This is a genomic window from Psychrobacter sp. FDAARGOS_221, assembly GCF_002313155.2.
GTDB lineage: Bacteria > Pseudomonadota > Gammaproteobacteria > Pseudomonadales > Moraxellaceae > Psychrobacter.
Window position 1 is genome coordinate 1,557,132 of the sequence record NZ_NWFK02000001.1, and the last position, 57,671, is coordinate 1,614,802.

Sequence of the window (57,671 nt, forward strand, 5' to 3'; positions counted from 1 at the left end):
CAGTTGATCAGCACCGATTAGCTTATGCGTGCCTTTGGCCAAATAAATACTGCCATCACCCTCGGTAATCAAACCAAATTCACCTAAGTCTGGCGCATTAGAACCAACACTCAAACGTGGAATATCATCTGCAACCAATGGACGTGATAAAGCATCGTCACGATTAATCACAATCGACTCAGCCCCTTGGAAGATACGATGCTTGGCTTGGTGATAGCCGAGCATATCGCCATGACGATCTAAGTGATCTGGCGACATATTCAATACGGTCGCAACTTTAGCGCCTAGATTAGTAACCGTCTCTAACTGAAAGCTAGACAACTCAAGCACTGCCAGCTGCATCTGTTCACCCAACTGCTCATCTTCTAATAAGCTTAAGGCAGGCACGCCAATATTGCCACCCACACCGACATTAATGCCGGCATCTTTTGCCATTTGCCCCACTAAGGTTGTGACCGTGCTCTTCGCATTCGAGCCTGTGATGGCCACAATCGGGGCACGGCAGGCCTCTTTAAACAGTTGAATATCACTGACAATGGCAATGCCTGCCTGCTTAGCCTTCGCCACAGCAGGGGTTGTCAGTGCCACGCCTGGACTAATCACAATACGCTCAGCTTTTAGCAATAAGTCTGCGTCGATAGCGCCAAACGCACGTATCTCAATACGAGAATCAAGCTGTGCTGCTAAGCCGGGAGCTGCGTTGGCATCAGTCACTGCGACACGGTAGCCACGCTTGGCCAAATAGTTGGCCGTTGCTAAGCCAGATTGACCTAAGCCTATCACTACCTGTAAGCCACTGCCCTTTTGAATCATGGCGTCTTGGGTGGAAAGCTTTTGATCTGCTGCAGTGCTTGATGAGTTGTTGGCTGTCGCTGTATTTGATGAAGAATCAATATGTGTTGTCATGGTTGTTTCTGATGTGGTAGTTGGCATAGGTTAAACTTGTATTGAGGTTAAGGTTGACGTTGCCACAATGTTAATAGGCAACTGTAGGTTTGATATTTGGCTGACGCAATCAATGGGCTGTACTACCTGCTTATTTACGCTTGGGTCAGCACCGATAATCTGACCTTATTTGTTTATTATGGTATGATGCTGCTATTTTTTTGCCGACACTCAGCTGAGGGTTGTTGTTTTGTCAAACCTTTGTCAAACCGTCACAGCCGGCAAAAACAAATATCAAAAAATGAATCAACCAAAGTAAAGACCACAGTCAAAGCAATTATGCTTGGCTTTTGTCGCTACACTAATATTTAATGCTAAAATAACGGCTATCTAGTGGCTGGACTCTACTGGTTTTTATTCTACCATGACCCCAGCCCTGTTGGTCTTAATTTAATGCTACAAATTAATGCTACAAAATCGCACATAACACACTAGTGCGCCTTTTAATATCGCGCACCACTTACCGGTTGTCAGTATTTCAGTTCCTATCTAAGCTCTTGGCATCACTCTAGGGCTTAAAACTAGGCTATTGGCCAATGCTGAGCAACACCCCTTTAAAATGTAACCTAACAAATAAGTTAATAACATAAATATATGATAGTACCTTCTATAAATACAATACGAGACGAGTGGTTTTCAAATGTGCGTGGTGACGTGCTCTCTGGATTGGTAGTCGCTTTAGCCCTAATCCCCGAAGCCATTGCCTTTTCTATCATCGCCGGTGTTGATCCAAAAGTGGGGCTGTATGCCTCATTTTGTATTGCGGTTGTCATCAGCTTCGTCGGTGGCCGCCCAGGTATGATTTCTGCTGCGACCGGTGCCATGGCATTAGTCATGGTCACCTTAGTCGCTGAGCATGGGCTGCAGTATTTATTGGCCGCCACCTTACTGTGTGGTGTGATTCAGTTCGTCATGGGTGTGTTTAAGCTCGGTAATCTGATGCGCTTTGTATCACGCTCAGTGGTGATTGGTTTCGTCAACGCCTTGGCCATTTTGATTTTTATGGCGCAGCTGCCAGAGCTGATTCCAGCATTAAACCCTGAAGCGGCCGATCGAATTGGGCTACCTGTGTACCTGATGACCGCAGCCGGACTGGCTATTATTTACGGTTTTCCGTTAATACCAAAAATTGGCAAAATCATTCCTTCACCGCTGATTTGTATTGTTGGTCTGACCATCGTTGCATTATATATGGGATTAGACATCCGTAACGTCGGCGATATGGGTGATCTGCCAGATACTCTGCCGATGTTTTTATTACCAGATATCCCACTAAACTTAGAAACCTTACTAATTATCGCGCCTTACTCTGCTGCATTAGCCGTGGTTGGCTTGCTTGAGTCTATGATGACAGCAACTATTGTCGATGACTTAACCGATACCTTAAGTGATAAAAACCGCGAGTGTCGTGGTCAAGGTATTGCCAACGTGGTATCAGGATTCTTTGGTGGTATGGCCGGCTGTGCCATGATTGGTCAATCAGTGATTAACGTAAAATCGGGTGGCCGTACACGTCTATCGACACTGATTGCCGGTGTGGTGCTACTAATCTTAGTGGTATTTTTAAGCGATTGGGTCAGTCAAATTCCGATGGCAGCATTGGTTGCGGTTATGATTATGGTCTCTATCGGTACCTTTAACTGGGAGTCGCTACGTGAGTTCAAGACCCATCCTATGTCATTCAACATAGTCATGGTCGCTACTGTCATCACTACCGTGTTTAGCCATAACTTGGCTTACGGTGTGTTGGTTGGCGTCTTATTATCTGCCCTGTTCTTTGCTAACAAAATCAGTCAATTCTTAAGTATCTATAGTGAGTACGATGAGCAAAACAACACCCGTTACTACTATGTACACGGTCAGGTATTCTTTAGCTCAACCACTTACTTCTTAGACAGCTTTGATACCAAAGAAGCGCTTAATAGTGTGGTTATTGACGTCACACACGCTCACTTTTGGGACGTGACAGCTGTGGATACCTTAGACAAGCTTGTTATCCGTTTCCAACGTGAAGGTATTGATGTTAAAGTAATTGGATTAAACAGCGCCAGCCGTACCTTAATTGATCAGTTCTCGATTCATGATCGTCGTGACATCGGCTTGCTTGATTAATTAACAGACAGCATCAGATTGAGTGAGTCATATGAGTAACTTAATACCAGACAGTGTCATTGCCTGCCTTGACTGCCCAAATCATGTGCAGGCCGTACTCGATGCCAGCATGTGGTCGGCAAAGGCGTTGCAAGCACCAATCGGTTTGCTACATTCAACGCCGAGCGTGTATCACAAAGCAGCCATGGACTACTCTGGTTGCTTGATTGCCGATGATGGTGAGAACTTGCTGAACCAGTTAGCACGTGAAGAAAAAAGCAGTAACAGTAAGCTGCGTGACCAAGGCCGAGTGCTATTAAAACAGGCCGAAAACTACTGTGAGCAGCATCAAGGTCGCCATCAATTTCATACCTATATGCTACATCGTCATGCCTCATTAGCCGACAGCCTTGATTATGTCGATAATAATGCTCAGCTGATCGTGATAGGTCATCAGGTAACCTGCAAAGACACCCTGTCACAGTTAGTGCGTGCCAGTCGCTGCCCTATTCTGGTGACTCACGAAGACTTTCATGCTCCCAAAACAGCGTTGTTTGCCTTTGATAATCGCCCGACCAGTCATGCCTTATTAGACTGGTTGTGCAGCAACTCGTTGGTGAGAAATCTAACCCTACACGTGGTAATGGTCGGCGAAGAAAATGAGCGCAATAAAGATGCGCTGCGTGAGGCTTATGCGCGCTTAAAGCAGGTCGGTATTGACTGTAAAAAGGCGCTGCTTGAAGGCCGAGATACCACAGCGACCCTGACCTTCTATCAACAAAAGCATCAGCTAGATCTCCTAATCACCGGTGCCTTTGGTGAATCACGCTTACACGAGCTGCTACATGGCAGTGATACACGTAAGCTACTTAAAGCCAGTCGCACGCCTTATTTACTTTACCCACGTATGTAGTAATTAACATAAAAAAAGCAGCTTAATTTAAGCTGCTTTTTTTTCGAGTATTTACTCTCTCTACAAAATTTACTCTACAGATTTAACCTATAAAACAGTTAATTTGCTCCGTAGGTAGTCTTTATGCTTATTAGATAATCGTTATGCTTATTAGATAGTCATTATGTTTATTTTGTTTTACGGAATAAGTCTAGCTCAACTTCATAGCTCGGCTCTGGCTTTTTGAACAGATACTCACCATTTCGGATTGAGGCTAATGCATCAGCACGCTGACGTACCGCTTCAAACGGAGAATCTGCATCTAATACTAGGAAGTTGGCTGGCTTACCTTTTTCAAGACCATACTGATCTTCAACGTTTAGCGTCTTCGCACCGTTATAAGTAATCAGGTCAATACATCTGTCTAACTCATCGAATGACATGGTCTGTGCCAAGTGAATACCATTGTCTAGAATATTCATCAAGTTACCGTTACCAGCTGGATACCAAGGGTCATTAATCGAGTCTTGACCAAAACAGACGTTAATACCACTGTCCCAGAACTCTTTCACACGAGTTAGACCACGGCGTTTTGGATAGGTGTCCTGACGACCTTGTAGATAAGCGTTCTCAGTTGGTAGTGAAATAAAGTTCATGCCCGACTGCTGGAACAGTTGCATCATACGGAATGCATAGGCGTTATCGGCGGAACCGAATGAACAGGTATGGCTGGCCGCGGTACGTGTGCCAATACCTTCTACCATTACTAAGGCGTTTAATAGCTGTACATGACGGCTCATTGGGTCGTCGGTTTCGTCACAGTGAATATCGATTAATTTGTCATATTTAATCGCTAACTCTACTGCTTTACGTACCGAATCTTGACCAAACTCGTAAGCCCATTCAAAGTGCGGGATACCGCCAACACAATCTGCGCCCATCTTCAGCGCTTCTTCTACCAACTCATCACCTCCTTTATAAGCGTACATCCCCTCTTGTGGGAAGGCGACAATCTGAATGGTGACATTGTCTTTTAGCTGCTCACGCACCTCTAACATGGCTTTTAGACCGGTTAAATCTGGGTCACAGACGTCAATGTGAGTACGGATAAATTGCACCCCTTTTGACACTTCTTCTTGAATACCTTTTAGCGCACGCTGTTTGGCATCTTCTAGCGTCTGTGTCTTTTTGACATCGTGCCAGCGTGCAATACCTTCGAACAGGGTACCACTGCTGTTATTGGCGCCTTCACTTCTACCGGTATAGACATAATCTAAGTGTAAATGCGCATCGACATAAGGCGGCACAACCAAACGGCCTTTTAGATCAATCACCTCATCAGCATCGGCTAGATTGTTACCGATGTCATGAAACACGCCATCTTTAACTAAAATTTCACTGGCATTGTCATGACCATAAACCTTGGCATTAATAAACTTTTTCATAATATCTCCTTAAGCGTCTAACGTACGTTTTGCCATAACCGATAAAATAATGGCTGGAATAAAACATAAGATGGATAAGTAAACGATGCCCATCACCCCGACTTGTGGCGCATGCACCAAGATTAAGCCGGCGATCCAAGTGGCTATCATGATTGAGAAGTTAAACACACTCGATTGCACCGAAGTGGCGACCGCTTTGGCTTCTGACACCTGCTTGCTCACTGCGGTCTGCCACATGGTCACTAATGGGCCAAAGGCCAAGCCCCATAAGAAAAAGGCAATGTGTGACAGTCCAGAAGTGCCGCCGAATAATACGAAAATACCCATAGCCAGCGCACCAGCAATTAACATCGCCACAATGAGACCACGCAAATGGGCATCAATAACACGTGCCGATAACACCACAGAGATGACTGAGCCAATACCAAAGATAAGTAACGCCAGACTAATACCGCCAGCGAAGGCCAAGGTATCGACCAATAACGTGATGTAAGTGTAGGTACTATAGTGAGCCACTACCGACAAGAAGGTCAGCACCAGCACTATCCACACTTGTGGAATCTTTAACATCGCCAGTGGTGAGTTGCTTTGGGTCAGCTTTTCGCCTGGTACCGCAGGCAAGAACTTCGCCGATAATAAGGCAATCAAAGCCCCCATAGCGCCTAGCAATATAAACTCTGTACGCCAGCCAAGATGGGTGCCTATATAGGTCATAAACGGCAATCCCAAACTGACACCAAAGGTGTTGCCTGCCATGATGATGGTAATGGCGCGGCCTTGCAGATCTTCAGTGACCAGCTCTGCGCCATAGGCTGCAATCATCGGCCACATAATACCGGCACAGATACCGCCCAAAATACGCATGGCGACAATTAAATAGTAAGAGGAAGTCAGGGCGACCACGATATTAGAGACCGCAAAGCCTGCCAGCAGCAGTAATAGCAGCGTTTTTCTATTGATGGCCAAGGTCATACTGATTAGCGGAATCGCAAAAATGGCGGATGCTAGGGCATAGATACCCACTAAGAAGCCCACTTGCGTCTCTTCGATACCAAGGCCTTGCGTCATTTGCGGCAAGATACCAGAAGGCACCAATTCTGAGAGGATACCCACGAAGGTAACACTGGCCATTAAGCCAAAGATAAACCAAGAAATATAATCTTTTTTAACCACTGCATTGTTTGAATTTACAGGGGTATTTGAGTTTATAGACACATCATTTCCTCCAAACCATGATGCTCAACAGCGACACCGTGATCTTAGGGCATGTTCTTAGTTTGTGTGCTTAACGTTGATGATGCGACTAACGTTAAATGGATCAAATACGAGGACAGGCTCTAGGTCATTTATTGGCTGGCTGGTTTTGAATTGCTACTTGTGAGTTATGCGTTAGCGCTTAGAGTGTTCACTGGATTTCAATTAGCAGGTTGTTAGCAAGCCTTTGATAGGTTAACCGTTTCAGCTTAATAGAGGGTTGTTTTATTAATAGCTGGATTAATAGTTAGTGTATTAATGTAATGGCTGGTGCAGCCTTAGCTGAGCATGAGTTAATGGTTGGTTTAGTTATTAGTTATTAATTATAAATTATTAATTATTAATTATTGGTTAAATATTATGAGTTAAATGTACGGTATAGATGGATGGCTTTGGGAAGGGAAATCGAGCCAACAACTATAGAATATAAAATATATAAAACAAATAAATCTTAGGATTAGATTACTATAAAACTGAAATTTAGAAAGTATTAAGTCAGTATTAAAAGGCAACCTAGTGTAACTTTTAATCGACTCTTATTCCCTATTATTAATATGGGTTTATTATCGGTAATTTCAAGCCTGCCCAAATTACTTAACAACCTGCTTTAATGATTTAAAAAGTAAGGTGTCATCTAAACCCACAAAGTGTCGATTGTTTACTTCACAAATTACTAACCAATGGCTAACCCTCTTTATAGAAACTTCGTTATAATAATTCAGTTATTGCCTGATATGGTGCACGTTAATTTGGTGCACTATTGTGTAATACGCACCATTATGATGCATTTTTAGCCCTAAAAGTGTCCTCCCCCTTCATTTTTAGTTGGCACAATTCTTGAAACAATGTCATCAGTAGCGATAAATGGTTTGTTGTATTAACAGGTGGCTTATTGCCAACAACTTAATCTCAAACAACTATCAAAATCATTAATAAGGATTTCCTATGAAATTGATTACAGCGGTATTAAAGCCTTTTAAGTTAGACGATGTGCGTGAGGCCTTATCTGAAATTGGAGTAAAAGGCGTCACAGTGACTGAGGTCAAGGGCTTTGGACGTCAAAAAGGCCACACTGAGCTGTATCGTGGGGCTGAGTATGTGGTAGATTTTTTACCAAAAGTAAAAGTAGAAGTGGCAGTAACAGATGAAATGGTAGAGCCTGCAATTGAAGCCATTACTCGCATTGCCAGCACTGGCAAAATTGGTGACGGTAAAATCTTTATCTCTCCACTTGAACAAGTCATTCGCATCCGTACTGGCGAAACTGGTCCTGACGCTATCTAAATCAGCTTTGTCGTCATGACTTAGCGCTCAGCTGTCACTGATTAAGATCAAGAACTTAACGCTGACCATATGAGCACACGCCAATCGGCATTGCATTCCAAGGGGGAACACATGCAAAACCAGATCTTTGAGCTTCAATACGCACTCGACACCTTTTATTTCCTAATTTGTGGCGCCTTAGTCATGTGGATGGCAGCTGGCTTTGCCATGCTTGAAGCAGGTTTGGTTCGCTCTAAAAATACCACAGAAATCCTCACCAAAAATATTGGTCTTTTCGCCATTGCCTGTACCATGTATATGATCTGTGGCTATCAGTTTATGTATGGCGGCGGCTTCTTCTTAAGTGACATCGCTGGTAACGACACCTTGGTTGCTCAAGCGCTTGCCGATTCTGCTGAGAATGGCTTCGGTGGCGATTCTGTCTACTCAAAAGCCTCTGACTTTTTCTTCCAAGTGGTGTTTGTGGCAACTTGTATGTCGATTGTGTCAGGTGCGGTTGCTGAGCGTATGAAGCTGTGGGTGTTCTTTGCCTTTGCTGTGGTGATGACCGGACTGATTTATCCGATAGAGGGCAGCTGGACTTGGAATGGTCAATCGGTATTCGGTCTGTTCTCACTGGGTGAAGTGACTGACGCGGCGGGCAATGTGGTACGTGCTGGTTTTAGCGACTTTGCAGGCTCTGGTATTGTACATATGGCAGGCGCTTCTGCTGCTTTGGCCGGCGTATTATTGCTCGGGCCGCGTAAAGGCAAATATGGTAAAAACGGTGAAATCCGTGCTATTCCAGGTGCTAATTTACCGCTTGCTGCTTTAGGTACCTTTATTCTTTGGCTCGGCTGGTTTGGCTTCAATGGCGGCTCTGTGCTTAAGCTTGGCGATATCAATAGCGCACATACGGTTGCTATGGTATTTTTGAACACCAATGCGGCAGCTGCTGGCGGTGCATTGGGCGCCTTATTGTTAGCGCGTATCATCTTTGGCAAAGCCGATTTAACCATGTTGTTAAACGGTGCATTAGCCGGTCTGGTTGCCATTACTGCCGGCCCCGATACCCCAACTCCTCTACTGGCAACAGTATTTGGCTTTATCGCAGGTATGCTAGTGGTTTGCTCGATTCTAGCATTAGATAAGATGAAGATTGATGATCCGGTTGGTGCCATCTCGGTTCATGGCGTGGTCGGTCTGTTTGGTTTACTGATTGTGCCTATTACCAATGAAAACACTTCATTTGGCATGCAGCTTATGGGCGCCGCTACCATCTTCGTTTGGGTATTCGTGTGTAGCCTGATTGTTTGGAGTGTTCTAAAAGCCGTTGTTGGCCTACGCATCTCTAAAGAAGAAGAGTATGAAGGTGCAGACATCTCTGAATGTGGTCAAGAGGCCTATCCTGAATTTGTGAACTAATCCGTAAACCCTACTCTCTCAGTTGAGATTAGAATAAAACAAAAAAGGAGCCAATAAGGCTCCTTTTTTTATGGCAGTAAAACAAAGATTAAACGCTAGCCAAAGAAGTCTAAAATGGATATGATTAGGCATGCACCCACTGAATAATGCGCTCTTCTAGATCATCTTCGTTAACCCAGGTTTCACTAACACAGCGACCGGCGACGCCAACACCTGCCTGACGCATGCCTTGCTTAGTCGCCTCAATGTCATTGGTCAATAATAAATGCCACTTGGGCAAGTCTTGTCCCAAATACAAACGCTTATAGGCACAGTTTTCGGGCAGCCACATCATATCCGGTAGCTTCGCGGGCGTCAGCGACACACACTCTGGCACATACTGATGGCGATTGGCATAATTTGAACAATAGCCGGTCTCACAATCTAGCAGCTTACAGGCAACATCGGTGTATTCAACAGTATACGGCTCATCTGGATCGTCCAAGAACTTCTCCAAACAGCAGGCACCACACCCATCACACAGTGCTTCCCACTCTGCGGTGGTTAGCTCCTCTAAGGTATATTGCTGCCAAAAATTTGGTCGCATCTGCTCGGTTGTCGCCACTGTCATTCCCCGTATTGTTCAAAACCTAGTGCTCAAAAATAAGAAGTGATCAGGCCATTAAAGCGATCAGGCTATTAGCGTCGATCATCATCACAAGTACTGCATTGTCACAAATAGTGCTCAGACTAATCGATTGCAGCAAGCGAATCAATACAAAAGCGCAGCAAAGTGCAATTGATTGTAGCTGCCGTTCACATTTCTTAAATCGAAACCTGATACTATCTTTGCTATGTTAATAAGCACAACAAACGCTGTTTCATAAAATCTCGATAAATAACCTCGTATTCGATTACTTATTCACTCACCAATAACAAAACATAAGGACATATCATGAGTATTAAAACTTACGAAATCAAAACCACTGCTGATTATGGCATGGAGCTTATCAGCTATGTTGCTTTACCGGAAGATGCCACTGATGAAAACGCGGTACCTGGTATTTTGGTCGCACCAGAATGGTGGGGCGTAGTCGATCATCCACGTGAAGTAACTGAACGCCTTGCAAAAGCAGGCTTTGCTGCTGTGGCAATGGACGTCTATGGTGAAGGCAAATTAACCACTGATGCGGCGCAAGCCAATGAGTGGATGACGCAAATGCTAAACGACCAAGACAAATTAATGGGTCGTTGCCGTGCCATTTTGGATGATTTTGCTGACCAACTGCCTGTGGATGGCAATCGCTTAGGTGTGGCCGGTTACTGCTTTGGCGGTAAAATTGCGCTTGATATGGCACGTGAAGGTATGCCAGTTAAGGCAGTCGCTACTTTCCACGGTAACCTATCACCAAAACAACCCGCGGAAAAAGACACCTTTAAAGCGGCAGTATTAGTCGCTCACGGCCGTGACGACAGCATGGTATCTATGGACGATGTTGCAGGTCTAAAACAAGAGCTAGACAATGCTGATGTTAACTACAGCGTCGATGTGTACGACAATGCCAAGCATGGCTTTACCAACCCAAATGCGGATAAGCGTGCTGCTGAAAATGGCGTTGACCTTGGCTACAACGAAGCGGCTGCAAAAGAAAGCTGGGATAAGATGATCGACTTTATGCGTGAACATTTGAAGTAAACCCCTTCGTTCATAAGCCATTTAATCAAAGCTTAATCACAAAAAGACGCTCACACTATCAGTGCAGCGTCTTTTTTGATGAGCAGTTGTGGTTATCGCCCATGCTTATCGCGAATAGTGTAAACTTAGGCGCATACGCTTAAACAGACAATACAGGTTATTTTAGACATGTTACAAACCCCTAGCATTCAGTGGTTCCCAGGCCACATGAACAAAGCACGCAATGACATCAAAGAAATCATGCCCGATATGGACGTGGTGATTGAAGTTATTGACGCGCGTATCCCTTTTAGCAGTGAAAACCCAATGGTTGCCGCTTTACGTGGCCACAAACCAGTCATTAAGATTTTAAACAAAGCCGATCTTGCCGACCCCAATCAAACCCAAGCATGGATTGAATACTTAGAATCAGAAGATCAGGTAAAAGCCATCGCTACCGACGACAATAAGTCCAGTGACGTCAAGCGCATCGTTCAGCTGTGCAAGCAGTTGGTGCCTAATAAAGTGGGTACCGGTCGTCAGATTAAAGTATTGATTATGGGTATTCCAAACGTCGGTAAATCAACGCTAATCAACACCTTAGCGGGGCGTAGTATTGCCAAAACGGGTGACGAGCCAGCGGTGACTAAGTCACAGCAATTAATCAAAATTGACAACGATATCATGCTGTATGACACGCCAGGCATGCTGTGGCCAAAGATTGAAAACCCGCACTCTGGCTTTCGTTTAGCCGCAACAGGCGGTGTTAAAGATACCGCTTTCGACTTTGCTGATGTGGCCAGTTATACCGCAGAGTATTTAATTAAGGCTTACCCTAAGCTGTTAAAAGAGCGCTATAAGCTTGAAGATTTACCAGAGACGGATTGGGAGTTTTTTGAAGCAGCCGGTCGCAGTCGTGGCTTTTTGAAAAAAGGCGGCGTGGTCGATACTTACCGCATGTCTGAGATTCTCATTAACGAGCTGCGCAGTGGCACGCTTGGCCGTATCACGCTTGAGACGCCTGCGATGCGTGAAGAAGAAGACAAGCTGGTCGAACAGCTACGTGCTCAAGCTGAAGAAAAACGCTTGGCCAAAATCGAAGAGAAAAAGCTGCGTAAAAGACGCGCAAGAAAGAACCGTAAGTAGCTGTCTTTTTTAGGCTTTCTTGTTTTGATTACTTAAAAATCCATCCCTAACCCTTCCTTTGCAAAAGGAAGGGCGTAAAACCCTATATAAATCGTAGGTTGGTGTCGAGGTACGAGACCCAACATTTTACAGACAACATGTATGGATTCCACTGGGCTGGGTGTCGTCACCTCCACGCCAGCCTACGCTAGATACCGTTTATCGAAAAAACACGAACGCCCAGTCTGACTAAATACTCATTTTCTAACTTTATAACCACAATCTAGGAAACTAATTTTTTGTCAAAACTGTTCAACCACACTGAAGCCGAACTCAATGCTTTTGCGCCACGCATCCTCGATTGGTTTGATAGCAACGGTCGTCACGATTTGCCGTGGCAACAACACAAAACCGACACCCCAAACCCTTATATTGTTTGGCTGTCGGAAGTTATGTTGCAACAAACCCAAGTCACCACAGTTATCCCCTACTTTCACCGCTTTATGGACTCGTTTCCAACCGTGCAAGATTTGGCCAATGCAGACTGGGATATGGTCGCTGAACATTGGGCAGGCTTAGGATATTACGCCCGTGCGCGCAATTTGCACAAAGGCGCTAAGCAGTTGGTTGAGATTATTAATGAGACCGGCGACTTTCCGCAAACCGTCGCAGGTTGGGAGGCGATATCAGGGGTTGGCCCTTCTACCGCTGGTGCTATTGTCGCGATGGGATTGCATGGTTATGGTGTGATTTGTGATGGCAACGTCAAACGTGTACTAACCCGCTGGGCAGGTATCGATGGCGACATTACCAAGTCTGCGACCAACAAACAGCTTTGGGCATTAGCAGAGCGTCTAACGCCTGAAGATGACAGCGGGCATTACGCCCAAGCCATGATGGATATGGGCGCGACCTTATGTACCCGCCGTAACCCAAATTGTGAGGCCTGCCCTATTAGCCAAGACTGTATCGCCCACGCGCAAGGGCGTGAAATGGACTATCCGTATAAGGCCAAAAAGAAGCCAAAACCAAGCAAGTTTAGCAATACGCTATTAATGACCAATCCACAAGGCGAGCTGTTATGGCTACAACGCCATGACAGTGGTATTTGGGGCGGACTTTGGGTGTTGCCATTACAGTTTGAGAAAAAAATGCAAGGCAAAACGGTGGTTAGCACTGCTAGTGAAGATGATGCGTTTGAATCCGAGAACAGTGTTGCTGAGCAAATCGTTGCCGCTTGGCTTGAGTCAGCAAACGTCACGCTTGAGCCAATTCAAGATGGACTATTAGAGTCTGCACCAATTAAACACACCCTGACTCATTTTCATTGGTATCTGCAACCACAAAAGGTTCACCTAACTGGATCACAAGCCACAGAGTTAACGAAGAAATTACAAGATGCTGAGATTGAGCTAACTTGGCTGTCTGCTGATGAGGCTAAAGCAACTTTGGGGTTACCGAAGGCTATGTTGAAGGTGTTAGAGACGCTATCATCGGCTCAATAGCTGCGCACTTAGCCAGCCATCGACTTTATCAGCGTTTATTGATACAGTATTTTAATCTATCGTCTGTGTTAATTTTTATATCATTTTTATCTTTTTGAGCATTTTTAGTTTATATTCTCTTTAGTTTATATACTGTTACAACCTCTATTTTAAGCGATTTGAGCACCGTGCATTCATCGTTAGCACTTAATCGTAAACCCTCAATCATGTGAGTTTTTTTGTATGTTAAACAATAAAAAGCAACGCTCTACGGCCTCTGGCTCTAGCAAAATAAATAAAATGACACTACTAAAAAGTGTCCTGATTCTTACCCCTGCCATTGTTCTATTTGCCAGCTGCTCAACCAAGCCGGTTCAAAAGGTACCTGTCTCTACACCGAAGCCAGCACCTAAAGCACCCGTCATTGTTATCAAACCAGACACACCGCCGCCTGTGCAGCAGCCAGCACCTCAGCCAAAACCTGTATTAAAGCCAAAAGCAACTTACAACAGCTTTGATGAATGGAAATCAGACTTCCGCGCACGTGCTCAAAGCCAAGGCTATAACCCATACGACATCAGCCAAATCATGGATGCTGCACAGCTGAATAACAAAGTAATCTCGCTAGATTCAAATCAAGCTGAATTTGTAAAAATGCCATGGGAATATGCAGACTCTGCGGTGTCGGGAGGCCGAGTCAGCAATGGTCAAAGCAAATTTAACCAGCAGCGTAGCCTACTGTCTCGTCTAGAGTCTCAGTACGGCGTAAATGCTGAAATTATCGCCGCTATTTGGGGCATGGAATCATCGTTCGGTTCATTCACTGGTAGCAGCTATATCCCGAGCTCGCTGGGTACGTTGGCCTATGAAGGTCGCCGCCGTGAGTGGGCAGAAGATCAGCTACTGGCGTTGATGAAAATTATGCAACGTGGTGATGTGACGCCCTCTCAGCTGAAAGGCTCATGGGCAGGCGGTATGGGTCAGACTCAGTTTATCCCAGGCACTTGGCTAGAGCATGGCGTTGATGGCGATGGTGATGGTCGCCGTAACCCTTGGGCCACTGGCGATGCGTTGGCCTCGACAGCCAACTATTTAAGTAACTCAGGTTGGGTACGTGGTCTGTCACCGTTTTATGAAACGACTTTACCAGCTTCATTTGACTACAGCCTGTTAAGACAGAAAATCCCTGCGTCAACTTGGCGTTCAATGGGCATCACCCCAAATGGTGGCGCCTACGTCGATGACAACACCCTGCTTGAACTATGGTTGCCTGCCGGTAAAGAAGGTCCTGCCCTATTGTTAAGCCCTAACTTTGATGTGATTAAAGTGTATAACAACTCATCAAACTATGCGCTAGGCGTGAGCTTATTGGGTCGTGCCATTATGGGTCAATCTGGTATTCAGAAGTCTTGGCCGCGTCATGAAAAACCATTGACCAAAGGTCAGGTGAAAACCTTGCAGCAAAACTTAACCCGCGCCGGTTATGATACCCAAGGTATTGATGGCATTATGGGTACCAATACACGTACTGCCTTTGCGCGCTGGCAGGCCGCTAATGGTCAAACGCCAGACGGCTTTGTCACTCAGCGCAGTGCCACTGCTTTAATCTGGTAATTAGATCTTTTAACTGGTCGCTGCTTATGATTAATCGTGGTTATTAACCGCTTAAAGCAGCAACCCCAATCAAAATTTGATTGATAAAAAAGCGCCACAAACTTAGGTTTGTGGCGCTTTTATGTTGTCTATTTAAAAGTGAAGTCTAATTTCAAAACTGTATCATACAAAAATACTGAGTCACGTTTATGGGCTATTTTTAATGTTGGTACTGCTAATTTTGGTTACTGACCATAAATGCTTAGCTAATAACTGCCAATTAACTGCCTCTTAGGCGCATTAGTCCTTCTTGCTGTACCGTCGCCACTAAATTGCCATCTTGCCAAAACTGACCATGGTTAAGGCCTCGTGAGTGCGAAGTGGTATCACACCACATGTCATATAACAGCCAGTCATTGATGTCAAAAGGACGGTGGAAATGCATTGAATGATCAATACTGGCAGCTTGCAGCCCTTTGGTCATAAAGCTGATGCCATGTGGCATTAGACCCGTTCCGACCAGATAATAATCAGACGAAAACGCCAATAACGCTTGCTGAATCGCTACCGGCTGCTCGCCCAGCTCAGGGATACGCAGCCAATTGGCTTGCTTAGGCGGCATCGGCTCAGGCACCACCGGATTGCGCGGCTTAACCGGTTTAATCTCGACATGACGCGGCCGCATAAAGCGCTGACGCAAAGGCTCAGGCACATCGCCAACATGGTGCTCTTTTAGCGACTGTTCAGACTCCAGATCCTCAGGCGGCGGATAGGCTGGCATTTCTTCTTGATAATCAAGCCCACCTTCCATCAAGCCAAACGAGGCCATCATGGTGAATACCACCTGCTCTATGACATTGCCCTGCTGATCTTGTTTGCGTTGCACCGCCGTGACTTCACGGGCAGACAGACTGCGCCCATCACGCAGACGGCGAACTCTATAGATAACCGACTGATTGATATTACCACTGCGCAAAAAATAACCATGTAACGAATGACAGGGTTTATCCTGATCTAAAGTATGCGCAGCTGCCATAATTGCTTGTGCTAAGACCTGACCACCGAAGATACGCTTGCCGACATAATCGAAGCTTTTGCCCTCGAATACATCAGGTTCAATTTCATTTAATTGAACGGTATCTAGCAGTTGAACTACCAGCTGTTTGTAATCAGACATCTAATATTCTCCAAAACAATCTAAGTGGCCGTGCAGCACATCACTATAGCCCTAAAACACCTTTAAAAGGCGATAAGGTATACATGAACGTCTTAAAATGCACAAAAAAGCCTTACAGCACACACTCATCTTGCAGATATGTAGGCTTAAAAAGCATCAGAGCACCGCTGACTGATGGTAACTGGCTGTTCGTACTAATTAATCATAAAAATTAATCGTACAAACCACTAGTAAAATTAGTGCCACAAGTCAGGGATGCATACTATTTTATACAGATGTTAAGTTAACAAAAATAACTTTTTTATTGCAAGTTATTTTAGTGTTGATGCAAGCATCGCTGCCTATCGTTATTCCTATATTGCATATTTATTAGACCTGTTGCCTGTCGTTTTAGAACACAAAGTTATCGTTTTCAGATCCAAAACTGTCTTTTTTAAACCCAAAAAATGTCATCTAAAAATCTGAAATAAAAACAACTTAGCAGCATCGCAGCGGTGAATTGACAAGCAGCTGTCTACTCAATGCTCTATAATAGAATATATATAATGAAAACCTTCAATGCTCTATAATAGGGATAAAGTTTTCAGAGAACAACTGTATTACTTTATTCAAATTTATGGCAATATAGCCTTATCTTTTTCTATAGGTTCAATTAAGACTTATGCTTCCATCTCGTTTATTGCACTCTCTTAAAGAGCGCCTAAAAAAACAACGTCAAACTCAAAAGACCAACAAAGAGACTCGCTCGGAGTCACAGCGCTCAGCGCTTAGCTTCCAAGAGCAAGCAGCTCAAGCAGGTGCTGCTATTTCGCGTTCAGGTCGCTCGGTAAACCAGCTGTATCACAAGCTGTCTGGTCAAACCCTTGAGTTGGCAGTCAAACCAAAAGTCATTGGTGATTTGCCTGAGATTAGTAATGAAGAAGGCGCACTCACCTTTTATGTGCTGCGTGAATATTCTCGTTCCAACAGCATATTAGTCGACCTACAATCAAAAGAACATGGCTTCCCGCCAGCCTTAGTGGGTGTCGAAGATCCAGCACATCAAATTGATGAGAATGCTGCCATTATATTTTTGCATCACCCCAATGCTGATGGTCGCAAGGTATCGCCACGTCTGGCAAGACTGGTATCTGCCTGCCGCCAGCATCCGGGTCTCAAGATTAATCTAGTACCTGTCTCTATCTTATGGGGTCGTGCACCGGATAACGAAGACTCATTATTCAAACTGTTGATGGCCGATAACTGGGATGAGCCATCTATTACCAAGCAGTTATTTAATATTGGCGTAATGGGCCGTGATACGTTTGTTCAGTTCCATCAGCCTCAGTCATTGCATGACATTATTGAGCAGTTGGCAGTACCGACTTCAACAGTCAATCAACCCTTAGATGACAGCACCCAACAGACGGTTTCTGATTTATTGTCTGCCGATAGTTTGCAAGATAGCCAGTCCAAGCAAGATGATGCATCAGCTGCAACGATTGCAGAAAATGATCTGCTACGCCAGGCCAAGCTTAATATTGAAGCTCAAGCCCTCTCGAGCTCGACCGCACTGCTTACCGCAACTGAGGCCAACTTTAGCTTAAGCTTATTGGTACAACATAAATTAAATGCCTATTTGGACAGTCATCGTCAGAGTATGATTGGACCAGATTTATCAGATAAGCGTAATCTAGTCGATAAGCTCATCCGCTCACCTGCGATCAATCATGCCTGCCAAAAAGAAGCAGAAGCCGAAGACATCGACTTTAATGTTGCTCGCCAGCGTGCGCGCGGTTATGCCAACGAAATCGTCAACGACTATAGTTACTCGGTGATTCGCTTTTTTGAGCGCTTTTTAACCTGGTTATGGACCCAGTTATACGACGGCGTAGAAGTGCACCACTTCGAGCGCGTTCGTGAACTTGCCGCAACTCATGAGCTAATCTACGTGCCTTGCCATCGCAGCCACGTCGATTACTTATTATTGGCCTATATTATTTACAAAAAAGGTCTCAGCTTGCCTTATGTTGCCGCCGGTAACAACTTAGACGTGCCTGTATTGGGCCCGCTATTGCGTAACGCCATTGCCTTTTATATTCGCCGCAGCTTTAAAGACAATGAGCTGTACAAAGCGGTATTGCGTGAATACTTGCACATGCTGATTCAGCGTAATACACCGATTGAATACTTCATCGAAGGTGGCCGCTCACGTTCAGGTCGCTTACTGCCGCCAAAACTTGGCATGCTGGCCATGACCGTCCACAGCCATTTACGTGGCTCAAATAAACCATTGGCCTTTATCCCAACTTATATTGGCTATGAACGTATTATGGAAGGCGGCACTTACATTGGCGAGCTAAAAGGTAAGCCAAAAGAGTCTGAATCATTACTGGGCTTATTGAAAGTCAGCCGTAAGATTGAACGTATCTTTGGTCATGTACATTTAAGCTTTGGCACACCACTGCATATGGAAGACTTTATGCAGAAGTTTGATGTGGCACCAAATAGCGTCCCTGCTGATCGCACAGATACGCCACTTGATGCTAACGCCACTGCCATGGTTGACAACCTTGGGGTGAAAATCATGCAGAATATCAATAAGGCAGCGGTGGTTAACCCCATCTCCTTATTATCATTGGTGTTATTATCAACGCCAAAAGCGGCGCTGGATGAAGAAAGCTGCCGTGAGCAAATCGCACTGTATCAACGCATCGCGAAAGATTCGCCTTATGCTGATGAGACCATCGTTACTGACATGGCGCCTCAGTCTATTATTGACTATGGCATCAAGTTAAAACTGGTCGAGCGTACACCGCACATCCTTGGTGATATGATCAAAGTATTACCAAAACAAATGGCCATTTTGAGCTACTTCCGCAACAATATTTTGCACGTATATATCATCGCTTCATTCTTAGCGGCCTTGGTATATCGTAACGGACGTATTGAGCGTAAACACTTAGACAGTATCGTTACTTTGTTATATCCGTTCTTACAAAGTGAGCTCTTCTTATACCGTGCGGCACGTAACTTACCAACGCTTATTGAAGAAACGCTAAGCACCTTAATCCAACAAAATATTATTGTTGATTTAGGTCATAACATTCTAAGCACACCTGAGAAAAACAGTGAGCAGTATCAACAGCTTGATATGTTGGCCTCCCCTGTCTCGCAAAGTCTTGAGCGCTACTTTATGTCGTTGGCACTATTGGCTCAACAAGGCTCAGGCAAGCTGACTGCAGAGCAAGTGGTCGACTTATGTCACTTATTAGGTCAGCGCCTGTCAGTACTTTATTCTGATGACATTCCAGACTTCTTTGATCGCGCACTGTTTACCAGCTTCTTGAACGCACTGATTCGTCTCGATTATGTACAAAAAGATGCCGAAACTGGGGTACTAACCTTTGATGAGCGCATCAACAATATAGCCGGTCATGCACACTACATCCTTAATCCAGATATGATGCAAATCTTAGAGCATGTGGCCAGCTTAGAGGAAGAAGAGATTAATCACGCCATTAGCGAGATTAATAACAAAAAACTGAGCAAATTTAGCCGCAAACCTAAGTAAGTTGCCGTTAAAATTTCTTATTTAAAATCAAAAGGGACAGCCAGTGATTGTCCCTTTTTTGATGCTGGTATTAACTAAAACCTAGATATATAAAAATACCCCACAAGTTGCGTTCAACTTATGGGGTATTTTTTGGAACTACAATTTAAGTGTTAAATGACTTTTATATAAACACCTAGACGTCAATTAACTATTAATTTTCTTGTATTTCATACGCTTAGGACCAGCATCATCACCTAGGGTCTTCTTGCGATACGCTTCGTACTCTGAGTAGTTACCGTCATACCATACTGGGCCTTCTGGCTCGAATGCCAAGATATGAGTCGCGATACGGTCAAGGAACCAACGGTCATGCGATACAACCAGTACGGTACCTGGGAATACTTGAATCGCATCTTCTAGCGCACGTAAGGTTTCTACGTCCAAGTCGTTTGATGGCTCATCCAGTAAGATAACGTTAGCGCCCTGCTTTAGCGTTTTCGCTAACTGTAGACGGTTACGCTCACCACCAGATAGGTTACCGACTAGCTTTTGCTGATCTTGACCTTTGAAGTTAAAGCGGCCGATATAAGCACGGCTTGGCGTTTCATATTCGCCCACTTTGATGATGTCTAGACCATCTGATACTTCTTCCCAAACGGTTTTGCTGTCATCTAAGTTATCACGAACCTGACCCACATAGGCCACGCTCACACTTTCACCCAGTTCAACCGTACCTGTATCTGGTTTATCCAGACCGGTCATCATGTTAAACAGCGTGGTTTTACCCGCACCGTTAGGACCAATAATACCTACGATACCTGCTGGTGGCACGTTAAAGCTTAGGTTTTCGTACAATAGACGATCACCGAAAGATTTTGAGATGTTATTCACCTCAATAACTTTGTTACCTAAACGAGGACCAGGTGGAATATAGATTTCTGATGTCTCGTTACGCTGCTGGAATTCTTTTGAGTTCAGCTCTTCAAAGCGCTGGATACGAGACTTAGACTTGGCTTGCTGACCTTTTTGGTTTTTACGAACCCACTCAAGCTCTTTTTTCAGTGCTTTAGCAAATGATTCTTCTTGCTTCTGCTGCTCTTCTAGACGCTTGTTCTTCTGCTCTAGCCACTCAGTGTAGTTACCTTCATATGGGTAGCCATAACCGCGGTCAAGCTCAAGAATCCACTCAGCCACGTTATCCAGGAAGTATCTATCGTGGGTAATGGCAACGATGGTACCGCTAAAGTTCTTCAAGAACTGCTCTAGCCACGCGACAGACTCTGCGTCTAAGTGGTTAGTTGGTTCGTCAAGAAGTAGCATGTCTGGGCGAGACAATAACAGACGGCACAGTGCCACACGGCGCTTCTCACCACCAGACAGCTTACTCACATCAGCATCCCAAGGTGGCAGGCGCAGTGCATCGGCAGCTTTTTCAAGTTGGGTATTTAAGTTATGTGCATCCCATGCCTGAATGATGTCTTCCATTTTACCTTGCTCTTCAGCAAGCTTATCGAAGTCAGCATCAGGTGCAGCATATTCTGCATAAATCTCATCTAGACGAGCCAACGCATCAAGCGCTTCACGCATACCATCTTCAACGTTACCACGAACGTCTTTGCTGTCATCCAGCTGTGGCTCTTGTGGTAAGTAGCCAATCTTAATGCCTGGCTGTGCACGTGCTTCACCGCTGTACTCAGTATCGACGCCAGCCATGATGCGTAATAAGGTAGATTTACCTGCGCCGTTAATCCCTAATACCCCAATTTTTGCACCTGGGAAAAAAGACAAGCTAATGTCTTTTAGGATCTCGCGCTTAGGTGGAACAAGTTTTGACACCTTGTTCATGGTGTAGATATATTGTGCCATTAAGACTCCATTATTAGTATCAGTCGTTCGGGTCGGTTGTGGTTGCTACTGTCATTGTTGCCTGTGTCTCGCAACGGATATAGGCTCGTAACGGACATAGCATAGTTAACATCTGAAATTTGCGTCTGATATTGAACCAATATTAGACGACTCAACCGCCCGCAGTCATTAAAAAAATAGTTGTGCGCTATTATCGCATATTGGCCTACAGTTATCATCTGATGTTATCGGTTAAATTACTTTATAACGCTTGTATCACTCACTCAGCTCATATAATCTATTATTCAATAATGCTACTTATTGTTTACGCTAATAAAATACTAAATATCGACTCTAATAAAGTGCAGTTCTAATAAAGCAAAGGAGCTAAAAATGAAACCGACTGTGAACATTACTCATAACCCTGCAGAAAACCAATTTGAAACCACTATCGATGGTCATACTGGTTTTATCAGCTATCAAGATAACGGCGATAGCATTGTCTATGATCATACCATTGTGCCATCAGAGCTTGGCGGACAAGGCGTTGGTTCGGCTTTGGTTAAGCATGCATTAGACTATGCGCGTAGTGAAGGCAAAAAAGTGGTTCCGCAATGCTCTTTTGTGGCGTCATACATTAATAAGCATGAAGAATATCAAGACTTAGTAAAATAAAATGAGTACAATAAGCGCTGACTGACCTTCTATTAATCACTCTATTAATGACGCTATTAATTACGCTATTAATAATCATGACCTATTGGCATAATCGCTACTATTGCTGCTATGCATCAAACCGGTCATTAGAAACCGTCAGCGACACCCCAAATTACCCTTTTTATTATTGTCGTTAGCATTTTTTAGGAGGGCTTATGAGCCATCTCACTGACGCTCAAGTTGAGCTACAATTACAAGATCTTAATGGCTGGCAAAAAGACGGCAATGCCATCGTCAAAACCTTTATTTTTAGAGATTTTGTGGAAGCCATGAGTTTTATGGTACAGGCAGCCTTCCGTGCTCAAGAGCTAGAGCATCATCCAGAATGGCGCAACATCTATAACGAAGTTTATGTACGTCTGACTACCCATGATCTTAATGGCATCAGCAGCCATGACATTCGTCTGGCCAAGCGTATGGAAGAAATCATTGCTAGCCCTGCTGATACTCAGACAGCAGCAACCTCTGATACGCTATAATATCTCATTTTTGTTGTACTCAATCTTTAGGCTAAAACTCTGTGGCAAATTTTAGAACCCACCTCACTGGCGGCTTTGCGGTCAGTGGGGTTTTGGGCTTGGTAACGTATAAAGCGGGTCTGGTCAATGCTGACCAGTTTTTGATGTGTGTGTTGGCAGGAACGGTTGGCGGCTTGCTGCCTGATATCGACTCTGACAACTCAACCCCGATCAAAATGGCATTTGATTTGATCTCACTGACCAGTGCATTTGCGCTGATCATTCATTGGCGCAGTGAGCTGTCATTGGTTTCGATGATACTGCTGTGGCTGGCAGGCTACGTCTTTGTGCGATATGGCATTTTTGCGGTGTTTACTCGCCTAACCGTGCATCGCGGCATCATTCACTCCGTGCCTTATATGCTGGTGCTGGCGCTGGCGTTAACCAGCTTTAACTACTATGTGCTTGAGACTTCATCTATTGTGAGTTGGTTCTACGGCTCATTCCTATTCCTAGGCTCTATGGTACATTTGGGCTTAGATGAAGCCTATAGTGTTGATTTACTCAATCAGCGTTTAAAGCGGTCGTCGGGCACTGCCATGAAGTTTTATAAAGGCTCACAACGCTTTTATTATTTAGGGCTGTATGCCATTTTGATGATGTTTATATTCATCTCCCCGCCGTTTGATCCCTTTTTACGCAAAGTCAGCGATCCCATCACTTGGTGGCTGTTAAAAGATTCTATCTTACCGCAAGTGTTGACCCGTTAAGCAACTGCAACTACTGCCTGTTAGTAGCAAGAGCTGCTATTGAGACTGCAATTCAGGCTTTGGATTCGGCAATGGCAGACCTTGTCGCACTTGTTTAGAAAAGGCTTCAGGGTCTTGATTATCGGCATGGCTAAAGTCAGCAACTTTCGGGTTAATATGGGCATTAACATACCACTGCGACATATCCCAATTTTGATTAGCACCTTCCTGGTTTGGTAACAACCCTTGGTCAGACAAATAGTTTGGTACATAACCGGATAATAAAATACGATAATCCCAAGGGAACAACTCACTGTCTATGTTGCGCGCCATATCAAAGATGACCGTCGTACAATTACGCAACAAGGTATTGTACCAAGTGGCCTCCTGCTGTAGCTCTGAAATTTGATTTAAATACGCCATAAACAACGACTTTAGCTGCTGCTGGGGCATCCCTTCAACAGGGAACATATACACCTGCTCACCGCGTACATTACTGCGGGTATAGACAATGTCTCTTTCTTCCGCGGCCACTACCGCCATCTCAAACTGCTTCACAAACCCGCCAAAAGTTGAGAACGACTCGCCAACTTCTTTGCGAATCTCGATAGAAAAGCTCAACGGGCGCTGATCAGCGAAGCGAAAGCTCAATAAGGTGTGCCCAATTTGTTCACCCATCCAGTACGAGTTAATAATATCAACCCCAGTCAACTGATCTAGATCCACTGTGCGCTCTACCCAACGCTCCTGAGCCACTTGATCTTGATCACTTTTTTTGACTGCTTTTTTGTAATATGGCTTGGTGGGCTGAACTAAGGTTTCTGAGCCTTCAGCGCGCACCCAGTCAAAGTCGCGAACATTGTGTAAGGTAATGACATTCGTATTCGACGCATCTTGGCTAAACTGCACCACTTTTGACACTTCTGGCATCCAGTTTCTGTCTTGTTTCGCAGGTAGCCAAACATACCAAGCAGCCAACGCCAACCAACCAAGCGCCACACCGCCAATCCACTTTTGCCAATGCTGACCACGGCGCACATAGCAGATAACGGCAGTCAGCACACCTGCGCTAACGACAACAAGCACCAGTGCACGCAGCCAAGGTATATTATTTAAGTGTACCCACAGCACCAATCCTGCCCACAAAATGGCCAGTAGCACACACAAATAGCAGGCCCATTTAAGCACCCCACTCAGCACACGCCCTAGCCCGCGCTGATGTTGGTTCTTCATGGTGTCTGATTTGGTTGTCGGGCTAAGTTTTGGCATAGTTAAGTCTGTTCCTATTGATAACAATCGCTGTGGCTGTGGCTGTGGCTGTGGCTGTGGCTGTGATAGATAATACGGGCAAAAATGCTACCAGTTTATTTTAGACAGTCAAACTTAGCAACTTGATACCGTATTGAGTTATTTAAAACCATCACTCAATCGTCAACCGTATTAAACAACCTATCGTATCGATTAAATAAAGCCCTAACTAAGATAAAAGATAATTGAATAAAACCGAAATCGGCAAAACTTTCATTAATAAGCAATCAGCGTTAACTAAATTAACAACATACTAACTGAGTCATCAGCGCTGTGTGGTGTTAAATAGCAGGTATTGGCACTGAAATTAGTGACGCTTGAGAGTTTTTGACTTCGGTTCTATACTCTTTTATCAATCGCTAGTTTGGCAGTAGTGTCGCTCTGCTACTAATATTTCAGTGCTATTTGAATGGCGTTTATTTGATTGATATTCAAATGCTATTTGAATAACCAGCAGCTCGACCGCATAACCCATACATCAATCCCACAATCAAAAACTTCGGTTTCAATAACGAATTGAATAACGAAAGTACGTGGCTTTATGGTGTAGTTTTGATAAAGTAACCGTAACTTAACCACAAGTTAATTGAATAACGTAACCGTTAACAACAAGACGAGGTACAACGCTTCCCATGTCCGATGACAATTCTGGCACAAACAGTTGGTCAATGCGCGGTTTAAAGCGCTGGCTAAATACCGCTCCTGAAACCCGCGATGAACTGATTAAACTGGTACAAGATTCACACCAGTTTTTGGAGCCTGACACCGTAGATATGCTTGAGGGTGTGCTGGACTTGCCCGCCACTCAAGTCCGCGAAATTATGACGCCGCGCCCACAAGTGCAAGGCTTCCATGAGAACGATAGCCTAGCCGACATCATGGACATGATCTTAGAGACCAGCCACTCACGCTATCCGGTATTTGATAGCCATGATGATGATGCGGTGATTGGTATTTTGCTGGCAAAAGACCTGATCTCTTTGTTGGTACATATGATTCGTGAAAAAGAAGACGGTCATAATACGTTTCGCTTAAAGTCATTTATTCGTCAGCCGTTGTATATTAGCGAAACCGCCCGCTCTGATACTCTGCTTCGATCGTTGCAGCGCACCCAAGTGCACATGGCCGTGGTTGTCGATGAGTTTGGCAATATGGTCGGTGTGGTCACCATGGAAGATCTGCTCGAAGAAATCGTCGGTGATATTGTGGACGAGCATGATGATTTCGATGAAGACAGTGATATTAATAACGTTATTCCACACCCAGAAAAGCCAAACACTTGGATTGTACAAGCCTCAACGCTGATTGAGGACTGTAACGAAGAGCTAAACACTCAGTTCGATGACACTGATGTTGACACCATGGGCGGCCTAGTAATGCAACAGCTCGGTCATGTCGGCGACTTAGAGGGTCAAAGCGTCACTACGCAAGGCTGGCATATCTCTATTGTTGATGTTGAAGGCCGCTTTATTAAATTGCTTGAGCTAACGCCTGATACTGGTAATGAGTACGCCGTTAATGATTAACTTTGCTATGACATCAACCAACGCCAAACCAGCGTCTGCAAATCAAGCTTTTTTATTAAAACGTCTGGTAATCGGTGCCACGCTTAGTAGCTTTCTGGCGGCTTGCGCTTCTGTTGAGCCTGCACAAAAAGCGGCAAGCTCAACCTTAGCTGACCCTAATGAACCAGTAATTGCACTGGTACTTGGCGGTGGTGGCGCCAAAGGTTTAGCCCATGTGGGTGTGATAAAGTCGCTTGCGGCACACGATATCCATCCTAACCTAATCGTTGGCACCAGTGTGGGAAGCCTAGTTGGCAGTATCTACGCCAGTGGCCAATCCGCAGATCAATTAGAATCACTCGCCGTATCTTTTAATGACAGCGATATCACCGACTTTACCGTCTCCTATCAAGGTATTATCGAAGGGGCTAAGCTGCGCAACTTTGTTAATACTCACGTCAATAACCAACGCATTGAAGCCTTCCCGACTCGCTTTGCGGCCGTTGCTGCTGAAAAGCACAGCCAACAAAAGGCGGTATTTACTGAGGGTGAAGCGGGATTGGTGGTTCAAGCATCCAGCAGTGTCCCTAACGTGTTCATTGCACCGCGTATCCCTGACCCTAAGACCTCAGGTATTGTGGGCAAAAAATATGTCGATGGCGGCGTGGTCAGCATTGTTCCAGTCGATACCGCCAAAGCGCTGGGCGCAGATGTGGTGATTGCCGTTGATTTGCAAGTGGGTACTGGCAGTAGTGACAGCAGATCAAGCACCGGCTTTAATCCATTAATGGGTCAAGCTAAAAAAAGCATTTGGTCACTGATTGAACAAGGCTATAACAACTACGCTAATAAGCAGTCATCGACAGCGACGCGTAGCTATCAAGCAGCCAATCAAGCTGAGATTAGTCGCGCCGATATCGTTATCCGCCCGCAAGTGGCTGACATTAGCCCGATCAATACCATCGATAGAGAACAAGCCATCGCCGCTGGCGTGCAAGCGACTGAGCAAAACCTGCCTGCGATTCAAGCCGCCATCGAACAAGCGACGGTTAATCATAGACAGCGGCTGAGTACGTCTCACTAGCTTTAACTAGCTTATCTTACTGGTTTATCTGGCCTTTAATTGCATCACTGTACTTCATTGACTGCATTTTATTGATATTTTGAACAAAAAAATACCCGCAGACCTATCAAAGGTGTGCGGGTTTTTGGTCTGTAGATATCGGTATATCAACAATTTGTACATCAATAACCTGTACATCGATAACCTACCTCGGATCACGGATGCTGGAAGTTACTTAAACTGATCCAGCGGCTTATCTAAAGCTCAGACCCAGTTAGATTGCTTAGCGTACAACGGCGCGATATTTAACAACCGCTGTTTCGTGAGCCTCTAAGCCCTCGATAGTCCAGCGTAGGTTTTTGTAATACTCTAGTGGCAAGTCCTGTAGCTGACCATCAATACGGCCACGTAGCGGCATGTGGTTGTACTCACGACCATCTAGACTGGCTGAAGCTGATTTCGGGAAGACTTCACCGACCAGTTTCACTTCATCTGGAATGCTCATAGTGACGTCCATTTTGCGCATACGGTCGTCGCTGTTGTTAGTAAAGTAGCCATGATATTCAATAACATTACCTTTTTGTAGGCGTGTATTGGCATCGATTGGCTGTAGCACTGGATTGCCTTCCGCATCAACACTAACCAAAGCAGCCACAGTTTTTGAAACCACTACTTTTTGGGCTTGGGTGTTTTGAGCTTGTACGTTCTGTGCTTGAGCATTTTGCGCTTGCGCAACGCCTGCTGCAACCTGCTCTGTTTCTGGGGTTGGTAACATTGCATGAGCACTGATGCTAGTCGCTAATAGACACATTGCGCTGCTAACCGCTAATCCAGAGATGCGTTTAGAAAAATTTAACATGTTAGATTTCATAGAATATCTTTCCTTTTTATAATTGCCGGTTGATCGTTGCTAATCACTGAAGATGACAGAGAAAAGTTTAATAATGACCGTCGATGTGATGACATAGTCTCTAGATATAATCACTAAATATAGCCACTAAAAATCTGTTAACCTTTATCAATATGCGATAAACCAATATTCGATAAAGGGTATTAAGCTCACCAATATAGCAAAATAGCTATTTAAGTAAACACCTTTTATTGTTGGCTTTTTTTATTATTGGCTTGCTGCTGTAAATAATGTCTCTGTTTGTATCTGGCTTGCGAGCCGTATTCTCTATTATAGACTGTATTTGCTATGACACAATCCACACCCTCTAAGCCCCCAGTTAACGACCCAACATAGTGTGATTGAATAAAAACCGTTATCTGGCGTTAAATAAACTATTTATTGAGACTGACAACTGGGGTATCCTAAAAATAAAGATAGCTCCAATTGACATTTTTTGTTATCGTAAAAGCTTATCAATATTGTGTAACCCTTTATGTTCACGCCCTTTTCTACTCCCTTAAACTAAAGCCCATTGTGATACTTTGATATGATAGATACCGCTATGCCTAAGATTACTCCCGATTATGTCCATTGGTTTCGCAACTCAGCCCCTTATATCAATACCCATCGTGGCAAGACCTTTGTCATCATGTTTGGCGGCGAAGCTGTTAATCACCCCAACTTTAGCAATCTCATTCATGACTTTGCTCTGCTGCATAGCTTAGGCATTAAGCTTGTATTGGTGCATGGTGCACGACCACAAATTGAGAAAAACTTAGCAGCACTTGGGCTACAATCCCCCTTACACAATGACATCCGTGTGACGCCAAGAGAAGCGATGCCGACCATCTTAGAAGCGGTCGGTGCCATTCGTTTGCAAATCGAAGCGCAACTGTCGATGGGTCTGGCTAACTCGCCTATGTACGGTTCTCGCATTGATGCGGTATCTGGTAACTTCGTGACAGCGAGACCTTATGGCGTTCGTGACGGTGTCGATTATCAAATGACCGGTGAAGTGCGCTCTATCGACGTTGAAGCCATCAAAAACAACCTATTGCACAATCATATGGTCATTTTGGGCTCTATGGGTTACTCAGCGACGGGTGAGATCTTCAACTTATTGGGCGAAGATGTTGCTCTATCAGCAGCAGTGGCGTTAAACGCTGATAAGTTAATCTTTTTAGGCAATGAGACAGGTATCAACGAAGAAGGTCGCTTGCTACACGCCATGATACCGAATGAAGTCGATCGCTTCTTACGTGACCGTGACTTAGACCGCGAAATCTATTACTTCTTGCACTGTGCTGCTCAAGCATGTCGTGCCGGTATCCATCGTACTCATATCATTTCTTACGCTGAAGATGGCGCCTTACTTGAAGAGCTGTTCACCCGTGATGGTTCAGGCACCTTAATCAGCCATGACCCTTATGAAGAGATTCGCCGTGCCACTATCGACGATGTGGTCGGTCTTATCGAGCTACTGTCTCCACTCGAAGCGCAAGGCATCTTAGTCCAGCGCTCACGTGAACGCTTAGAACAAGAAATTGAGCTGTATAGCGTTATCGAGCGTGATGGTATGATTTTAGGCTGTGCGGCGCTGTATCCACTGGATGAAGATTCTGCAGAAGTGGCCTCAATTGCGATTCATCCAGACTATCGTAATGGCAGTCGTGGCGCCGACCTATTGGCATTCTTAGAGCAGCAAGCCCGCAGCCATGGTCGCCATCAACTGTTCGCGTTAACCACACGTACGGCGCACTGGTTTGTTGAGCAAGGATTTGAAGAAGTTGACGCAGATACTTTACCTGAGCCGCGTCAAACGACTTATTACAATGGTCGTAACTCAAAAGTATTTAAAAAGAAGCTGTAAGTCGACTAACTCGGCAAAAGCTGTATCATTATTTATCGTTAACAGCATTTGTCATAAACAGCGTCTTGCATTAAAAAAACACCTGCTATTCATAGCAGGTGTTTTTTTATTTGAAAGTTATGAGTAAACCTTTTTTTATTGTGCTGGTTGCTCAGGCATCTCTGGGTTTACTTCGATCATTTCAACTTTGAAGATTAGCGTGCTGTTTGGCGCAATACCTTCGTTACCAATTTCGCCATACGCTAAGTCTGCAGGAATATATAATTCATACTCGCCGCCTTCTTTCATTAGCTGTAAGCCTTCAGTGAAACCAGTGATTAAGCCTCCTACTGGGAAGACAACTGGCTCGTCTCTGTCATAAGAGCTGTCAAATACGGTGCCGTCTAATAACTTACCTTCATAGTTTAATTTAACCATGTCTTTTTCAGTTGGAGACTTACCTGTACCTGCTTTAATCACTTTATATTGTAAGCCAGACTCTGTGGTCTTCACGCCTTCTTTCTTCGCGTTTTCTGCTAAGAACTTATCACCTTCTTCTTTGTTAGTCGCCGCTTCTTGCTGCATTTTTTCCATCATTTCGGCTTGTTTTTTCTCTTGATACTTAGTCATGACTTCATTCATGTGCTCATCACTTAATACCGCATCTTTACCGGCGAAAGCATCACGGAAGCCTTGTTCAAAAGTATCGATGTTCAGATCATCTAGTGACTCTCTATAGCCTTCAGCAGTGGCATAACCTAAGCTGTAACCTACCTTTTCAAGCTCAGAGCTCTGCTCAGTTACGGTTGCGCTAGAGCCGCCGTTTTCTGTCTTGTTACCATTATTTGCACAGCCGACAGATACAAGGGTAGCTAACATGGCAGTGGCTAATAGTTTCGGGGTCATGAATTTTTTCATAAATTAACTGTCTCTATTGTGAATTGAACACGCTATTGTGTCTTAAAAATGATGTATTAAAAAAACCCAATCCGATGTCTTGGGTTGTACGTTAATATTTTGGTAAATTTCTTATCCTATAATAGGTGCCATAATAGCAAAATTGAAATTCAATCACCATACGGCTTGGTTAATATGGCCTATTATTGTATAGAAAATGTTAATAACTGCCCTTTTAGACACATATATTCAAACTAACTTTATAAAAAGCGGTTTATTAATGTTAACTATTCCGATAAAGTGTCGTTGTAAACTTTCAATTATAAAGACAACGTGTATCTAATATTGCTAAAAGCTTAATAACGCAAACTAAAATTATCAACAAAGGCTTGGTTTTGATTAGTCTTTTTAAATATTAAGTTAAATATTTAGATTCATAATGGTCGGCTAAATAGATTATAATAACTCATTAAACTATTGGTTAACTGGTTAATTGAAAGCCTTTAGTGCTATTTGAATGTTTTGTTATGACTTGTTTTTCTTATCATTATTCATCTGATAAATAAGTCGAACAAATATTATTCATAACTTTCAATTCACTCAAATAGCTGAAACTAATAAAACAAATTTCTATTATAAAGAGGCTGATAAAGATCTTTATTTTATATTGCTATACATTATAGGAGAAACAACGTGGACAACATGTTTGTTTGGTTTAATAACAATCTTGGCGGACCAATTGGCTCGATTATCGCGGCTATTTTGGTATTCGTTATCGGCTGGTTAATTGCAATGGCACTTGGCGGTGTTACACGCAATTTATTAGCTCGCGTTAACTTAAACCAACGTATGAATACCTCAACAGGTAAAACTTACGATCTAGAAAGCTTAATTTCTAAGATTGTTTTCTGGTTTGTATTCTTAATGGCCATCTCTGGCGCATTAAGCATGCTGAGCTTAAACGCTATTTCAGCACCATTCGCTAATATGATTGATAGCGTTCTATCATTCATTCCAACCTTATTAGCTGCTGTTGCTGTTGGTGTGGTTGGTTGGGTCGTTGCAACTGTTGCACGTACTGCAATCAATACTGCCCTATCGAAAACCACTTTAGACGAAAAGCTAAGCTCTGAAGCTGGTATTCAGCCAATGAGCGGCACTATTGCTGATATCGTATATTGGGTTATCTTACTGTTTACGCTAGTTATGGTATTGGGTCAGCTTCAATTAGAAGGCCTATTTGCACCACTAACTGGTATGCTAAACAAAGCAGTTAGCTTCATACCAAATATCGTTGGCGCTGCTATCATCTTCTTCGTTGGCTTAATCATTGCTAAGGTTGTTCGTGGTATCGTGGTTAACATGGTATCAACGCTTAACTTGCAAGGTTTTGCTGAAAAAGCAGGTATCAGTAACGAACGTGAAAACAGCCTTCCAAAAATTGCTGGTTCACTAGTCTTCTTATTAATCATCATCCCAACAGTCATCGCGGCTCTTGAGAAGTTGAATATTGAAGTTATTTCACGTCCTGCAACCAATATGCTTAACAAGATCAGCAGTGCATTGCCAAATATCTTCACGGCAGCTGCTATCTTAGTTGTGACTTACTTCATCATGAAGATGGTTGCTAACGTTATCAAAGGCATCCTTGAGAACACGACTGTTAACGCCCTACCTGCAAAAGTAGGTCTAGACAGTGCTCTAGGTGAGACGAAAGTATCAGACTTAGTTGGTCATGGTATTATCTTCTTCAGCATGTTATTTGCTGGCATCATGGTTGCTGACCTATTAGGCTTTGAAGCCATCAGTGGTATCATCACCATGTTCATCACTTTTGGTGCAGATATTATTCTAGGCGCTATCATCCTAACTATCGGTTTCTGGTTAGCCAACCTTATCGCTGGTGTGGTTGAGCGTTCAGATCAAGGTTCTAAGCTATTAGCAAATATCGTACGCGTGCTTATCATGGGTCTGGTATTGGCTATGGGTCTAAAAGCAATGGGTATTGCAGACTCTATCGTTAACCTAGCCTTTGGTCTAACTCTAGGCGCTGTTGCGGTTGCTTTCGCTCTATCATTTGGTCTTGGTGGTCAAGAAGCCGCTGCTCGCTTCCTACGCAAGCTACAAGACAAAGCTGAAGCAGAAGCTGAGAAAAAGAAAGCGTCTAAAGCCATTGCAGATACTGCAAAGAAAACAGGTGAAGAGCCTTCTATCACTACCGTTTCAGGTGATGAGCCTTCAGTACCTGGTTCAGAAGACAAGTAATCGTTTAATCAACGATAATCAAAATCTGTCTTCTTATTCACAAGATACCCGTGTTAATAACCTCGCGTTAATACATGGGTATCCCCAAAAAAGGCAGCCTCGCGCTGCCTTTTTTGTTGCCTAAATTTTGGCAACTTAATTATGCTAAATTACACAACTCAGCCATGGCAGTGGTTGCTAACCTTGGTTAATATTGATATTGTCAAAATATACAATAAGATTGATACGCTTACTGATTAACAGGGTTATATAAAAGCCAACCAATGAGCCGAACATACCTATATCTCGTGAGAATGAAAATAGCTGGTGAGAATAATTTAGCTCGTGAGCATAAAGATAGCTAGAAAGCACAGACTTAGAGAATATAGACACAGAATAAGTGATTAATATAAATAAAATCGACGACTAAAATCCAGTCGCAAAAATAAGGCCAATTAATATGAAACGTTTTAACGATAAAGTTATTATCATAACCGGTGCAGACTCAAGCCTGGGTCGTGCTACTGCATTAAGACTTGCCAGAGAAGGCGCTAACATCGTGCTTATTGGCATGAATGACAAAGTACTCAGCTACATTGCCGATGAGCTTCCAGAGGATCACACCTGGATTAATGCTGGCAACCACTTGTCTGTTACCTCTGATATTACCAATCATGAGCAAGCAAAAAAGCTGGTAAATTATGTGATGGATAAATACAGCCATATTGACTCAATGATTAATATCAACACCACAGTCACTATGGAAACCCCTCTGCTTGAAGAGCTGAGCAAAAGTAACGGCAATATTGTTGAAGTCTCTTTATTGTCTGATACAGAAGCCAAATGGAGCTTTGAGGCTTACGCTGAAGCCAAACAGGCCGCTGCTAAACGTGTTAGCGACTTAGCGCTTCAGTACAGTGAGCAAGGCATCCGCGCCAATGCTGTCGTGATTGGACTGACCACAGCAGACAACTGCGAAAACAGTGATATCGAAAGAGAGTTCGTATCACAAAGTCCGTTAGGCAAATTGGTTGAGCTAAGTGAAGCGGTTGAGGTCATTACCTTTTTGGCCGATGAAGACAACCGCTCATTAACCGGTGTTACCCTACCCGTCGATGGTGGCTTGAGCTTAAAGCTTTAATTTTAATATAAGGTCTCAAGTTCAGACTGATAAGTCAGCTCTCCTTGTTTTATTAGCCATAAAAAAACACCTATCTGAACCAGATAGGTGTTTTTATTTACGCGCTGTCTTTATTTACGCATCGTTCTAAGCTTACTTAGCTTAGAGTGTGCTTAAAACAACCATTAAGCGTCTTGCTCAACGCCTTTCATAGTTAGCTTAATACGACCGCGGTTATCAACGTCTTGTACCAATACATTGATTTCCTGACCTTCTTTAAGATAATCAGACACGCTTTCAACACGCTCATCAGCGATTTGTGAGATATGTACCAGACCATCAGTACCTGGCAATACGGTCACGAATGCACCAAAGTCGACCACACGAGCAACCGTACCTTTGTACACTTTACCCACTTCAACTTCAGCAGTTATTGCTTCAATCTGACGGATCGCTTCTTTAGTGGCGGCTTTATTCTCACCAAAGATACGAATGGTACCGTTGTCATCGATATCGATAACAGCGCCAGTGTCTTCGGTTAGCTGACGGATGGTTGCGCCGCCTTTACCGATTACGTCACGGATTTTGTCCGAGTTGATTTCCATTACTGCATAATTTGGCGCGTGTGCGTTGATTTCAGTACGGCTAGCAGGCAATACTTCGTTCATTGCGTTTAGGATATGGATACGGCCAGCGTGTGCTTGCTCAAGCGCTTTTTCCATGATATCTGGGGTAATACCTTCGATTTTGATATCCATCTGTAGTGCAGTGATACCGTCTTTTGAACCGGCTACTTTAAAGTCCATATCGCCTAAGTGATCTTCGTCACCTAAGATGTCTGACAATACCGCGAAACGATCGCCTTCTTTAACCAGACCCATAGCGATACCAGCTACTGGCGCTTTCATTGGTACACCGGCGTCCATTAACGCTAAGCTTGCACCACAAACTGAGGCCATTGATGATGAACCGTTTGATTCAGTGATTTCTGATACCACACGGATTACATATGGGAAGCGATCGCTGTCTGGTAGCATGGCTTGAACACCACGGCGTGCTAGACGGCCATGACCGATTTCACGACGCTTAGGCACACCTTCACGGCCGGTTTCGCCTACTGAGAAGTGTGGGAAGTTATAATGCAACATGAAATGATCATGGATAGTACCCGCCAATGAATCAATCAAGTTCACGTCACGAGTGTTACCTAGTGTGGTCGTTACTAGTGCCTGAGTTTCACCACGAGTGAACAATGCTGAACCATGAGTATAAGGTAGAACGCCCACTTGGATATCAAGCGCACGAACGGTATCTAGGTCACGACCATCGATACGTGGCTTACCTGACAAGATAGCGTCACGTACAGTGCGGTATTTTAGATCATCATAGATATCTTTAACTTGCGATTCTTTGTCAGCAAACTCGTCCGCTTCAGGGTCACCAGCTAGCGCTTCAATAGCGGCTGCTTTGATCTCATCTAATCTTTCATAACGATCTTGCTTATCGCTGATTGAGTATGCTTCAGCAACTTGCTTACCAAACTGTGATACTAACTGCTGTTTTAATTCAGCGTCTACTTCAGGCGCTACAAATTCTTGCTTCTCAGTACCAACCGCTTTGGCCAGTTCAATGATGTTATCGATCACAATTTGCTGTTGCTCATGACCGTATAATACAGCACCTAGCATCTGATCTTCAGACAGCTCAGCGGCTTCTGATTCAACCATTAATACCGCAGATTTAGTACCCGCAACTACTAAGTCTAGATCACTTTGCTCTAGCTCTTCGATTGATGGGTTAAGCACATATTCGCCATCGATAAAGCCAACGCGAGCACCACCGATAGGACCATTAAATGGTGCGCTAGAAATAGCCAGTGCTGCTGATGCACCAATCATTGCTGCAATATCAGCGTAGTGTTTCTTATCACTAGAAACCACTGTGGCAGTGATTTGGATTTCGTTAACATAACCTTCAGGGAATAACGGACGAATTGGACGGTCAATTAGACGTGAGGTTAAGGTTTCAAACTCTGTTGGACGGCCTTCACGCTTACCGTAGGCACCAGGGATTTTACCCGCAGCGTACATTTTTTCTTGATAGTTAACGGTTAGCGGGAAGAAGTTTTGACCTTCTTTGGCTTCGCTTTTCACAACAGCAGCAACCAATACAGACACACCGCCCATATGGACCAATACTGAATTGGCTTGTCTAGCGATACGGCCGGTTTCGATAACAACTTGTTCGTTGCCGTATTGGAATTCACGAGAAATGGTATTGAACATTGACATTAATTTTTCCTATTTTTATATATTCGAGATATAAATGAATGAACACATCCTTTGAGACCAAGTTACAGCCTCTAACGTTTAACAGCTTATGCGTATTGGTACCTTTATGCTTATAGTTATATGTCTGCTTGTGGCTATATGCTTAGGGTTATTAATACAGACTATCACTAGTTGTTTTTATATTTACTTTTTTGGATATTCGCTGGTTGCTGGATATGCGCATGAAAAAGTAGATATAAAGCTATAGGATAGAGGTTTTATATTTCAGACCAAACTAAAGTACTAAAACATGTTAAACGTTAGAAGCCTGCTGTCTGCAATAGGACAGGTTCTTATTTTACAGGGATTTGAAAGACTTGACCAATAGTTGACTAAAAAAGTCAGTTACAGGATATTTAGCCCAACCTTAATCCGGTTTTATTAGGTTAAATCACCCCTCGGTGAGATAAAAGCAACTGATACAAAAAACGGCGTGAAATATTCACACCGTTTTTTCTACTTCGTTAGATAGACGCACAAGTTAGGCATAACACCAATCGCTTGGCTCTACCTATCCACTCAAACTGAGTAGATAAATTAACGACGTAAACCTAACTGGCTGATTAGCTCTACATAACGATCTAAATTTTTGCCTTTTAAGTAGTCTAAAAGCTTACGACGTTGGTTAACCATACGAATCAAACCACGGCGGCTATGGTGATCAGCCTTGTGTGCTTTAAAGTGAGCTTGTAGGTCATTGATACGAGCGGTTAACAAAGCAATTTGTACTTCAGGTGAACCAGTGTCACCAGGTGCGCGTTGGTATTGGGCAACGATTTGTTCACGATCTGTTTTGGTTAGCATAACTATCTCCTGCAATGCTTGCGATAAATAAGGTCGATTTTATTGGGGACATCCCTGCATTACTAGAGATGACCTAAAAAAATGACCAAGTAAGCCTAGCATTATAACAAAAAACTACCCATGAGTGGGTAGTTTTTTATCGAATAGACAATAATTTAACAAATTACTTTTTGACGTCATCTTCAGTTGCATGACCGCCAAGCGCATCATCATCTAATGCCACTGTTGTCGCCTCTGCTAGGTTATCTGGGCTTTCATGCTGTTCTAAAGACTTATCGATGGCCTCGCCTTTTAGCGTTGCCTTTACACCATTTGCGTCGTTACTCATAAACAACTCCAGTTGGTAAATTTATTTAGTACGTGAGTGTTCTAAGTTGTCCGCTAGGCCTTCTGCCGCTTCTTTAGGATCTTTATTTTTATTCGGTCCTAAATTACCATCAACCTGATTTTTTAGGGCAGTTAGCTCTGCTTCTGGTTGTTGCTGTGGATATCTTTTCTTATCATCTGAGTTTGACATAATAATTTCCTTTTATTGATTATTGATTAAATAGCAGTCGTAGAAATACGAGTGCGGTTCGTTAATTTTTCAATTAGTTAGTGCTTCAATAGTTAATACTTTAAAAAAAACAGTACTTTAAACTTTAATAAAACTTAGCTCAGTGCCTTATCAATGGCCTCAACAAATGCCTCAATATCATCGGGGTTACGTGAGGTAATAATCACCCCATCTTGCTGCACCTGTTTATCAACATAAGTACCACCAGCGTTATTAATGTCGGTTTGTAGGCTTGGATAAGCAGTTAGTGTCTTACCTTTAACTAGTCCCGTATTGACCAGCAACCAAGGCGCGTGACAAATTGCAGCAACGGTTTTATTGGCATCATAAAACTGCTTCACAAAGCGTTGTGCCTCTTGATTCTGACGAATGGTATCAGCATTTACTGTACCGCCTGGAAGCACAATGGCGTCATAGTCATCGACATTGGCATCTTTTAAAAACAAGTCCGCATTATAAGTGCCCACTTTTTCAACGTCGCCTTCCATCGCCTGTACTTGCTTGTCATCGTTGGTCGTGATTAATACGGTGTTATAACCTTTGTCTTTTAAAAGACGATCGACTTCTGCGTACTCTGACTGTTCAAAATATGAATGTAGTAAAAATGCGACAGTCTTACTCATAATCATTTGCTCCCATTACTTGGTGCGTGAATGTGGTAGCTACTTTTATAATTGCTTTAGTTAGTGTTAGGCCTTAATTAGTCTGATATTTTTCGTTATGACTTATTATTCTTATAATGAGTTGTTTTTATGATTAATTCGCTATTCGGCCTAATCAGTAGCTTATGTATTTAGCATATCGGTTAGAGGCGGCATTCTGTAGGGGTCAGTTGCAAGCAAATGTATGGGATTGTTAGTTATGTTGGGAGAAAGTAACTGTTGTCACTTGAAGGTTAAAATTCAATAGGCACAAAAAAACCTCCATTAGGAGGTTTCGATAAAGCAAATTACTGCTTAAATAGATTAATCATAAGATTTAAACAAAGCGTTTAACGCTGAATCATCTTCTTCGGCTGTAATCGGCCATTGGCCTCTAATCGACCTAATCCTAAAAACTGATTATCAGCGCTGAACAAACGAATATCAACCGCTTGCTCGTTATCAGCAGCAACTGCTTTTAATGCATCGGCGATATAGGTCTCAAGCTCAGATTTGATTTGTGACTTAACATTAAGACGCTGACCCATATGCAGACGCGCACAATCCTCATCTGACACAACCAGTACCGGTATATCCGGAATACAAGCATCAATGCCGAGTAAAGCTGCAAGCCGCTGCTCATGCTCTAACGCTTCTAGTTGATCCAAGGTTATCGCATTTGCAATATCAAACTCACCCACTTGAGTGCGACGTAATGCGGTCAAATGCCCGACACTACCTAATGCAGCGGCAATATCCTCACCCAAGACTCTAACGTAGGTGCCTTTTGAACAGGTGACATCTAATATCAGCCCATCTTCTGCATTACCTGGCTGTAAGCTAAGCTTGGTGATATGCAGTGGTCGTGACTTGCGCTCAACCTCAATGCCAGCTCGAGCATATTCATACAGCTTTTTGCCGTCTTTTTTTAGGGCGGAATACATTGGCGGTATTTGTTCGATATAGCCTGTAAACTGCTCGGCAACTTTATTTAGCATTTGCTGATCAATATCAGGCACAGCCATTTCGGTGACAACTTGGCCTTCAGCGTCGCCAGTATCTGTCTGTTGCCCTAACTTAATCACCGCTTGATAAGACTTATAAGCATCTAGCTGATAATGACTAAACTTAGTAGCCTCACCCAGACAAACTGGCAATAAACCGGTTGCCATCGGATCAAGCGTACCGGTGTGACCTGCTTTTTTGCTATCGTGGTTTGGTGATTTAAGCAGATATTTGACCTTTGATACCACCTGCTGTGAGGTGATGCCTTGTGGCTTATCGATCAGTATCACGCCAGATACTCGACTTTTAGTAGGTTTACTGTCTTTCGTCACAGGCTTTACTCACTCTCTTTAATCACAGGTATTTACGATCTTTAATCACAAGCCATCAGCCTGTTTGATTATAGATTATAGCTAGGTATCTAGTCGTTAGATTATAGGATTATAGATAGATATCTAGTCGTTTTCGCTGTCGTCTTCAGCCGTTTTATCGCCTGATGTTTGCTCAGACTTAGTCACTGCTTTATTGATTAAGTCCATCATATAGTTACCACGGGCCGTCACTTCATCATAGTGAAATCTAAGACGTGGTGTGGTGCGGGTTTTTAAACTGTGGCTTAGCTCAGTGCGCAAAAATCCAGCCGCATTGTTCAATACCTGCATGCTGCCTTCATGGCTATGCTTGCTCATGGCATCATTAAGCTCAGGCTCCATGATGGTGACATAGATATCTGCATATCCTAAGTCAGGACTGACCTTGACGCTAGAGATGGTCACAAAACCAGTCAAACGTGGGTCATTAATAGCATCACGGATTAAAACCGCAAGCTCGCGTTGAATTTGATCGCCCAAGCGTTGTAAACGTTGGTTCATGGTATTTTCCTTACAAATTATTAAGACTTTTGTGCTTAACTTTTATGCTTAATAATCGATGACAATAATAGAGGGTAATCGTTATAGAATACAGTATAGATAAAAACCGTACTGATAAAAAAAGACCTAACAGGATGACCTGATAGGTCTTTGACAACAATAATTAGCGCTTAGATGGTGCGTTGAATTTCTTGGATTTCAAAGACTTCAATCTTATCGCCAACTTCAACGTCATAGCCACGAACGGCCAGACCACATTCCATACCAGATCTTACTTCGTTCACATCGTCTTTATAGCGACGTAGTGATTGTAAGTTACCGGTGAACACAACTTTGTCATCACGTAGTACACGGATAGACTTGTTGCGATAGATTGTGCCTTCAACCACCATACAACCGGCAGCTGCACCAAACTTACTTGAGCGGAATACATCACGTACTTCAGCAATACCCAAGATCTTCTCGCGATGTTCAGGTGACAACATACCACTCATTGCCGCTTTCACATCATCGATTAGGCCATAGATAACGCTGTAATAGCGAATATCGATACCGGCTTCATCTGCTTTACGTTTGGCAGCATTGTCTGCACGAACGTTAAAGCCTAGTAGCACAGCTTCGCTTGATTCGGCTAAAGTCACGTCTGACTCTGCAATTGGACCCACACCTGAGCTGATGACTTTTACTTTTACTTCATCAGTTGACAGCTCATTTAGGGCAGCCAATAACGCTTCTAGCGTACCACGAACGTCTGTTTTTAAGATGATGTTCAAGTAAGACAAGTCGTCTTGACCCATCTGCTCGAACATAGACTCTAGGCGCATCTTGTTCTGACGCTCAAGCTGTTGCTCACGCTCACGATTGGCGCGGAACTCAGCAACTTCACGTGCTTTCTTCTCATCAGAAACCACTAAGAATTCGCTACCAGACGCTGGGGTATCAGGAAGACCTAAGATCTCAACTGGGATAGATGGACCGGCTGACTTAATACGTTTGCCTGTCTCATCATTCATAGCACGTACTTTACCGTAGAATTCACCGGCCAGTACTAAGTCACCTTGGTTCAGAGTACCTTTCTTAACTAATAGGCTAGCAACAGCACCACGGCCTTTTTCTAGACGTGATTCAATAACCACACCTTGAGCAGCACCGTCAGTTGGCGCTTCAAGCTCCATAAGCTCAGCTTGTAAGTTGATTAGCTCTAATAGCTCATCAATACCTTCACCGGTCTTAGCAGAGATCTTAGCAACTGGCGTATCACCGCCCCACTCTTCGGTAACTACTTCTTTAGTGGTTAGGTCATTTAATACACGGTCAGGATCGGCTGTGCTCTTATCCATCTTGTTGATAGCAACAATGATTGGTGTACCTGATGCACGAGCGTGATCGATCGCTTCTTCAGTTTGTGGCATCATACCATCATCAGCAGCAACCACTAACACTACGATATCAGTCGCCTGAGCACCACGTGAACGCATTGCGGTAAACGCTGCGTGACCTGGGGTATCTAGGAATGTAATCACGCCACGCTCAGTTTTCACATGGTAAGCACCAATGTGCTGAGTAATACCGCCGGCTTCACCGGTTGCCACTTTGGTCTCACGAATCTTATCAAGTAGTGAGGTCTTACCATGGTCAACGTGACCCATAATAGTCACTACTGGCGGACGCGCTTGAACATTACTGCGGCGCTCTTCTACCGCTTCTTGTAAGTCGTCTTCAACTTTAGTATCGCTAACCGGTACAGGGTTGTGACCCATCTCTTCAACGATTAAGCTGGCCGTTGCTTGGTCGATTGCTTCATCAGCACTGACAATCTCGCCCATTTTCATTAACAGTTTAGTCACTTCACGTGCTTTAACTGCCATGCGCTGAGCCAGATCTGAAACAACGATATGTTCTGGGATTTCAACATCATGCACAATTTTCTCAACTGGTTTTTCAAACTTATGCTGAGAGGCTTGTGTTGATTTTAGACCATGTTTTCGGTTACGAATTTCGCGCTCTTCCTGGCCTTTACGACGGCGACCACGTGTTGCGGTGCCTGAAGAACCACGCTTAATTTCGCGACGTTCTTTTTCAAAAGATTCTTCTAGTGCTTCACCAACCAGACCTTCGGCCAATGGTTCGTCTTTACGCACTTCAGCAACAGGCTCTTTATCTTCGTACTTACCTGCCATTTTGCGCATTTGCTCAAGTGTTTTCTTCTGAGCTTCTTCTGCTTGTTTACGGCGGGTTTCAGCTTCAATTTGACGTAAGCGTTCTTCTTCAGCTTCGCGAGCTTCGCGAGCTTTACGCTCCGCTTCAGTTTCAACTTTTGGCTTAGTCGGTGCCACTTTTTTCTTCGGCGCTTCTTTTGCTGCTGCAGCGGCTTTGCTGCCTTTTTTGACAACAACAGTCGACACTTCCTCTTTTGTATCACCTGAGGATGAGCCACCACCTAAGTTAGCACGCATAGCCGCCAGCGTTGCTGCTTGACGTTCTTCTGCTTCTTTTTTAGCTTGCTCACGTTTTTTAGCTTCTTCCTCAGCGCGTTGTTTCGCTTCTGCGGCTGCTTTTTCACGAGCGGCAATTTCTTCAGCCAGTTTGGTAGGGTCTGGCTTTTCAAATACTTTTTTCTTACGCACTTCTACATTAACGCTCTTAGACTTGCCCGATGAGCCGGTCACACGAGCGGTACTGGTCGTTTTAGATTTCAAGCTAATACGACGCTTCTCTTTTTGTCCATGCGATTGTTTTAAGTATGCTACTAACTGTTCTTGCTCAAGCTCGGTGACCAGGTCATCCTCGCCACGAGCAGGCAGCCCAGCATCAGTCAGTTGCTTTTGTACTGCACTGACTGTCTTGCTTACCATGTCTGCTAATTCTTTGACGGTCTTATCTGCCATTTATAGTCACCTATTTATTATTCTTCATTAAACCAAGATTCACGTGCTTTCATAATGAGTTCGCCGGCGGTTTTTTCATCAAGACCTTCAATGTCTTCAAGATCAAACACCGCTTGTTCGGCCAAATCATCTAACGTGATAATGTCACGTTGAGCCAGCTTGTACGCCCAATCGGTCGTCATGCCTTCCATTGTCAGCAACTCTTCGCTTGGCTCTTTCATATTTTGCTGTTTCACCAGTTCATCAGCAATGACTACATCTTTTGCTCGCTCTTGAATCATTTCAATCGCTTCGTCATCAAGACCTTCAATGTCATAGAAGGTTTCGACTGGCACATAAGCCACTTCTTCAATACTGGTAAAGCCTACGTCAACTAACGCTTGTGCTAAGTCTTCATCCACTTCAAGGCGATTGTAGAACAGCTCAAGATAGGCTTTTGTTTCATTTTGTTGTCGCTCAAGGTATTCCGCCTCAAGCATCATGTTCAGTTTATAGCCGGTTAGCTCAGAGGCCAAACGAACGTTTTGACCTTGTGCACCAATGGCACGCGCCAACTGATCATTTGCGGTAAAGATAATATCCGCAGTTTTAGCATCTTCATCTAGAATGATACTATTTACATCGGCTGGTTCCAAGGCACTGATGATGTACTGGGCAGGATCATCTGACCAGACGATCACATCAATGCGCTCGCCATCAAGCTCGGATTGAACCGCTTGAATACGGGTACCGCGCATACCAATACAAGCACCGACTGGGTCAATGCGATGATCATTGGTTTTCACTGATATTTTAGCACGAACGCCAGGTTGACGCGCGACATCACGAATTTCAATGATTTGCTCATTAATTTCAGGCACTTCTTTGTTCATCAGTGCAATCAGCATTTCTGGGCTGGTGCGTGATAAAAGAAGCTGTGCGCCACGGTTGTCACGGTTTACGTGATACAAGATGGCATTCACACGTGACTTAACGCGTAGTTGTTCACGCGGTAACATTTGATCGCGAGACAAATAACCTTCAGCATTATCGCCTAAATCAACGATATAGCCATCACGGGTTTGCTTTTTAACTTCACCATACATCATCTCACCAATTCTTGGCTCGAAGGCATCGGCAGTTAATGCACGCTCTGCTTCACGAATCTTCTGAATGATCACTTGCTTAGCCTGAGTGGCAGCAATACGACCAAAATCAATCGATTCGATCTGTTCTTCTTTAACATCACCAATTGCCCACTCGTCTGGGTCTAAATCACTGATGGCCAACTGACACGCTGGCATCTCATGATCTTCGTCCGCAACGACTGTCCAATAGCGATATGTATCGTAGTCGCCTGTATTACGGTCAATCTCAACACGTACAGCAACTTCTGGTTGATCAGTATAAACTTTTTTCTTAGTAGAAACGACCAAAGCCTCTTCGATAGCTTCAAAGATATCTTCTGGATTTAGGCCTTTTTCATTACTGACGGTTTCGACTACCGTTAAAATTTCTCGACTCATTACACACCTATCCTCGCCTACTTATCATTTAAAGTAGCAAAAAAATTATTAAATTTATTGTTATCTTAGGCCTAAAAGCGATGATGCTTCCGTTTATTTACCTTGATTTGACGGTGTTACTGACATTTTAGCGTCATCGTAATTTTAACTGCCATCATTCAAGAAATATAACCTTAAATAACGTACAGTTAAGCGATTAACGCTAAATATATGACTTAAATATCTTGATAAACCAAGTTGGCTTTATCAATATTATCCAGTGCGATATCGTACTGTTCACCGTCGGCTGTCACAACCGATAACTGCTTGTCTGTTAACTGCTCAAGCTTACCTGTCACCTTGCGACGTTTAGAACCACCTTCTCCCACGGCCTTAATTAAGCGTAGGTTGATCGTCTGACCGATATATTCTGCCATTTGCTCAGTTGCAAAAAATGGGCGATCCAAACCAGGAGATGACACTTCTAGCACATACTCTCCAGCGATAGGATCATGCACTTCTAACACACCACTAACTTGGTGAGTGACTGCAGCACAATCTTCAATAGTGACACGCTTTTCTGCTGCTTTTTGCTCTGGCAATGCTTCGATATAAATACGTAGTAACGAGCGTCCACCTTGCGGCAAAAACTCCACGCCCCATAGGGCTACATCACAAGCAGCCACAGCTGGTGCAACAATATCAGTTAACTGAGCGACTTTATTAGATAACTTCATGACTTGTTTTTAGTCCATATATAGAAGTATCTATTATCAATGCTAATGATGACTATCCAATGAATATCAAGCAGTTTTAAAAATAACAGATACAAAAAAACCCACAAACAATTTGGTGGGTTAAATAAAAAAATATAAGATTGCAATAATAAAAAATGGTAGCGGGGGCTGGATTTGAACCAACGACCTTCGGGTTATGAGCCCGACGAGCTACCAGACTGCTCCACCCCGCATCAATCTAGGCTGACTATTATATGTAAAACTTATACTGCTGTCAAGCCTTTAATCAATTAAATTAAAAACTTATCTTTCACTGCAGTATCACAAGCAATAGTTGCAAATAATATTGTACAAATAATACGCCTACTACCTACTCGTCTAATAACGACGAAGTATTCAACTATAATAACAGTTTTTTGCTGTTATACCAACCATTTATATTTATGCGACTCTTATTTGCTAAGTATGTATATAGTACTTAAACGCTAGTAAGATCCAACATCTCATATAAATTTGGTGCGATTGGAGGGACTTGAACCCTCACAGCTTGCGCTACCACCCCCTCAAGATGGCGTGTCTACCAATTCCACCACAATCGCTTTACTTGCTAAGTGCCCTGCTTCACAGTGCAAAACAGGCCTTATCAATACTGAGATACCCACCAAGGTATTGTCTTTCTACACTTATATATTGTGCTAAGTGTGAGAAACTCAAGTTAATAACGCCAACTTGTTTAAATCAGATGGCACATTCTACTCGTCTTTTGATATAGGTGCAACCCATCAGCCGCACCCTACTATCTGCTCTGTTGGCCGTTCTATTGATTATTATAGTTTTAACTTATCAAACAGTTATATCAACATAACCTTTATTCAGGCGCAGTGGCTGGCTCTGATGCTGTGGTATCAGGCGTGGTTGCTGGTGCAGTTGAACCAGGCGCAGTCAACGGCGCTTGAGAAGTTGTCGGCACATCTAACTGATACTGCCCTTCTGCCTGCTTGCGTGCATGTACTGCCAACGTCAAGCTGGTGCTAAAGAAGATGATTGCCAATACTGCCGTCGCACGGGTCAAAAAGTTAGCACTACCTGCAGCACCAAATACGGTACCCGATGCGCCTGCTCCGAATGAGGCACCAGCATCTGCGCCTTTACCGTGCTGAATTAGAATCAACCCAATCATGGCAATAGCAACAATAATGTGAATGGCTAGAATAATGTTAAACATGCTTTGCCTTACTTGTAATCTTAAGAGTTAAAAGACGAAATTTATTTGAGCCTAATTGGCCACTTTGTTAGCAAATGCTTGCGCAATATCAATAAAGCTTTGCGCTTGTAGTGCAGCACCACCGACCAATACCCCATTGATCTGCTCAGATGCAGCAAAGTTTGCTGCGTTATCTGGCTTCACGCTACCGCCATAAATAATTGGCGTGGTATCTAGATTGGCTTTTAGTGATTGCAAACGCTGACGAATAAAGCCATGTACAGCAGTCACCTCATCGACACTCGGTACTTTACCGGTACCAATCGCCCACACTGGCTCGTAAGCAATGATTAGCTTATCAGTTATATACTGGTCCACTTCGGCAGCATCGATGACGCTGTCTAATTGCTGCAAGAAGCTATCGATCACTGTTAGCTGCTCAGCCAGTACTTGTTCGGTGTTGCCGGCATCAAAATCAGCTTCGGACTCACCGATACATAGGATAACGCCTAGGCCTTGCGCAGCGCTGTGTAATAGCTTTTGCAACAGCACTGCATTGTCTTCTTGATAATACTGACGACGCTCTGAGTGACCAATAATAGCCCACTGTACACCTAAATCTTGTAGCTGCTCAGCAGACACATCACCGGTATAAGCGCCGGTGGTTGCACTTAGGCTTGCCACATCCTGACTAGCTAACTTAATAGGTGTGGTTGCTATCTTTTGCTGTACTGTGTTTAGATGCAGAAAGCTGGGTGCTACCATTAAATGGCACTGGCTCGTTAAATCTGCTTGAGAGCTTGTGGTTTTTGCAATTAAGTCATCCACCAACGTATCTACTGCGGCTACTGTGGCAGGATTCAGTTTCCAGTTTCCGATAACCCAAGATTTCATAACTCACTCTCAATAGTCAATAATATTAAAACCAGGCGACTAACAGCGACAAGGCGCACTCAGTACACTTTAGTCTGGCTAAAAAAATAATAGCTCCAAATTATATCATAGTCTGACAACACAAATTTAGCCTTTATTTTTTGTTAACCAAAAAATAGGTTGTTTAAACGGTGGTTTTAGGCTTTACTAAGGCAACGATACTCAACAAGGATGTTTGATGCCACACCGCAGGCCGTCGCCGCCATTACATCCTAACTCTGCTGCATCTCACTCTCAGCAAGCTAAACTGTCTGCCTCACAGCCGCCAACCTCACAACTAACTGCGCAAGCAATTCGCCAAACCGCCAACCATATCAACAACTCAAACCCTTCGATTACCTCAAGCAATTCAACCAATCTCGCCAGATCCACATCACTCAATCAAACCGCTTCTGATTTAAATACAGCTTCTGCTTTGACTACGTCTATCACTTCTACAGAAACGGACTCTGTGGTACAGCTGGTTGATAAACTACTCAAGCAAGCCATCGAGCTTGGCGCATCCGACTTACATTTTGAACCTTATGAGCACTTTTATCGGGTTCGGTTTCGTATTGATGGGCTAATGCAACAAGTGGCCAGCCCTGATATTGGCTTGCATTTAAACATCGCTGCACGTCTAAAGATTATGGCGCAAATGGATATTGCAGAACGGCGCTTGCCGCAAGATGGCCGCATCAAACTGTCTTTAGCCAATGATCATCATCCAAATAATAAAAGCCCCAATAATAGAAATATTCAAGCCAATCAACAGTCTATAAGCAGCCCTACTATAATCAGCGCTGTAAAAAGTCACAGAAATATAGACTTTCGCGTTAACTCACTGCCTACGTTATTTGGTGAAAAAATTGTGCTGCGCGTAATAGACCCCTTATCATCAATGGTCGGTATTGATCACTTGGGCTTTGAGCCGCTACAAAAGCAGCTGTTATTAGAAGCTTTGCATCAACCACAGGGCATTATTCTCATCACTGGGCCTACCGGCTCTGGCAAAACGGTATCTTTATACACTGGCCTTGATATCTTAAACACCCCACAAGTGAATATCTCCAGTGTCGAAGATCCCATAGAGATTAATCTCGCCGGCATTAATCAGGTCAACGTCAATCACAAAGTTGGTTTAACCTTTGCTACCGCGCTGAAGTCCTTTTTGCGTCAAGACCCAGACATCATTATGGTTGGTGAAATCCGAGATTTGGAAACCGCCGACACTGTGATTAAAGCCTCACAAACAGGCCATTTGGTGCTGTCCACTCTACATACCAACTCTGCCGCAGAAACCTTAACCCGCCTGCACCATATGGGTGTGCCCTACTTTAACATCGCCACGTCTATTAGCTTGGTTGTCGCTCAGCGCTTGGCCAGACGCTTGTGCCCTGTATGCAAAAAGCCAGCGATCATTCCTCATGCCAGCCTGATAGAAATGGGGCTAGCCACTGGTGCAGAGTCAGATTGTGCGCCCAGTATTTATGAAGCGGTTGGTTGTGATCAATGCCATCAAGGCTATAAAGGACGGGTTGGTATTTTTGAGGTGATTAAGATGGATGAGCGGTTGGCACAAATTATCATGCAAGGCGGCAACGCTATTGATATCAAAGCAGCGGCGACAACAGACGGCTTTTTTGACTTACGCCAAGCAGCAATACTAAAAGTATTACAAGGCGTGATTAGTGTGCAGGAAATGTATCGAGTCACCGCAGACTAATTAACCCGCCCATCGCAAGAAGCTGTCGAAATAAGCTATCGAAAAAAGCAATAGAAAGGAACTATTAATCCAAAGGTAACCCAAAGGATCTAACATGGCCAAAGCAAGCACTACCCTGACCCAGACCTTTGTGTATACAGGGACTGACTCGTCAGGAGAGAGCATTAAGGGCGAGCTCACCGGTCAAAACATGCAGTTTGCCAAAGCCTTATTGCGTAAGCAAGGCATCACCCCGATTAAGATTCGCCGCAAACCGAAACCGCTATTGGTCATTGAAAAAAAGATCAACGCTTTAGATATCACCTTATTTGTGCGTCAGCTGGCCGCTTTAATTAAAGCCGGTATTCCATTGGTACAATCATTCATTATTATTGCAGAGTCGCTCGACAAGCCAGCCATGAAACAGTTGGTTTTACAGATTAAAGCAGACGTTGAGTCTGGCACGCCGTTCGCTGCAGTATTAAGCAAGCACCCCAAGCGCTTTGATGCTCTATTTTGCGCCTTAATCGATGCCGGTGAGCAATCGGGCACACTCGAGACCATGTTAGAGCGCATGGCCACTTATAAGGAAAAGAGCCAACTGTTAAAAGCAAAAATAAAAAAAGCACTTACCTATCCGGCAGCGGTGATTGTGGTTGCCATGGTAGTTAGTTTAATTTTACTGATTAAGGTAGTACCTGTCTTCGAGACCCTGTTTGCATCATTTGACGCACAGCTTCCTGCATTTACCCAAGCTGTGGTTTCTTTATCTAATGGTGTACGCCAGTGGTGGATTGTGCTGCTGACACTGATGCTATGTGCTGCAACTGCGCTGTATCAAACCCACAAACGCCAGCAAAAATTTGCCCACTACCTAGATAAAGTCATATTAAAGCTCCCCATATTTGGCAAGCTCACTTATCAAGCCATTATCGCCCGCTTTGCGCGCACCTTAGCCACCACTTTTGCCGCTGGTGTGCCGCTGATTGATGCGTTACACTCCACAGCGTCCGCGACTAACAATCATGTCTACTATCAAGCAACGCAGCAGCTTAAAGCGGAAGTCACCAAAGGACATCAATTGCACGCTGCGATGCGTAGCAGCCAACTGTTCCCAGCACTGGCTGTTCAGATGGTGAGCATCGGTGAGGAATCCGGCAGCTTAGATGAGATGTTAGACAAGGTCGCTCAGCATTATGAAGCGCAAGTGGAGCAAAGCATTGATGGCTTAACCAGCTTGCTAGAGCCGGTGATTATGGTCATACTTGGCGTGCTTGTTGGCGGCTTGGTGATAGCCATGTACTTGCCTATTTTTCAAATGGGCTCTGTTATCAGTTAATGGCTGCGCTTTAAGCTAGAAAAATGCAACTGCTAATCTTGATTTAAATGACTATTCATTAGTGACTATCCATTAATGACGACCGATTAAGGCTAATAATGCACCTCTGGCAACTTTTGCAACACCACCATCCTATGGCGCTGATACTGTTTGGGCTGATTGGATTGTGCGTGGGCAGCTTTTTAAACGTGGTTGTTTATCGCACCCCACTGATGATGTGGCAGCAGTGGCTTATTAGCTCAGTGCAGCTGTTACAGTCTCAGTCCGATATTCCAAGCAGCTTGATTGAGCCCATTGCAAAGATTGTACAACCCTCGCCTGCGCTATCGTTATCGACACCGGCTTCTCACTGCCCACAGTGTCAATCAGCGGTTAACTGGTATCACAATATCCCTATCATCAGTTGGCTGGCATTAAAAGGTCGCTGTGCCTACTGCCAAGCGCCTATTAGCATACGTTATCCACTGGTTGAAATCAGCTGTGCCCTATTATCAATGTTGGTCATCCATCTACTTGGCGTGAGTGTCACGAGCATGGCGGCGCTGTTGTTTGTGTGGATACTATTGGCATTGGCCTTAATTGATTTTGACAGCCAGTTTTTACCCGATAAATTGACCTTTCCTTTAGCAGGATTGGGGCTGGCGGTAAATAGTCAGGGTTGGTTTGTAACGCCCTCTGAATCTATTTGGGGGCTATTAATCGGCTATCTAAGCTTGTGGAGTGTGGTGCAGCTGTTTTACTTATTCACAAAAAAACAAGGTATGGGACAAGGCGACTTTAAGCTATTGGCAGCACTAGGTGCTTGGCTGGGTGCTTGGATGTTACCGTTTATTATCTTGCTATCTTCACTCCTCGGTTCTATTATTGGTATTATACTATTGCGAAAATACGGTGAAAGCCGACCCTTTGCTTTCGGCCCTTATCTGGCTATCGCCGGCATACTGGCCTTACTGTATGGCAATCCGCTACTGTAGTTCATTGAATTCATTATAAATACTGACTTTATACACCAGCAATGACAGGCTAGCGATAAAGCATCTCGTTCAATCAACGCATACCGTTTTTGCAACCTGCCACACTCTGATGCGGCAGGCTTGGTAACATTTTCAAAACGGGTATAACTTCTGTTTTAAAGGTATTGATATGACGCACTCACACTCTGCATACGGCTCAGACTCCAGTCATCTAGATGACATTAGCCCGCCACAAAAGTTTCAGCGCTTTCACTCAGATAAGCCAATCATCGGCTTAACTGGCGGCATTGGCAGTGGTAAAACCGCCGTTTCTGAATGGTTTGCAGAGCAAGGTATTGATATCGTTGATGCCGACATCGTTGGTCATCAAATCATGCACAAAGGCAGCCCAACCTTACAAAAGCTGGCTGAAGCCTTGGGAGACTGGGTCATTGATGAGTCTGGTGAGATGAATCGACGTGCGGTACGTGAGCATGTTTTTGCCAATGATGAGGATTTATTAACTCTAGAGTCGATTACGCATCCAGCCATTCGCCAAGAGATTAAAAAGCAGCTCAGCGAAGCCAAGTCGCCTTATGTGATTTTGTCTGCGCCTTTATTATTAGAAGGCAATGAAGCTGGTCTGGTATCTTTATGTGACCGCGTATTGGTAGTCGATGCCGATGAAGCGACTCAGATTGAGCGCGCCAGTCGCCGTGACACCCAAAGTGTGGAAAAGATTAAGGCCATTATGGCCAATCAACTGTCAAGACAAGATCGGGTTGATCAAGCCGATGATGTAGTCTCTAATAATGGTGATTTACAGGCCTTATATGAACAATTAAAGCCGCTGCATGACAACTATCTAGTTTTAAAAAAGATATAATCTGCAACAGGCTGCTATCAAACCAACACGCATTAAAAAACACCCAATAAAAAAGGCAAATAATTGTGCCTTTTTTATTGGGTATATTTTTATTGAGTGATTTTTATTAACGCTCAGGTTAGCATTAATAATAACATCAATACTAAACTTGACCTTGAGCTTAAGCTTGACGTTGACGGCTAGCCTCATACAGTACCATGCCAGTCGCCACGCTCACATTTAAGCTTTGTAGTGAGCCATGCTTATTGCCAGTCATTGGAATATACACCAGCTCATCACAGCGCTCAGCTGTCAGACGGCGCATGCCATCTCCCTCTGAGCCCATGATTAAAGCAACCTTACCGGTCAAATCAACCTCACTGATCGGCTTCGCATCAACCTCTAACGCCGTACCGTAAACAAACACGCCAGCTTGCTTTAAGTTTTCAATACAACGTGCCAAGTTGGTCGCGGCAATCACTGGCATGATCTCCATCGCACCGACCGAAACCTTGGCCACTGTTGGGGTTAAGCTGGCCGAATGGTGTTTGGGGCAAATCACCGCATCAACGCCCATGGCTGCTGCCGTTCGCAAACAAGCCCCTAAATTGTGCGCATCGGTAACTTGATCTAGTATCAAAAATAAAGCCTGATCAGCTTTAGCTAGTGTCGCCAATTCGCCCTCATCGGCCATAGCCAATGGACGAGCATGTACCACCACCCCTTGATGCTGTGGACTACCACACAAGGCAGTTAGTTTGTCTCGGCTGGCCTGTTGCACACTGACGCCCATCTGTTCGGCCAGTTGCAAAATTTCTTCATAGCTGGTCTCTACCCCATCTTGAGCAGGCTCACTGCTGGCTTTTGTATCGCGGCCTTGTTGCACAAATAACGCCATTGCATCGGTCGGACGATGTGACAACAACGCATGCACCGCATGAATGCCATAAAAGTAAACGGGCTTAGCCATAAAACAACCTTTCAAATAAATAATGTATTAATTAATGGCTATTATATATTAAAAATCAGACCACTATCAGTGTCGTACTGATCGACCAGCCTCTCACTATCAAAAAACAATAAGCCAAAGCTAATAAACCGAACCTGAAAAACACAAAAAGACCAAAAGTCAGATGCCGTCTTTGTGATGCACCCACTTTTGGTCTTTTGAGCCACTGGTGTACAAAACACCTATTGGCTGATTAAGCTGTGAACTTATTAAAACGTACTAGCCTTCAAGATGGCAAACGTACTGTACAATTTGGTCAGTACGTAAAGAAAACCCACTATCGCCTGCCACTAAAAACGCTTGGCCGGCACGATAATAGCTATACTCCTCCTCCCCGGTGATTTTAACTTCACACTCACCACTGATAATTTCCATACGCTCAGAAGTATGGGTCGCAAACTCATACTCATGCACGCTTTCATCACACGGCAAAATAACACCAAGCATCTTTTTGCTACCATCTTCAAACAGAACGGTGTGACTACTACAACGGCCATCATATGAAATGGTCGCTTTTTTTACAACAGAAACTTGATCATAAGTCGTCGTCGGCATGATGACTTCCTCAATTTAGTCTATTTTTATAATATCCATGGGCGAAAATCAGATGACGCTAAACTTACAGCCCTACTTTTTGATGCAACTTTTTGTTATTCAATCCTACCACATTATTGCTGAAATAATTGTAGCAACCAATCTTTTTTTATAACACAGGTGATTTTTTTCAGAAAAGATGAGCAATGTTTGCTTTTACCCTGGCATGGCGATACGATACAATTATTGATTTCATCGTTTATTTTATCCGTTTTTTTGTGTTTTTAAACCTCTAATACACCATCAAACACACCACTTTGAGAGAGCTGATGCTAACTTCGCTAACACTGAAAAATTTTGCCTTGATTACCCATCATGAGCTGACTTTTTACGATGGTTTTAATGTGATTACTGGAGAAACTGGCGCGGGTAAATCCTTGTTGCTCGACGCCCTCTCCTTATGTATTGGCGGGCGTGCTGATACCAGTATGGTACGTCACGGCACTGAACATGCTGACATTTATGCTCAGTTCGATTTTAATGCCTTATCTGAGCCTAATAATCAGCGCTTAACCTCGATTGAAGATTGGTTTGCCCGGCATGAGCGCGAGCTTGATGGTGATATTCTCATTCGACGCCAGCTAAGCAGTAATGGCCGATCCAAAGCATGGTTAAACGGCACGCCAGTTAGTCTGAATGAACTTAAAGAGCTGGGCAGCCTGCTGGTTAATATTCACAGCCAACATGCACAGCAAGCACTGTTAAAGCCCTCTTTTGTGGTGCAATGGCTAGACAGTATTGCCGGTCTTCAGCCACTGGCGCAGCAAACAGAACAAGCCTACAAAACCTATCAAAAGCTTAAACGCCAAGCAGACGATATCGCTGCCAAAGAAGCGCATCGCAATGACCGTATTGAGCTGTTAACCAGTCAGCTGGCAGACATCGCACCCTTACTGGCGGTTGATTATGAGCAGATAGAAGCGGAACATGACGAGCTGTCTAACTTAGAAGCGTTAATGCTTGAGGCCAGTCATGCGGTGCAATTACTCGACAATGACAGTGATGAGCCCGATGCGATGGATTTATTGGGCCGTGCCATTCGCTTGTGTGACAATCAGTCTTCAGTGAGCGCTACTTTTAGTCAAGCCAGCGAAGCGTTGCACTTAGCACAGCAGTATGTCAGTGAAGCCACAGGGCTACTCACTGATTATGCTGAGCAGCAGCTGCCTGATCCTGAGCGCCTTGAAGAGCTTAATAACTTAATCAGCTTGGGCCATCGTCTGTCACGCAAACATGGCCTGCCCGCCTCACATCTGGTTGAAGAGGCCAACTTATGGCAACAAGAGCTTGATGAGTTGGTTAATCAGCCAACCTCCGAGGTATTAGAAGGTCAAATTAAAGATGCTTGGGCTGAATTTATCACTGTGGCAGATAAGCTAGATCAGGCGCGTCAAGATGTTGCGCCTGATATTGGCCAGCAGTTGGTCGCACAATTACAGCCATTGGCCTTGCCGAATGCGCGCTGTGAGTTTGTGTTTGAGAAAAAACAACCCGACAACTATAACGCGCAAGGTTTACATGACATTGAATTAATGTTCAGTGCCAACGTCGGTGTGCCAATGCAGCCGCTATACAAAATCGCCTCAGGCGGTGAACTGTCACGTATGGCATTGGTGATGCAAGTGCTGCTCGCTACTCATGCCAGTCAAGACAAAGCGAAAGATCAACCTGAAGCGGCTGAGCCAATGCTGGTATTCGATGAAGTAGATGTGGGTATCAGTGGTGGTACTGCGCAAGTGGTTGGTGAACTGCTTCGACAATTGGGCAGCCATCGCCAACTATTGGCCATTACTCACCAAGCTCAGGTTGCCGCTCAAGCGCATCAGCACATTTTGGTGCAAAAACATCATGACACCGAAGAGGGCCAAACGCGCAGTCAAATTGACATTATTAGCGGCGATGCACAAGTGGATGAGCTGGCACGTATGTCAGGTGGGGTTAATATCACCGAAATCACACGTGAGCATGCGCGCAGCCTGTTAGCGGATGTCTCCAAATAGGTGACGCCGCTATTACACTGAACTCAAAACCATAGCGCTTATCTTTTATATAGATAATATTTTTATAGAAGATATAGAGTGTATAGAGTATCTAGCCGGCATAAGCTGCTTAACTTAATCCAGTTAGCATGACTACTATCGCGTTATCGCCGGCATAACTTGCTTATCTGTGGATTAACCCCATACTATAGTCACGCCTTTTCAATATTTAACCTGATATTCATCTAATCTGATAACCTCGCAACCTTAAGCTGACATTGTCTATGACCCTGAATAACCTGACCCATCACTTCTTAATTGCTGCGCCGAGCATGCCAGACGATCGCTTTGCACAAAGCCTGATCTATATCTGTCGCCATGACAAACATGGGGTGCTGGGCTTGATTGTTAATAAGCCGATACTAGATACAAAAGTGCCCAGTTTGCTAGAAGGCTTGGACATTGAAGTCGAAGACGACTCAGTGATGGAAGATGTTGCTTTAGAAGGCGGTCCTGTCTTTCCTGAGGTAGGCTTCGTGTTACACACTGGACAGCCGACTTGGGCGTCTTCTTTTGCTATCTCAGAAAACGTGTGTATCACCACCAGTAAAGACATTTTACATCGCATTGCTGAAGGCCAAGGGGTTGAGCACTACTACTTATGCCTAGGCCATGCCAGCTGGACCAAAGGTCAATTAGAACGAGAGATTTCTCAAGGGGATTGGTTGGTGTGTCCTGCAGACTTGTCATTGCTATTTGAAGCACCTTTTGAAGAGCGTTGGCATCTTGCTGCCAATAAAATCGGGGTTGATTTTAACTTTCTAAGCGATGATATTGGTCACGCCTAATAAGAAGCCATGCCTAATAGGAAATAACGGATAGCGACTATGTCAGACAGCAGTATCTCAAACAGCACGACGCCTAATAACAATACTGTCTCAGGTCACAGTACTTCTCCAGACAACGCAACCTTAAGCGCTGAGATTGAAATCAAACCTGCCAACCCTCAGACCATTCTGGGTCTAGATTATGGGGTAAAAAAGATGGGCATGTCGCTGGGCAACACCCTGACTCATGACGCCCGTCCGTTTGACATCTTAGCCATGAATAACGGTCAGCCTGCGGATTGGGACAATCTTCTGGGCATCATCAGTACTTGGCAAATAGGCACGGTCATTGTCGGCTTACCGCTGAATATGGATGGCAGCCGCTCGATGCTTGCGAAGCGAGCGCATAAGTTTGCCCGCCGTCTGGCGCACCGATT

General features: G+C 44.0%; 46 protein-coding genes, 2 tRNA genes and 2 pseudogenes (2 of these 50 cut by a window edge). 24 read left to right on the forward strand and 26 right to left on the reverse strand.

Annotated features, from left to right (window positions below; translation table 11 throughout):
* On the reverse strand, positions 1-813 hold the 5' portion of the coding sequence (murD, locus tag A6J60_RS06495) for a UDP-N-acetylmuramoyl-L-alanine--D-glutamate ligase (protein ID WP_227526180.1). It extends 603 nt beyond the left edge of the window; the window shows 813 of its 1,416 coding nt (coding positions 1-813); it begins with the start codon at positions 811-813; its stop codon lies off the left edge, out of view.
* Positions 814-1,539: 726 nt separating this feature from the next.
* Between murD and A6J60_RS06505 the strand changes: the two genes are divergently transcribed.
* A complete protein-coding gene (locus A6J60_RS06505; protein WP_096065259.1) occupies positions 1,540-3,057 on the forward strand; it encodes a SulP family inorganic anion transporter in 1,518 nt (505 codons plus the stop codon).
* 31 nt (positions 3,058-3,088) lie between these two features.
* On the forward strand, positions 3,089-3,949 hold the full coding sequence (locus A6J60_RS06510) for a universal stress protein (protein ID WP_096065260.1): 861 nt from the start codon (positions 3,089-3,091) through the stop codon (positions 3,947-3,949).
* A 167-nt stretch (positions 3,950-4,116) separates the two neighbouring features.
* On the opposite strand, the gene A6J60_RS06515 is transcribed toward A6J60_RS06510, so the two are convergent.
* Entirely contained in the window at positions 4,117-5,373 is a 1,257-nt protein-coding gene (locus A6J60_RS06515; protein WP_096065261.1) for an amidohydrolase family protein, read from the reverse strand.
* Positions 5,374-5,382: 9 nt separating this feature from the next.
* Positions 5,383-6,588: an MFS transporter gene (locus tag A6J60_RS06520; protein ID WP_264755569.1), complete on the reverse strand. Its 1,206-nt coding sequence runs from the start codon at positions 6,586-6,588 to the stop codon at positions 5,383-5,385.
* Positions 6,589-7,572: 984 nt separating this feature from the next.
* Here A6J60_RS06520 and A6J60_RS06525 point away from each other — a divergent pair.
* Together A6J60_RS06525 and A6J60_RS06530 are read left to right on the forward strand one after the other, a co-directional pair.
* Entirely contained in the window at positions 7,573-7,911 is a 339-nt protein-coding gene (locus A6J60_RS06525) for a P-II family nitrogen regulator (protein WP_007394533.1), read from the forward strand.
* Positions 7,912-8,022: 111 nt separating this feature from the next.
* Positions 8,023-9,315 carry an ammonium transporter gene (locus A6J60_RS06530; protein WP_096065262.1) on the forward strand — a complete coding sequence of 431 codons (1,293 nt, stop codon included), beginning with the start codon at positions 8,023-8,025 and terminating at the stop codon, positions 9,313-9,315.
* Between the two features lie 124 nt (positions 9,316-9,439).
* Here the strand turns inward: A6J60_RS06530 and A6J60_RS06535 are convergent, their stop codons facing one another.
* A complete protein-coding gene (locus A6J60_RS06535) occupies positions 9,440-9,901 on the reverse strand; it encodes a YcgN family cysteine cluster protein (protein WP_227526181.1) in 462 nt (153 codons plus the stop codon).
* A 348-nt stretch (positions 9,902-10,249) separates the two neighbouring features.
* Between A6J60_RS06535 and A6J60_RS06540 the strand changes: the two genes are divergently transcribed.
* The 4 genes from A6J60_RS06540 to A6J60_RS06555 all read left to right on the forward strand — a co-directional run bounded on the left by A6J60_RS06540 (position 10,250) and on the right by A6J60_RS06555 (position 15,192).
* Positions 10,250-10,990, forward strand: a complete 741-nt coding sequence (locus A6J60_RS06540; RefSeq protein WP_096065264.1) for a dienelactone hydrolase family protein — start codon at positions 10,250-10,252, stop codon at positions 10,988-10,990.
* A 168-nt stretch (positions 10,991-11,158) separates the two neighbouring features.
* Entirely contained in the window at positions 11,159-12,115 is a 957-nt protein-coding gene (gene ylqF / locus A6J60_RS06545; RefSeq protein WP_096065265.1) for a ribosome biogenesis GTPase YlqF, read from the forward strand.
* Positions 12,116-12,393: 278 nt separating this feature from the next.
* Positions 12,394-13,599: an A/G-specific adenine glycosylase gene (gene mutY, locus A6J60_RS06550; RefSeq protein ID WP_096065266.1), complete on the forward strand. Its 1,206-nt coding sequence runs from the start codon at positions 12,394-12,396 to the stop codon at positions 13,597-13,599.
* Between the two features lie 279 nt (positions 13,600-13,878).
* On the forward strand, positions 13,879-15,192 hold the full coding sequence (locus A6J60_RS06555) for a lytic murein transglycosylase (RefSeq protein WP_096066505.1): 1,314 nt from the start codon (positions 13,879-13,881) through the stop codon (positions 15,190-15,192).
* A 259-nt stretch (positions 15,193-15,451) separates the two neighbouring features.
* On the opposite strand, the gene A6J60_RS06560 is transcribed toward A6J60_RS06555, so the two are convergent.
* Entirely contained in the window at positions 15,452-16,348 is an 897-nt protein-coding gene (locus A6J60_RS06560; RefSeq protein ID WP_096065267.1) for an acyl-CoA thioesterase, read from the reverse strand.
* A gap of 661 nt (positions 16,349-17,009) precedes the next feature.
* On the opposite strand from A6J60_RS06560, the gene plsB reads away from it, so the two are divergent.
* Complete coding sequence (plsB, locus tag A6J60_RS06565; protein WP_096065268.1) at positions 17,010-19,901, forward strand: glycerol-3-phosphate 1-O-acyltransferase PlsB; 2,892 nt, start codon at positions 17,010-17,012, stop codon at positions 19,899-19,901.
* 186 nt (positions 19,902-20,087) lie between these two features.
* Here plsB and ettA read toward each other — a convergent pair whose 3' ends face one another.
* Positions 20,088-21,749 carry an energy-dependent translational throttle protein EttA gene (gene ettA / locus A6J60_RS06570; RefSeq protein WP_096065269.1) on the reverse strand — a complete coding sequence of 554 codons (1,662 nt, stop codon included), beginning with the start codon at positions 21,747-21,749 and terminating at the stop codon, positions 20,088-20,090.
* Between the two features lie 372 nt (positions 21,750-22,121).
* Here ettA and A6J60_RS06575 point away from each other — a divergent pair, with 372 nt between their 5' ends.
* The 3 genes from A6J60_RS06575 (at position 22,122) to A6J60_RS06585 (ending at position 23,673) form a co-directional block, all read left to right on the forward strand.
* Complete coding sequence (locus tag A6J60_RS06575; RefSeq protein WP_096065270.1) at positions 22,122-22,403, forward strand: GNAT family N-acetyltransferase; 282 nt, start codon at positions 22,122-22,124, stop codon at positions 22,401-22,403.
* A gap of 197 nt (positions 22,404-22,600) precedes the next feature.
* Positions 22,601-22,924: a 4a-hydroxytetrahydrobiopterin dehydratase gene (locus A6J60_RS06580; protein WP_096065271.1), complete on the forward strand. Its 324-nt coding sequence runs from the start codon at positions 22,601-22,603 to the stop codon at positions 22,922-22,924.
* Between the two features lie 41 nt (positions 22,925-22,965).
* On the forward strand, positions 22,966-23,673 hold the full coding sequence (locus tag A6J60_RS06585; RefSeq protein ID WP_096065272.1) for a metal-dependent hydrolase: 708 nt from the start codon (positions 22,966-22,968) through the stop codon (positions 23,671-23,673).
* Positions 23,674-23,709: 36 nt separating this feature from the next.
* Here the strand turns inward: A6J60_RS06585 and A6J60_RS06590 are convergent, their stop codons facing one another.
* Entirely contained in the window at positions 23,710-24,921 is a 1,212-nt protein-coding gene (locus A6J60_RS06590) for a DUF4105 domain-containing protein (RefSeq protein ID WP_096065273.1), read from the reverse strand.
* Between the two features lie 671 nt (positions 24,922-25,592).
* Here A6J60_RS06590 and A6J60_RS06595 point away from each other — a divergent pair.
* Both A6J60_RS06595 and A6J60_RS06600 read left to right on the forward strand, forming a co-directional pair.
* Positions 25,593-26,486 carry a hemolysin family protein gene (locus A6J60_RS06595; protein ID WP_096065274.1) on the forward strand — a complete coding sequence of 298 codons (894 nt, stop codon included), beginning with the start codon at positions 25,593-25,595 and terminating at the stop codon, positions 26,484-26,486.
* A gap of 7 nt (positions 26,487-26,493) precedes the next feature.
* Positions 26,494-27,549 (forward strand): patatin-like phospholipase family protein, encoded by a 1,056-nt coding sequence (locus A6J60_RS06600; RefSeq protein WP_096066506.1) that lies wholly within the window; start codon positions 26,494-26,496, stop codon positions 27,547-27,549.
* Positions 27,550-27,811: 262 nt separating this feature from the next.
* On the opposite strand, the gene A6J60_RS06605 is transcribed toward A6J60_RS06600, so the two are convergent.
* Positions 27,812-28,399, reverse strand: a complete 588-nt coding sequence (locus A6J60_RS06605; protein WP_096065275.1) for a hypothetical protein — start codon at positions 28,397-28,399, stop codon at positions 27,812-27,814.
* A 568-nt stretch (positions 28,400-28,967) separates the two neighbouring features.
* Here A6J60_RS06605 and argA point away from each other — a divergent pair.
* Positions 28,968-30,290: an amino-acid N-acetyltransferase gene (gene argA / locus A6J60_RS06610; RefSeq protein ID WP_096065276.1), complete on the forward strand. Its 1,323-nt coding sequence runs from the start codon at positions 28,968-28,970 to the stop codon at positions 30,288-30,290.
* A 135-nt stretch (positions 30,291-30,425) separates the two neighbouring features.
* On the opposite strand, the gene A6J60_RS06615 is transcribed toward argA, so the two are convergent.
* Positions 30,426-31,187: an FKBP-type peptidyl-prolyl cis-trans isomerase gene (locus A6J60_RS06615; RefSeq protein WP_096065277.1), complete on the reverse strand. Its 762-nt coding sequence runs from the start codon at positions 31,185-31,187 to the stop codon at positions 30,426-30,428.
* A gap of 681 nt (positions 31,188-31,868) precedes the next feature.
* On the opposite strand from A6J60_RS06615, the gene A6J60_RS06620 reads away from it, so the two are divergent.
* Together A6J60_RS06620 and A6J60_RS06625 are read left to right on the forward strand one after the other, a co-directional pair.
* Positions 31,869-33,431, forward strand: a complete 1,563-nt coding sequence (locus tag A6J60_RS06620) for a mechanosensitive ion channel (protein ID WP_413772380.1) — start codon at positions 31,869-31,871, stop codon at positions 33,429-33,431.
* Positions 33,432-33,870: 439 nt separating this feature from the next.
* Positions 33,871-34,551 carry an SDR family NAD(P)-dependent oxidoreductase gene (locus A6J60_RS06625; RefSeq protein ID WP_096065279.1) on the forward strand — a complete coding sequence of 227 codons (681 nt, stop codon included), beginning with the start codon at positions 33,871-33,873 and terminating at the stop codon, positions 34,549-34,551.
* A 164-nt stretch (positions 34,552-34,715) separates the two neighbouring features.
* Here A6J60_RS06625 and pnp read toward each other — a convergent pair whose 3' ends face one another.
* The 15 genes and pseudogenes from pnp to tpiA form a co-directional block, all read right to left on the reverse strand.
* Positions 34,716-36,821, reverse strand: coding sequence for a polyribonucleotide nucleotidyltransferase (gene pnp, locus A6J60_RS06630; protein WP_096065280.1), 2,106 nt, complete (start codon positions 36,819-36,821; stop codon positions 34,716-34,718).
* 576 nt (positions 36,822-37,397) lie between these two features.
* Entirely contained in the window at positions 37,398-37,664 is a 267-nt protein-coding gene (gene rpsO / locus A6J60_RS06635) for a 30S ribosomal protein S15 (RefSeq protein WP_096065281.1), read from the reverse strand.
* 163 nt (positions 37,665-37,827) lie between these two features.
* Entirely contained in the window at positions 37,828-37,992 is a 165-nt protein-coding gene (locus tag A6J60_RS13365) for a hypothetical protein (RefSeq protein ID WP_193778032.1), read from the reverse strand.
* 21 nt (positions 37,993-38,013) lie between these two features.
* Positions 38,014-38,181, reverse strand: coding sequence for a hypothetical protein (locus tag A6J60_RS13370; protein WP_193778033.1), 168 nt, complete (start codon positions 38,179-38,181; stop codon positions 38,014-38,016).
* A gap of 134 nt (positions 38,182-38,315) precedes the next feature.
* Positions 38,316-38,843: a type 1 glutamine amidotransferase domain-containing protein gene (locus A6J60_RS06640; protein WP_096065282.1), complete on the reverse strand. Its 528-nt coding sequence runs from the start codon at positions 38,841-38,843 to the stop codon at positions 38,316-38,318.
* 368 nt (positions 38,844-39,211) lie between these two features.
* Entirely contained in the window at positions 39,212-40,198 is a 987-nt protein-coding gene (gene truB, locus A6J60_RS06645; protein ID WP_096065283.1) for a tRNA pseudouridine(55) synthase TruB, read from the reverse strand.
* 123 nt (positions 40,199-40,321) lie between these two features.
* Positions 40,322-40,738: a ribosome-binding factor A gene (locus A6J60_RS06650; RefSeq protein WP_096065284.1), complete on the reverse strand. Its 417-nt coding sequence runs from the start codon at positions 40,736-40,738 to the stop codon at positions 40,322-40,324.
* 170 nt (positions 40,739-40,908) lie between these two features.
* Complete coding sequence (infB, locus tag A6J60_RS06655) at positions 40,909-43,626, reverse strand: translation initiation factor IF-2 (protein ID WP_096065285.1); 2,718 nt, start codon at positions 43,624-43,626, stop codon at positions 40,909-40,911.
* A 17-nt stretch (positions 43,627-43,643) separates the two neighbouring features.
* Positions 43,644-45,131 carry a transcription termination factor NusA gene (gene nusA / locus A6J60_RS06660; RefSeq protein WP_096065286.1) on the reverse strand — a complete coding sequence of 496 codons (1,488 nt, stop codon included), beginning with the start codon at positions 45,129-45,131 and terminating at the stop codon, positions 43,644-43,646.
* Positions 45,132-45,346: 215 nt separating this feature from the next.
* The gene (gene rimP, locus A6J60_RS06665; RefSeq protein ID WP_096065287.1) at positions 45,347-45,847 is read right to left on the reverse strand and encodes a ribosome maturation factor RimP; all 501 of its coding nucleotides are present in this window, start codon (positions 45,845-45,847) and stop codon (positions 45,347-45,349) included.
* Positions 45,848-46,003: 156 nt separating this feature from the next.
* Positions 46,004-46,080, reverse strand: a tRNA-Met gene (locus A6J60_RS06670).
* A gap of 281 nt (positions 46,081-46,361) precedes the next feature.
* Positions 46,362-46,446 (reverse strand) — tRNA-Leu (locus A6J60_RS06675).
* A 306-nt stretch (positions 46,447-46,752) separates the two neighbouring features.
* A pseudogene (locus tag A6J60_RS13725) lies at positions 46,753-46,815 on the reverse strand (hypothetical protein); the annotation flags it as partial.
* Positions 46,816-46,868: 53 nt separating this feature from the next.
* A pseudogene (secG, locus tag A6J60_RS13730) lies at positions 46,869-47,072 on the reverse strand (preprotein translocase subunit SecG); the annotation flags it as partial.
* A gap of 51 nt (positions 47,073-47,123) precedes the next feature.
* A complete protein-coding gene (gene tpiA, locus A6J60_RS06685) occupies positions 47,124-47,945 on the reverse strand; it encodes a triose-phosphate isomerase (protein ID WP_096065289.1) in 822 nt (273 codons plus the stop codon).
* Between the two features lie 217 nt (positions 47,946-48,162).
* On the opposite strand from tpiA, the gene A6J60_RS06690 reads away from it, so the two are divergent.
* From A6J60_RS06690 to coaE, 4 genes are all read left to right on the forward strand, one after another.
* Positions 48,163-49,689: a GspE/PulE family protein gene (locus tag A6J60_RS06690; RefSeq protein ID WP_096065290.1), complete on the forward strand. Its 1,527-nt coding sequence runs from the start codon at positions 48,163-48,165 to the stop codon at positions 49,687-49,689.
* Between the two features lie 94 nt (positions 49,690-49,783).
* Positions 49,784-51,007 carry a type II secretion system F family protein gene (locus A6J60_RS06695; RefSeq protein WP_096065291.1) on the forward strand — a complete coding sequence of 408 codons (1,224 nt, stop codon included), beginning with the start codon at positions 49,784-49,786 and terminating at the stop codon, positions 51,005-51,007.
* A 98-nt stretch (positions 51,008-51,105) separates the two neighbouring features.
* Positions 51,106-51,981, forward strand: coding sequence for a prepilin peptidase (locus A6J60_RS06700; RefSeq protein WP_096065292.1), 876 nt, complete (start codon positions 51,106-51,108; stop codon positions 51,979-51,981).
* A gap of 169 nt (positions 51,982-52,150) precedes the next feature.
* Complete coding sequence (coaE, locus tag A6J60_RS06705) at positions 52,151-52,846, forward strand: dephospho-CoA kinase (RefSeq protein WP_096065293.1); 696 nt, start codon at positions 52,151-52,153, stop codon at positions 52,844-52,846.
* A gap of 160 nt (positions 52,847-53,006) precedes the next feature.
* Here coaE and rlmB read toward each other — a convergent pair whose 3' ends face one another.
* Both rlmB and A6J60_RS06715 read right to left on the reverse strand, forming a co-directional pair.
* Positions 53,007-53,795 carry a 23S rRNA (guanosine(2251)-2'-O)-methyltransferase RlmB gene (rlmB, locus tag A6J60_RS06710; RefSeq protein ID WP_096065294.1) on the reverse strand — a complete coding sequence of 263 codons (789 nt, stop codon included), beginning with the start codon at positions 53,793-53,795 and terminating at the stop codon, positions 53,007-53,009.
* 258 nt (positions 53,796-54,053) lie between these two features.
* Positions 54,054-54,389, reverse strand: coding sequence for a pyrimidine/purine nucleoside phosphorylase (locus tag A6J60_RS06715; RefSeq protein WP_096065295.1), 336 nt, complete (start codon positions 54,387-54,389; stop codon positions 54,054-54,056).
* A 308-nt stretch (positions 54,390-54,697) separates the two neighbouring features.
* Between A6J60_RS06715 and recN the strand changes: the two genes are divergently transcribed.
* The 3 genes from recN to ruvX all read left to right on the forward strand — a co-directional run.
* Entirely contained in the window at positions 54,698-56,428 is a 1,731-nt protein-coding gene (recN, locus tag A6J60_RS06720) for a DNA repair protein RecN (protein WP_096065296.1), read from the forward strand.
* Between the two features lie 263 nt (positions 56,429-56,691).
* Positions 56,692-57,255 (forward strand): YqgE/AlgH family protein, encoded by a 564-nt coding sequence (locus A6J60_RS06725; protein ID WP_096065297.1) that lies wholly within the window; start codon positions 56,692-56,694, stop codon positions 57,253-57,255.
* Positions 57,256-57,294: 39 nt separating this feature from the next.
* On the forward strand, positions 57,295-57,671 hold the 5' portion of the coding sequence (ruvX, locus tag A6J60_RS06730) for a Holliday junction resolvase RuvX (RefSeq protein WP_227526085.1). 202 nt of this gene lie beyond the right edge of the window; only the first 377 of its 579 coding nucleotides appear in the window; the start codon lies at positions 57,295-57,297; its stop codon lies off the right edge, out of view.

What these genes read in the sequence shown, in the direction of transcription:
- A6J60_RS06505 (WP_096065259.1), top strand. Translation starts at nt 1,540, where the DNA reads ATGATAGTACCTTCTATAAATACAATACGAGACGAGTGGTTTTCAAAT.
- A6J60_RS06510 (WP_096065260.1), top strand. Translation starts at nt 3,089, where the DNA reads ATGAGTAACTTAATACCAGACAGTGTCATTGCCTGCCTTGACTGCCCA.
- A6J60_RS06515 (WP_096065261.1), bottom strand. Translation starts at nt 5,373, where the DNA reads ATGAAAAAGTTTATTAATGCCAAGGTTTATGGTCATGACAATGCCAGT.
- A6J60_RS06525 (WP_007394533.1), top strand. Translation starts at nt 7,573, where the DNA reads ATGAAATTGATTACAGCGGTATTAAAGCCTTTTAAGTTAGACGATGTG.
- A6J60_RS06530 (WP_096065262.1), top strand. Translation starts at nt 8,023, where the DNA reads ATGCAAAACCAGATCTTTGAGCTTCAATACGCACTCGACACCTTTTAT.
- A6J60_RS06535 (WP_227526181.1), bottom strand. Translation starts at nt 9,901, where the DNA reads ATGCGACCAAATTTTTGGCAGCAATATACCTTAGAGGAGCTAACCACC.
- A6J60_RS06540 (WP_096065264.1), top strand. Translation starts at nt 10,250, where the DNA reads ATGAGTATTAAAACTTACGAAATCAAAACCACTGCTGATTATGGCATG.
- ylqF (WP_096065265.1), top strand. Translation starts at nt 11,159, where the DNA reads ATGTTACAAACCCCTAGCATTCAGTGGTTCCCAGGCCACATGAACAAA.
- A6J60_RS06555 (WP_096066505.1), top strand. Translation starts at nt 13,879, where the DNA reads ATGACACTACTAAAAAGTGTCCTGATTCTTACCCCTGCCATTGTTCTA.
- A6J60_RS06560 (WP_096065267.1), bottom strand. Translation starts at nt 16,348, where the DNA reads ATGTCTGATTACAAACAGCTGGTAGTTCAACTGCTAGATACCGTTCAA.
- plsB (WP_096065268.1), top strand. Translation starts at nt 17,010, where the DNA reads ATGCTTCCATCTCGTTTATTGCACTCTCTTAAAGAGCGCCTAAAAAAA.
- ettA (WP_096065269.1), bottom strand. Translation starts at nt 21,749, where the DNA reads ATGGCACAATATATCTACACCATGAACAAGGTGTCAAAACTTGTTCCA.
- A6J60_RS06575 (WP_096065270.1), top strand. Translation starts at nt 22,122, where the DNA reads ATGAAACCGACTGTGAACATTACTCATAACCCTGCAGAAAACCAATTT.
- A6J60_RS06580 (WP_096065271.1), top strand. Translation starts at nt 22,601, where the DNA reads ATGAGCCATCTCACTGACGCTCAAGTTGAGCTACAATTACAAGATCTT.
- A6J60_RS06590 (WP_096065273.1), bottom strand. Translation starts at nt 24,921, where the DNA reads ATGCCAAAACTTAGCCCGACAACCAAATCAGACACCATGAAGAACCAA.
- A6J60_RS06595 (WP_096065274.1), top strand. Translation starts at nt 25,593, where the DNA reads ATGTCCGATGACAATTCTGGCACAAACAGTTGGTCAATGCGCGGTTTA.
- A6J60_RS06600 (WP_096066506.1), top strand. Translation starts at nt 26,494, where the DNA reads ATGACATCAACCAACGCCAAACCAGCGTCTGCAAATCAAGCTTTTTTA.
- A6J60_RS06605 (WP_096065275.1), bottom strand. Translation starts at nt 28,399, where the DNA reads ATGAAATCTAACATGTTAAATTTTTCTAAACGCATCTCTGGATTAGCG.
- argA (WP_096065276.1), top strand. Translation starts at nt 28,968, where the DNA reads ATGATAGATACCGCTATGCCTAAGATTACTCCCGATTATGTCCATTGG.
- A6J60_RS06615 (WP_096065277.1), bottom strand. Translation starts at nt 31,187, where the DNA reads ATGAAAAAATTCATGACCCCGAAACTATTAGCCACTGCCATGTTAGCT.
- A6J60_RS06620 (WP_413772380.1), top strand. Translation starts at nt 31,869, where the DNA reads ATGTTTGTTTGGTTTAATAACAATCTTGGCGGACCAATTGGCTCGATT.
- A6J60_RS06625 (WP_096065279.1), top strand. Translation starts at nt 33,871, where the DNA reads ATGAAACGTTTTAACGATAAAGTTATTATCATAACCGGTGCAGACTCA.
- pnp (WP_096065280.1), bottom strand. Translation starts at nt 36,821, where the DNA reads ATGTCAATGTTCAATACCATTTCTCGTGAATTCCAATACGGCAACGAA.
- rpsO (WP_096065281.1), bottom strand. Translation starts at nt 37,664, where the DNA reads ATGCTAACCAAAACAGATCGTGAACAAATCGTTGCCCAATACCAACGC.
- A6J60_RS13365 (WP_193778032.1), bottom strand. Translation starts at nt 37,992, where the DNA reads ATGAGTAACGACGCAAATGGTGTAAAGGCAACGCTAAAAGGCGAGGCC.
- A6J60_RS13370 (WP_193778033.1), bottom strand. Translation starts at nt 38,181, where the DNA reads ATGTCAAACTCAGATGATAAGAAAAGATATCCACAGCAACAACCAGAA.
- A6J60_RS06640 (WP_096065282.1), bottom strand. Translation starts at nt 38,843, where the DNA reads ATGAGTAAGACTGTCGCATTTTTACTACATTCATATTTTGAACAGTCA.
- A6J60_RS06650 (WP_096065284.1), bottom strand. Translation starts at nt 40,738, where the DNA reads ATGAACCAACGTTTACAACGCTTGGGCGATCAAATTCAACGCGAGCTT.
- infB (WP_096065285.1), bottom strand. Translation starts at nt 43,626, where the DNA reads ATGGCAGATAAGACCGTCAAAGAATTAGCAGACATGGTAAGCAAGACA.
- nusA (WP_096065286.1), bottom strand. Translation starts at nt 45,131, where the DNA reads ATGAGTCGAGAAATTTTAACGGTAGTCGAAACCGTCAGTAATGAAAAA.
- rimP (WP_096065287.1), bottom strand. Translation starts at nt 45,847, where the DNA reads ATGAAGTTATCTAATAAAGTCGCTCAGTTAACTGATATTGTTGCACCA.
- tpiA (WP_096065289.1), bottom strand. Translation starts at nt 47,945, where the DNA reads ATGAAATCTTGGGTTATCGGAAACTGGAAACTGAATCCTGCCACAGTA.
- A6J60_RS06690 (WP_096065290.1), top strand. Translation starts at nt 48,163, where the DNA reads ATGCCACACCGCAGGCCGTCGCCGCCATTACATCCTAACTCTGCTGCA.
- A6J60_RS06695 (WP_096065291.1), top strand. Translation starts at nt 49,784, where the DNA reads ATGGCCAAAGCAAGCACTACCCTGACCCAGACCTTTGTGTATACAGGG.
- A6J60_RS06700 (WP_096065292.1), top strand. Translation starts at nt 51,106, where the DNA reads ATGCACCTCTGGCAACTTTTGCAACACCACCATCCTATGGCGCTGATA.
- coaE (WP_096065293.1), top strand. Translation starts at nt 52,151, where the DNA reads ATGACGCACTCACACTCTGCATACGGCTCAGACTCCAGTCATCTAGAT.
- rlmB (WP_096065294.1), bottom strand. Translation starts at nt 53,795, where the DNA reads ATGGCTAAGCCCGTTTACTTTTATGGCATTCATGCGGTGCATGCGTTG.
- A6J60_RS06715 (WP_096065295.1), bottom strand. Translation starts at nt 54,389, where the DNA reads ATGCCGACGACGACTTATGATCAAGTTTCTGTTGTAAAAAAAGCGACC.
- recN (WP_096065296.1), top strand. Translation starts at nt 54,698, where the DNA reads ATGCTAACTTCGCTAACACTGAAAAATTTTGCCTTGATTACCCATCAT.
- A6J60_RS06725 (WP_096065297.1), top strand. Translation starts at nt 56,692, where the DNA reads ATGACCCTGAATAACCTGACCCATCACTTCTTAATTGCTGCGCCGAGC.